At 45.3% G+C, this 54555-nt stretch carries 68 protein-coding genes and 1 pseudogene; 58 read left to right on the top strand and 11 right to left on the bottom strand.

Going from position 1 to position 54555, the window contains the following annotated elements:
- Positions 1-90 precede the first annotated feature (90 nt).
- The 3 genes from Q338_RS02065 to Q338_RS13995 are packed head-to-tail and all read left to right on the top strand — an operon-like array spanning position 91 to position 2423.
- A complete protein-coding gene (locus tag Q338_RS02065; RefSeq protein WP_034291486.1) occupies positions 91-351 on the top strand; it encodes a FeoA family protein in 261 nt (86 codons plus the stop codon).
- 60 nt (positions 352-411) lie between these two features.
- Entirely contained in the window at positions 412-2277 is a 1866-nt protein-coding gene (gene feoB / locus Q338_RS02060; protein ID WP_034291483.1) for a ferrous iron transporter B, read from the top strand.
- The gene (locus tag Q338_RS13995) at positions 2277-2423 is read left to right on the top strand and encodes a FeoB-associated Cys-rich membrane protein (RefSeq protein WP_084693462.1); all 147 of its coding nucleotides are present in this window, start codon (positions 2277-2279) and stop codon (positions 2421-2423) included. The genes feoB and Q338_RS13995 overlap by 1 nt, the downstream gene beginning before the upstream one ends.
- Positions 2424-3226: 803 nt before the next feature.
- Here Q338_RS13995 and Q338_RS02055 read toward each other — a convergent pair.
- Entirely contained in the window at positions 3227-4084 is an 858-nt protein-coding gene (locus Q338_RS02055) for a transcriptional regulator (RefSeq protein WP_034291481.1), read from the bottom strand.
- 125 nt (positions 4085-4209) lie between these two features.
- Between Q338_RS02055 and Q338_RS02050 the strand changes: the two genes are divergently transcribed.
- The 31 genes from Q338_RS02050 (at position 4210) to Q338_RS01910 (ending at position 23144) form a co-directional block, all read left to right on the top strand.
- Positions 4210-4467, top strand: a complete 258-nt coding sequence (locus tag Q338_RS02050) for a helix-turn-helix transcriptional regulator (protein WP_034291479.1) — start codon at positions 4210-4212, stop codon at positions 4465-4467.
- Positions 4468-4478: 11 nt separating this feature from the next.
- Positions 4479-6599 carry a Mu transposase C-terminal domain-containing protein gene (locus Q338_RS02045; protein ID WP_051968414.1) on the top strand — a complete coding sequence of 707 codons (2121 nt, stop codon included), beginning with the start codon at positions 4479-4481 and terminating at the stop codon, positions 6597-6599.
- A 62-nt stretch (positions 6600-6661) separates the two neighbouring features.
- Positions 6662-7555 (top strand): AAA family ATPase, encoded by an 894-nt coding sequence (locus Q338_RS02040; RefSeq protein ID WP_051968413.1) that lies wholly within the window; start codon positions 6662-6664, stop codon positions 7553-7555.
- A gap of 158 nt (positions 7556-7713) precedes the next feature.
- Positions 7714-7929 (top strand): hypothetical protein, encoded by a 216-nt coding sequence (locus Q338_RS02035; RefSeq protein ID WP_034291477.1) that lies wholly within the window; start codon positions 7714-7716, stop codon positions 7927-7929.
- Between the two features lie 52 nt (positions 7930-7981).
- Positions 7982-8161 (top strand): hypothetical protein, encoded by a 180-nt coding sequence (locus Q338_RS02030; RefSeq protein WP_034291476.1) that lies wholly within the window; start codon positions 7982-7984, stop codon positions 8159-8161.
- Between the two features lie 72 nt (positions 8162-8233).
- A complete protein-coding gene (locus Q338_RS02025; RefSeq protein ID WP_051968421.1) occupies positions 8234-8605 on the top strand; it encodes a hypothetical protein in 372 nt (123 codons plus the stop codon).
- On the top strand, positions 8602-9120 hold the full coding sequence (locus Q338_RS02020; protein WP_034291475.1) for a hypothetical protein: 519 nt from the start codon (positions 8602-8604) through the stop codon (positions 9118-9120). Before Q338_RS02025 ends, Q338_RS02020 begins: the two co-directional genes overlap by 4 nt.
- Complete coding sequence (locus Q338_RS02015) at positions 9117-9650, top strand: host-nuclease inhibitor Gam family protein (RefSeq protein ID WP_034291473.1); 534 nt, start codon at positions 9117-9119, stop codon at positions 9648-9650. The genes Q338_RS02020 and Q338_RS02015 overlap by 4 nt, the downstream gene beginning before the upstream one ends.
- Positions 9647-9997, top strand: a complete 351-nt coding sequence (locus Q338_RS02010) for a hypothetical protein (RefSeq protein WP_034291472.1) — start codon at positions 9647-9649, stop codon at positions 9995-9997. Before Q338_RS02015 ends, Q338_RS02010 begins: the two co-directional genes overlap by 4 nt.
- Before the next feature lie 60 nt (positions 9998-10057).
- A complete protein-coding gene (locus Q338_RS15280) occupies positions 10058-10189 on the top strand; it encodes a hypothetical protein (RefSeq protein WP_280517477.1) in 132 nt (43 codons plus the stop codon).
- A 31-nt stretch (positions 10190-10220) separates the two neighbouring features.
- Complete coding sequence (locus Q338_RS02005; RefSeq protein WP_034291470.1) at positions 10221-10439, top strand: hypothetical protein; 219 nt, start codon at positions 10221-10223, stop codon at positions 10437-10439.
- A 21-nt stretch (positions 10440-10460) separates the two neighbouring features.
- On the top strand, positions 10461-10817 hold the full coding sequence (locus Q338_RS02000) for a hypothetical protein (RefSeq protein ID WP_034291468.1): 357 nt from the start codon (positions 10461-10463) through the stop codon (positions 10815-10817).
- Between the two features lie 98 nt (positions 10818-10915).
- Complete coding sequence (locus Q338_RS01995; RefSeq protein ID WP_034291466.1) at positions 10916-11188, top strand: HU family DNA-binding protein; 273 nt, start codon at positions 10916-10918, stop codon at positions 11186-11188.
- Positions 11189-11283: 95 nt separating this feature from the next.
- Positions 11284-12711 (top strand): GIY-YIG nuclease family protein, encoded by a 1428-nt coding sequence (locus Q338_RS01990; protein ID WP_084693460.1) that lies wholly within the window; start codon positions 11284-11286, stop codon positions 12709-12711.
- 2 nt (positions 12712-12713) lie between these two features.
- Positions 12714-13241 (top strand): hypothetical protein, encoded by a 528-nt coding sequence (locus tag Q338_RS01985; RefSeq protein WP_034291465.1) that lies wholly within the window; start codon positions 12714-12716, stop codon positions 13239-13241.
- Positions 13242-13370: 129 nt separating this feature from the next.
- Positions 13371-13811, top strand: coding sequence for a gp16 family protein (locus tag Q338_RS01980; RefSeq protein ID WP_034291463.1), 441 nt, complete (start codon positions 13371-13373; stop codon positions 13809-13811).
- Positions 13801-14238, top strand: a complete 438-nt coding sequence (locus Q338_RS01975) for a Mor transcription activator family protein (RefSeq protein WP_051968412.1) — start codon at positions 13801-13803, stop codon at positions 14236-14238. Before Q338_RS01980 ends, Q338_RS01975 begins: the two co-directional genes overlap by 11 nt.
- 156 nt (positions 14239-14394) lie before the next feature.
- Positions 14395-15078 carry a glycoside hydrolase family 19 protein gene (locus tag Q338_RS01970; RefSeq protein ID WP_084693471.1) on the top strand — a complete coding sequence of 228 codons (684 nt, stop codon included), beginning with the start codon at positions 14395-14397 and terminating at the stop codon, positions 15076-15078.
- A 12-nt stretch (positions 15079-15090) separates the two neighbouring features.
- Positions 15091-15291 (top strand): hypothetical protein, encoded by a 201-nt coding sequence (locus Q338_RS01965; protein WP_034291461.1) that lies wholly within the window; start codon positions 15091-15093, stop codon positions 15289-15291.
- A gap of 10 nt (positions 15292-15301) precedes the next feature.
- Positions 15302-15736: a Gp49 family protein gene (locus tag Q338_RS13990; protein ID WP_084693456.1), complete on the top strand. Its 435-nt coding sequence runs from the start codon at positions 15302-15304 to the stop codon at positions 15734-15736.
- A gap of 124 nt (positions 15737-15860) precedes the next feature.
- The gene (locus Q338_RS01955) at positions 15861-16088 is read left to right on the top strand and encodes a hypothetical protein (RefSeq protein ID WP_034291527.1); all 228 of its coding nucleotides are present in this window, start codon (positions 15861-15863) and stop codon (positions 16086-16088) included.
- On the top strand, positions 16085-16456 hold the full coding sequence (locus Q338_RS14305; protein ID WP_147293716.1) for a hypothetical protein: 372 nt from the start codon (positions 16085-16087) through the stop codon (positions 16454-16456). The genes Q338_RS01955 and Q338_RS14305 overlap by 4 nt, the downstream gene beginning before the upstream one ends.
- Positions 16362-16619, top strand: coding sequence for a hypothetical protein (locus Q338_RS13985; protein WP_084693454.1), 258 nt, complete (start codon positions 16362-16364; stop codon positions 16617-16619). The genes Q338_RS14305 and Q338_RS13985 overlap by 95 nt, the downstream gene beginning before the upstream one ends.
- On the top strand, positions 16616-16933 hold the full coding sequence (locus Q338_RS01945) for a hypothetical protein (protein ID WP_034291459.1): 318 nt from the start codon (positions 16616-16618) through the stop codon (positions 16931-16933). The genes Q338_RS13985 and Q338_RS01945 overlap by 4 nt, the downstream gene beginning before the upstream one ends.
- Complete coding sequence (locus tag Q338_RS01940; protein WP_034291456.1) at positions 16933-17223, top strand: hypothetical protein; 291 nt, start codon at positions 16933-16935, stop codon at positions 17221-17223. The genes Q338_RS01945 and Q338_RS01940 overlap by 1 nt, the downstream gene beginning before the upstream one ends.
- Positions 17214-17432, top strand: coding sequence for a hypothetical protein (locus tag Q338_RS01935; RefSeq protein ID WP_034291454.1), 219 nt, complete (start codon positions 17214-17216; stop codon positions 17430-17432). Before Q338_RS01940 ends, Q338_RS01935 begins: the two co-directional genes overlap by 10 nt.
- A 9-nt stretch (positions 17433-17441) precedes the next feature.
- A complete protein-coding gene (locus Q338_RS01930) occupies positions 17442-17945 on the top strand; it encodes a DUF1804 family protein (RefSeq protein WP_034291452.1) in 504 nt (167 codons plus the stop codon).
- Positions 17938-19584: a phage terminase large subunit gene (gene terL / locus Q338_RS01925; RefSeq protein ID WP_244772970.1), complete on the top strand. Its 1647-nt coding sequence runs from the start codon at positions 17938-17940 to the stop codon at positions 19582-19584. The genes Q338_RS01930 and terL overlap by 8 nt, the downstream gene beginning before the upstream one ends.
- 61 nt (positions 19585-19645) lie before the next feature.
- On the top strand, positions 19646-21079 hold the full coding sequence (locus tag Q338_RS01920) for a phage portal protein family protein (RefSeq protein WP_051968411.1): 1434 nt from the start codon (positions 19646-19648) through the stop codon (positions 21077-21079).
- Positions 21076-22794, top strand: a complete 1719-nt coding sequence (locus tag Q338_RS13640) for a phage head morphogenesis protein (protein ID WP_051968410.1) — start codon at positions 21076-21078, stop codon at positions 22792-22794. The genes Q338_RS01920 and Q338_RS13640 overlap by 4 nt, the downstream gene beginning before the upstream one ends.
- Complete coding sequence (locus Q338_RS01910; protein ID WP_034291449.1) at positions 22791-23144, top strand: hypothetical protein; 354 nt, start codon at positions 22791-22793, stop codon at positions 23142-23144. Before Q338_RS13640 ends, Q338_RS01910 begins: the two co-directional genes overlap by 4 nt.
- A gap of 362 nt (positions 23145-23506) precedes the next feature.
- Here Q338_RS01910 and Q338_RS01905 read toward each other — a convergent pair whose 3' ends face one another.
- The 3 genes from Q338_RS01905 to Q338_RS01895 form a co-directional block, all read right to left on the bottom strand.
- Complete coding sequence (locus Q338_RS01905) at positions 23507-23746, bottom strand: hypothetical protein (protein WP_034291447.1); 240 nt, start codon at positions 23744-23746, stop codon at positions 23507-23509.
- A gap of 91 nt (positions 23747-23837) precedes the next feature.
- Entirely contained in the window at positions 23838-24059 is a 222-nt protein-coding gene (locus tag Q338_RS01900; protein WP_034291445.1) for a hypothetical protein, read from the bottom strand.
- Positions 24052-24294 (bottom strand): hypothetical protein, encoded by a 243-nt coding sequence (locus Q338_RS01895; RefSeq protein ID WP_034291443.1) that lies wholly within the window; start codon positions 24292-24294, stop codon positions 24052-24054. Before Q338_RS01895 ends, Q338_RS01900 begins: the two co-directional genes overlap by 8 nt.
- A 299-nt stretch (positions 24295-24593) precedes the next feature.
- Between Q338_RS01895 and Q338_RS01890 the strand changes: the two genes are divergently transcribed.
- From Q338_RS01890 to Q338_RS01860, 7 genes are read left to right on the top strand one after another with little or no spacing between them, the layout of a single operon-like run.
- The gene (locus Q338_RS01890; protein ID WP_051968409.1) at positions 24594-25529 is read left to right on the top strand and encodes an ABC transporter C-terminal domain-containing protein; all 936 of its coding nucleotides are present in this window, start codon (positions 24594-24596) and stop codon (positions 25527-25529) included.
- A gap of 9 nt (positions 25530-25538) precedes the next feature.
- A complete protein-coding gene (locus Q338_RS01885) occupies positions 25539-25955 on the top strand; it encodes a hypothetical protein (protein WP_051968408.1) in 417 nt (138 codons plus the stop codon).
- Positions 25956-26014: 59 nt separating this feature from the next.
- Positions 26015-27010, top strand: coding sequence for a major capsid protein (locus Q338_RS01880; RefSeq protein WP_034291441.1), 996 nt, complete (start codon positions 26015-26017; stop codon positions 27008-27010).
- A gap of 4 nt (positions 27011-27014) precedes the next feature.
- The gene (locus Q338_RS01875; protein ID WP_034291440.1) at positions 27015-27452 is read left to right on the top strand and encodes a gp436 family protein; all 438 of its coding nucleotides are present in this window, start codon (positions 27015-27017) and stop codon (positions 27450-27452) included.
- Positions 27433-27921, top strand: a complete 489-nt coding sequence (locus Q338_RS01870) for a phage virion morphogenesis protein (RefSeq protein WP_034291437.1) — start codon at positions 27433-27435, stop codon at positions 27919-27921. The genes Q338_RS01875 and Q338_RS01870 overlap by 20 nt, the downstream gene beginning before the upstream one ends.
- Entirely contained in the window at positions 27918-28385 is a 468-nt protein-coding gene (locus tag Q338_RS01865; protein WP_051968407.1) for a phage tail terminator protein, read from the top strand. Before Q338_RS01870 ends, Q338_RS01865 begins: the two co-directional genes overlap by 4 nt.
- 5 nt (positions 28386-28390) lie before the next feature.
- A complete protein-coding gene (locus Q338_RS01860) occupies positions 28391-29155 on the top strand; it encodes a phage tail tube protein (RefSeq protein WP_051968406.1) in 765 nt (254 codons plus the stop codon).
- An 80-nt stretch (positions 29156-29235) separates the two neighbouring features.
- Here the strand turns inward: Q338_RS01860 and Q338_RS01855 are convergent, their stop codons facing one another.
- Entirely contained in the window at positions 29236-29433 is a 198-nt protein-coding gene (locus Q338_RS01855) for a hypothetical protein (protein ID WP_034291433.1), read from the bottom strand.
- Between the two features lie 64 nt (positions 29434-29497).
- Here Q338_RS01855 and Q338_RS13635 point away from each other — a divergent pair, with 64 nt between their 5' ends.
- The 9 genes from Q338_RS13635 (at position 29498) to Q338_RS01810 (ending at position 42656) form a co-directional block, all read left to right on the top strand.
- Positions 29498-33958 carry a phage tail tape measure protein gene (locus tag Q338_RS13635; protein ID WP_051968405.1) on the top strand — a complete coding sequence of 1487 codons (4461 nt, stop codon included), beginning with the start codon at positions 29498-29500 and terminating at the stop codon, positions 33956-33958.
- Between the two features lie 34 nt (positions 33959-33992).
- On the top strand, positions 33993-34394 hold the full coding sequence (locus tag Q338_RS01845; protein WP_034291430.1) for a hypothetical protein: 402 nt from the start codon (positions 33993-33995) through the stop codon (positions 34392-34394).
- A 62-nt stretch (positions 34395-34456) separates the two neighbouring features.
- Entirely contained in the window at positions 34457-36271 is a 1815-nt protein-coding gene (locus Q338_RS01840) for a hypothetical protein (RefSeq protein ID WP_051968404.1), read from the top strand.
- Between the two features lie 22 nt (positions 36272-36293).
- On the top strand, positions 36294-38072 hold the full coding sequence (locus Q338_RS01835; protein ID WP_051968403.1) for a hypothetical protein: 1779 nt from the start codon (positions 36294-36296) through the stop codon (positions 38070-38072).
- Between the two features lie 25 nt (positions 38073-38097).
- Positions 38098-39012, top strand: a complete 915-nt coding sequence (locus Q338_RS01830; RefSeq protein ID WP_034291428.1) for a hypothetical protein — start codon at positions 38098-38100, stop codon at positions 39010-39012.
- Positions 39005-39373: a hypothetical protein gene (locus Q338_RS01825; protein WP_034291426.1), complete on the top strand. Its 369-nt coding sequence runs from the start codon at positions 39005-39007 to the stop codon at positions 39371-39373. Before Q338_RS01830 ends, Q338_RS01825 begins: the two co-directional genes overlap by 8 nt.
- Before the next feature lie 23 nt (positions 39374-39396).
- The gene (locus tag Q338_RS01820; RefSeq protein WP_051968402.1) at positions 39397-41172 is read left to right on the top strand and encodes a hypothetical protein; all 1776 of its coding nucleotides are present in this window, start codon (positions 39397-39399) and stop codon (positions 41170-41172) included.
- Positions 41173-41175: 3 nt separating this feature from the next.
- A complete protein-coding gene (locus Q338_RS01815) occupies positions 41176-41409 on the top strand; it encodes a hypothetical protein (protein ID WP_034291424.1) in 234 nt (77 codons plus the stop codon).
- Between the two features lie 410 nt (positions 41410-41819).
- Positions 41820-42656, top strand: a complete 837-nt coding sequence (locus tag Q338_RS01810) for a hypothetical protein (RefSeq protein ID WP_034291422.1) — start codon at positions 41820-41822, stop codon at positions 42654-42656.
- 55 nt (positions 42657-42711) lie between these two features.
- Here the strand turns inward: Q338_RS01810 and Q338_RS01805 are convergent, their stop codons facing one another.
- The 3 genes from Q338_RS01805 to recO form a co-directional block, all read right to left on the bottom strand.
- Positions 42712-42891, bottom strand: coding sequence for a hypothetical protein (locus tag Q338_RS01805; protein ID WP_034291420.1), 180 nt, complete (start codon positions 42889-42891; stop codon positions 42712-42714).
- A 67-nt stretch (positions 42892-42958) separates the two neighbouring features.
- Positions 42959-44089, bottom strand: a complete 1131-nt coding sequence (zapE, locus tag Q338_RS01800) for a cell division protein ZapE (protein ID WP_034291419.1) — start codon at positions 44087-44089, stop codon at positions 42959-42961.
- 234 nt (positions 44090-44323) lie between these two features.
- The gene (gene recO, locus Q338_RS01795) at positions 44324-45052 is read right to left on the bottom strand and encodes a DNA repair protein RecO (protein ID WP_034291417.1); all 729 of its coding nucleotides are present in this window, start codon (positions 45050-45052) and stop codon (positions 44324-44326) included.
- Positions 45053-45261: 209 nt separating this feature from the next.
- Between recO and Q338_RS01790 the strand changes: the two genes are divergently transcribed.
- The 4 genes from Q338_RS01790 to rdgB are packed head-to-tail and all read left to right on the top strand — an operon-like array spanning position 45262 to position 47160.
- Entirely contained in the window at positions 45262-45960 is a 699-nt protein-coding gene (locus tag Q338_RS01790; RefSeq protein ID WP_034291416.1) for an AzlC family ABC transporter permease, read from the top strand.
- Positions 45957-46262 (top strand): AzlD family protein, encoded by a 306-nt coding sequence (locus tag Q338_RS01785; protein WP_034291414.1) that lies wholly within the window; start codon positions 45957-45959, stop codon positions 46260-46262. Before Q338_RS01790 ends, Q338_RS01785 begins: the two co-directional genes overlap by 4 nt.
- Before the next feature lie 35 nt (positions 46263-46297).
- Positions 46298-46558: an NGO_0222 family membrane protein gene (locus Q338_RS01780; RefSeq protein WP_034291413.1), complete on the top strand. Its 261-nt coding sequence runs from the start codon at positions 46298-46300 to the stop codon at positions 46556-46558.
- An 8-nt stretch (positions 46559-46566) separates the two neighbouring features.
- Positions 46567-47160, top strand: a complete 594-nt coding sequence (rdgB, locus tag Q338_RS01775) for an RdgB/HAM1 family non-canonical purine NTP pyrophosphatase (RefSeq protein WP_034291411.1) — start codon at positions 46567-46569, stop codon at positions 47158-47160.
- A 61-nt stretch (positions 47161-47221) separates the two neighbouring features.
- Here rdgB and Q338_RS14985 read toward each other — a convergent pair whose 3' ends face one another.
- Positions 47222-48148: a SprT-like domain-containing protein gene (locus Q338_RS14985; RefSeq protein ID WP_034291408.1), complete on the bottom strand. Its 927-nt coding sequence runs from the start codon at positions 48146-48148 to the stop codon at positions 47222-47224.
- Positions 48149-48268: 120 nt separating this feature from the next.
- On the opposite strand from Q338_RS14985, the gene Q338_RS15275 reads away from it, so the two are divergent.
- Together Q338_RS15275 and Q338_RS01765 are read left to right on the top strand one after the other, a co-directional pair.
- On the top strand, positions 48269-48397 hold the full coding sequence (locus tag Q338_RS15275) for a hypothetical protein (RefSeq protein ID WP_280517476.1): 129 nt from the start codon (positions 48269-48271) through the stop codon (positions 48395-48397).
- Positions 48398-48467: 70 nt separating this feature from the next.
- Positions 48468-49691 carry a molybdopterin molybdotransferase MoeA gene (locus tag Q338_RS01765; protein WP_034291407.1) on the top strand — a complete coding sequence of 408 codons (1224 nt, stop codon included), beginning with the start codon at positions 48468-48470 and terminating at the stop codon, positions 49689-49691.
- Positions 49692-49773: 82 nt separating this feature from the next.
- Here Q338_RS01765 and prmB read toward each other — a convergent pair whose 3' ends face one another.
- Complete coding sequence (gene prmB, locus Q338_RS01760; protein ID WP_084693468.1) at positions 49774-50769, bottom strand: 50S ribosomal protein L3 N(5)-glutamine methyltransferase; 996 nt, start codon at positions 50767-50769, stop codon at positions 49774-49776.
- A 291-nt stretch (positions 50770-51060) separates the two neighbouring features.
- On the opposite strand from prmB, the gene Q338_RS01755 reads away from it, so the two are divergent.
- Entirely contained in the window at positions 51061-53130 is a 2070-nt protein-coding gene (locus tag Q338_RS01755) for a TonB-dependent receptor domain-containing protein (protein ID WP_034291405.1), read from the top strand.
- 107 nt (positions 53131-53237) lie between these two features.
- Positions 53238-54272, top strand: a complete 1035-nt coding sequence (locus Q338_RS01750; protein WP_034291404.1) for a siderophore ABC transporter substrate-binding protein — start codon at positions 53238-53240, stop codon at positions 54270-54272.
- 24 nt (positions 54273-54296) lie between these two features.
- Here Q338_RS01750 and Q338_RS14735 read toward each other — a convergent pair.
- Positions 54297-54555, bottom strand: a pseudogene (locus Q338_RS14735) (hypothetical protein); the annotation flags it as partial.

The raw sequence follows: 54555 nt of genomic DNA, 5'->3' as shown, positions 1-54555 counted from the left end.
GCCTGAAACCTTGAATCTATCTTGATTTCTTCATTCGCCAAAATTATAATTAATAACAGTTTTCAACTACATTTAACAACAGGTGTTATCATGGTACAGTGTACATTGAATCAATTGAAAAAAAATCAAATTTTCCAAATTCACGCGATTGTGGCAAATCAGGAATTTGGTCAATTAGATGAAATGGTTATGCGCCGTTTGAAAGATTTGGGTTTTAATGAAGGGCAGACGGTGGAAGTGATTGGGCATGGCGTGTTTGGCATTGGACCTTATGCGGTGCGTTTGGGCAATCAATCGCAGTTTACTTTGCGCCGCGCGGAAGCGAAGAAGATTATTTGTATGCCATTATAAAATTTTCAGGCAGCCTGAAAATAAAAAATCAAGTCAAATCAAAAAATAAGGAAAAAAATCATGCCAACTCAATATGCTTTGGTGGGCATTCCCAATTGCGGCAAAACGGTTTTATTCAATGGCTTGACAGGTTCCAATGCCAAAATCGCCAATTATGCAGGCGTTACGGTGGACAGACGTGCTGGCAAACTGATTGCCCATGATGATATTGAAATCATAGACTTACCCGGAACATACAGCCTGCACAGCACCAGTTTAGACGAGCAAGTTACCCGTGATGCGGTGCTGGGCAAAATTGAACGTCGCCCCGATGGGATTATTGCCGTTGCCGATGCGACCAATTTACGCATGTCTTTGCGGATGATTTTGGAATTGAAAACGCTGGGTTTGCCAATGGTGGTGTCGCTGAATATGGCGGACGTGGCGCAATCTCGCGGTTTGCAAATTGACATCAAGACTTTATCCGAAAAATTGGGTGTCCCCGTTTTGCTCACGGCGGCGGTGCGTGCGGACGATGTGAAAGCGGTACGCGAAGCCGTTGCCCAAATGCCACGTCATCAGGACAATCAAATTCAACCAGATGTCATTTTTTTAGAAAAAAAATTAGGTCAATTAGACACGCAAACTTTATACGCGCAAGCCGATGACATTTTGCAGGCTGCCGTGTTACAAAATATGGCTTTACCGAATTGGCACAAAAAATTGGACGCATTTTTGCTGCACCCTGCTTTGGGCATTCCGATTCTACTGACAATTTTATTGCTGATTTTTCAAGCGGTTTATGCGTGGGCAGAGCCTGTGATGACGTGGATTGAAGAAGGTTTCGCGTGGCTGGGCGCGTGGGTGAGCAGTACGCTGCCTGAAGGGATTTTGGCAGATTTATTGGTCAATGGCGTGATTGCGGGTGTGGGCGGCGTGTTGGTGTTTTTGCCGCAAATCACGATTTTGTTTGCGTTTATTTTATTGTTGGAAGATTCGGGTTATCTGCCACGCGCCGCGTTTATGCTGGACAATGTGTTGGCGAAAACGGGTTTGTCGGGGCGGTCGTTTATTCCCTTATTGTCCAGTTTTGCTTGCGCTGTGCCTGCGGTGATGGCGGCGCGGACAATTAATAATCCGCGTGAACGCTTGGTTACCATTGCCATTGCGCCTGTGCTGACCTGTTCGGCGCGGCTGCCTGTGTACGCGCTGATTATTGGCGCAATTATTCCCGAAAAAACGGTGTGGGGGGTATTTAATTTGCAGGGGCTGACTTTGTTTGGCTTGTATTTGGCGGGGATTGTGTCGGCGGCGGCGGTGGCTTTGGTGCTGAAATGGTGGGCAAAACGCGAAGGCAATGTGCAACAGTTTCCTTTGTTAATGGAATTGCCCACGTTTCGCATACCGAATTTCCGCCATATTGCGCGGAGTTTGTGGGAGCGCGTGGCGGCGTTTTTGAAACGCGCGGGGACGATTATTTTTGCCTTAAGCGTGATTTTATGGGCGATGACAACTTTTCCAGCCGCCCCCGAAGGCGCAACTGGCGCGGCGATTGATTACAGTTTGGCGGGCATGTTGGGCAAGGCAATTCAGCCGATTTTTGAGCCATTGGGTTTCACTTGGCAAATGTGCATTGCGATGATTCCAGGAATGGCGGCGCGAGAAGTGGTGGTGGCGGCTTTGGGGACGGTGTATGCAGTGGGTGCGGAAAGTGAAGAAGCGATTAGTAGCGCATTGTCGCCGATTGTGGCGAGTGATTGGGGTTTGCCGACCGCGTTTGCGTTTTTGGCGTGGTATATTTACGCGCCAATGTGTTTGGCAACTTTGGCAACCATACGCCGTGAAACCAAATCCACTTTACACACTTGGTTGATTACAGGTTATTTATTTGTTTTAGCGTATGTATTTGCATTTTTAACTTATCAGGTAACGAAAGGGCTGATGTGATGGGTATTCAAGAATGGATTGTTTTGGGCATGGTGGCGGTGTCGGTGGGATTTGTGTTGCGCAAATATGTGTTTAAACCAAAAAACAAACAGGGTGGAAAATCGTGTTCGTCTGGTGGGTGTGGGAAATGTGGAGGGTGTGGGTAGGGGGATAATAACTTTTAATTTAAAATAAAAGAGTTATTTAATTTAGTAAACATTGGATTTTATTCAAAAATCAAAATGTTTTAATATTTTTCAGGCTGCCTGTTTACTTCAGGCAGCCTGAAAGCAGCAAAATATTAGTGTCAATCAGCAGCATATTTCGCCTTTATTGCCATTTCTACCGCTTGTTCTTCCAAGTGCATTGTGCATTAAATCAGGATTAGCAAAACGAGCCAAACCACCAGCCCGCGCCAATTTACGTTGGCGATTTTCTTCATCTGCAAAGATTGGAAAAATCAGCAGTCCATTGATTTAAAAATTGTGGGGTAGTGATAGTTTTTACACAGGTGCAGAGCGCGATGTTATTTGCGTGAACCCTGATGAATACAAAGCTCACGCCCAATCGCCCCCACTAAACCAGTTGCACCAGCTTTTGTCAAAAATGCGAAAAAATGAGCAGATTTTGACAAAAAAACTATCAGCTTTTAAACAATTTTAAGCGTGTTTTAAACGGTTTTTAAATGCCCTTTAAAGCACGCTTAATTTTTGTTTAAATGCTACGCCCTAGCCAAACCACTTGCCCAATAATGGCAACGCTTTCATTGCTGCGCTCCACGCAAACCAACGCACCCCACCCTTCCATTGAAAGATGTTTTTTATTAGGCGCAACTCGGAACTGAACTTGGAACTTTGAAAGATAGTTCCAAGTTCAGTTTTTTATATTAAAACCAATCAATTAAGTAAACTTATTTGATTTCAAGCCAAATGCTAACTTGGAACTCAATTCTTTAATTTTATGTTCCAAGTTATTCACTCAACTTTTTCTTTTCTCTGCTGTATTTTCCATTAACCATTGTTACGAGTTTTTTCATTTCCACTTCATCAAGTTCAGTTGAACTATCAACACCAAATTTGCTTTTTAATGTATCACGATACCATTCTTCCAACCCAAGCTCTTTGATTTTTACATGGATTGTAGAATATTGATTATTACGATAAGCAGTCGGATTATTGCGTTTTGATGTTGCTGTATTATTTAAATTGCCCAGCCATTTTCTCAAAAACATTTTTGCTTTTTCAAAATCATCTTTGGCAATAAGTTTGTATGTTGAAACTTGACAATGTGCATTTAGACTTGACCAAACTGCACGATGTGTTTTGGGTTTTCTTTTAACTTCCTGTTCTTTAGCTACAATTTTATTAACTAAATCCAGTAAAATGGCTTTTTCTTCCTCATCAATACGATTGTCGTCAGGAGAAATCTCAACAACGGTTTTTGTAATATGTTTTTGGGTCGTAATGTTATTTTGTGTACCTGTTACTTGATTGACTGTATTGTGATTGCCAACAATCGGACTGCCTGAAACTTCGGCATTAAATTGAACGCCACCATGATTTTCATTCAATACTTGATTAAGTTCATTTTCAAATTTTTGCGCCACCATGTGTAAATTTTCAGATTTCACTCCCGTTAAAACAAATTGAACATCTACTCCCAATTGAGCAGCAGCAGCCAAAAATTCAGCCGACATATTTGCTTTACCTGTTTCATATAAACGCAAACTTTCGTCTGTTTTATTAACTTGGGCTGCAAAATTCTTACGACTGTATCCTAAACGCTCACGTTCATCAATTAAATTATGCGCTATATCAATTAGTTGCATTTAAGTCTCCAAAAATAATTGCTATACCAAATATTTTTGGTATATGATTCAATTCATAGGTTAGGCAGTCAATTCAGACAGCCTACTAAAGCAAGTGAATTTTGTATTTTAGCATAGGATTGAACATGGAAGCACATGAAATCTATGAAAAATTAAGGGAAAAGCAGGTTTCTGCTCGCATGATTGCCCAAGTTTTAGGCGTTACCAATCAATCTGTTTCAGATGTCATTCGCAATGGACGTGGCAGCAAACGTATTGCAGAAGCGATTGCAACAGTCTTGGAAAAACCGCTTGATATGGTGTTTCCGCATTACGCGCCGAAACCATCTCACCAAGAAAAACTCTCGGTTTTACGAAATCAATTATTGGGTTTGAGTAATTAAGGAGTTTTATCATGCAATTCATTAATATGAATGAGCTTGTAAAACTGAATATTCAAGATTTGCCAAAAACGGTTCGTGGTTTAAAGAAAAAAGCAGAACGCGAAAACTGGCAATCTCGCCCACGAAAAGGTCGCGGTGGTGGTGTGGAATATTTGATTTCTGCCTTGCCAGTTCCCATTCGGGAAGCGGTTTACAGCAAATTAGTTCAACAGAAATTAGCTAACCAAACCGAAGAAATTGCCGAATTTGAGCTTTCAGGCAGCCTGCAAATCAGCGAAACCCCAAAAACCACGCGTAAATCCCGTGCCAACCCCAAAGGTTTGCCAACTGTCCACCGCGCTGAAGACAATCAGCTTGCTTTGGATTTGGATAATCCGAATGAAGCAGTAAAACGGCTGACACTGAAAGACAGGCAATGCGCTGATGCGCGATTGGCGATTGTTTTAGATGTGTTGAGCATTGGCGAAACGCTAAAGTATTCTAAAAAACAATCGGTTGCCTATTTTTTAGAGCAGATGCGCATGGGGGTGCTGCCTGAACGAATTAGCCAGCTTGTCCCCATCGCCAATGCACGAATAAATGGTAAACGCGATGTTTCGGCACGAACTATTTTGAATTGGCTGGCAGCTTTTAAAGCTGCTGACAGTAACGTAAATGCACGATTGCTGGCACTTGCTCCGAAAACCACTAATTTGGGGCGGTCGTTTTTAGATGAAACATGGTTGCCACGTTTTCTGAAAATCCACCAAATCCCTGCCAAACCGAAACTGAAACACAGTTATGAAAAATTTGCACGGCAATGGCACAGCGATGGGCTGCCTGAAAATGAGTTGCCCAGCATTCATGTGGTGCGGCGCGTGTGGGGCAAAATGCCACAGATGGTGCGTGAAAAGGGTCGGCGCGTGGGGCAACAATATTTATCGCTGCTGCCTTATGTGAAGCGAAATTGGCACGTTCTTGAACCGAATCAAGTTTGGATTATTGACGGGCATAGTTTGAAAGCGCGGATTCGGCATTTTGAACATGGTCAGCCGTATGTGCCTGAAATCACGATGATTGTAGATGGTTGTACGCGGCGGATTGTAGGTTTCAGTATCACGGTGTCGGAAAGCTGTAAAGCGGTGGCGGACGCGATTCGGATGGCATTGCGCTTGGTGGGTTTGCCTGTGTTGATTTATTCGGATAATGGCAAGGGCGAGACGGGGCGCGATATTACAGGCGAATTGACGGGGATTTGTCCACGTTTGGATATTGAACACCACACGGGCATGGGAGGGCGACCGCAAGGGCGTGGTTTAATTGAAGGCTTGTGGGACGTTACCACCATCAAACTTGCCAAAGAATACGCTACTTATCATGGTAGTGATATGGATAAATCGGTGGGTAATTTGATGTATCGCAAAACAAACAGTTGGGCGAAAGCGGAACAAGACGGCAAAACTTTGACTGACGAGCAGAAACGTTACAAAGAAAAAATGCCAACTTTTCATGAATTTATGGCTGATTTTACGGCAATGATTGATGAATACAACCGCACCCCACACAGCGAACACCCCAAAAATCCCGACACGGGCAAGCATTACAGCCCGATGGAATACTGGGCATTTCGCATGGCGCAGATAGAGCCTGAAAAACGCCCCGAAATCTTAAGCGAAGACGAGCTGCAATTGTTGGAGCGCAGCATGGAAGAGCGGACAGTATCACGTGGTTGGTTGCGCTTTGATAATAAAGCCTATTTCAGTACCGAGCTTGCCCCATACAACGGCGAAAAAGTGTTAATTGCTTACGATTGGGATAGACCGCAAGACGTGGGCGTGTATTTGAAAGATGGGCGTTTTGTGTGCATGGCGAAGCTGAACGGCAATACGCGAGACGCATTCCCTGATGTGGAAAGCAAAGCGGAAACGCAACGCCGCAAACGTGCTGAAAAACAAATTAAGCTCAAACAAAACCAAATCAAGCGCATTGAAATGGACATTAAGGGCGGCAATCTCATTGAAAACACGCCTGATTTTGAAAAATTATCCGCGCCAATGGTTGCCGCCAATGAGCTGACGATTCCGCAAACTGTGGAAGTGCTGGACGTGGAAGTGCTGGAAGCTACCCCACGAATCAATAAGTATCGCTTTTAACTTTTCAGGCTGCCTGAAAATGTTTTAAACCCAATTTAAACACACTTTAAAGGATTTTTAAAATGACTTTACAAGACCGTTTACGTCAATTTATGCAAAACAATCAAGTGTCGCAAGGGCAAGTGTCCAAAGGCGCAGATGTGAGCCATACCGCGATTTCGCAATGGTTGCAAAACAAGTATGTGGGCAATGTGGATAATCTTGAACACAAAATCGTTGCCTATTTGGAGCGTGAATTGGGCAAGCAAACCATTGATGCGCTGGAACGTGTATTAGCCAACACCGCTACCACCAAACGCATTTTGAATTTGCTCTCATCTGTGCATTTGGCTTGCGAAGATGGCTTGTTATATGGCAATGCAGGCATGGGCAAAACCACCGCGCTGCGCTATTACGCTGCCCAGCACCCCGATGTGGTTTTGATTGAAGCCATGCCCACATACACCCCTGCGGTGGTGTTGAAAACGATTGCGAAAAAGATTGGCGTGAGCGTTTCAGGCAGCCTGAACGATATGAATGAAGCGATTTTAGCGAAATTAAACGATTCGGGGCGCATGATTATTGTTGATGAAGCGGAGAATTTGTCCACTAAATCATTAGAAATTCTGCGTAGGCTACACGACATTGCTGGTGTGGGCTTGGTGTTGGCAGGTATGCCACGTTTGTTGAGCAATCTGATGGGGCGACACGGCGAATTGGCACAACTGCATAGCCGCATTGGGCAAACGCTGGACTTGCCTGACCGCGTAGCAGATGAAGAATTGGCAGAAATTGGGCGTGTTACTTTGCCACAAGTGAGCGATACTTTATTGAAAAATATGGTTAAACGCGCAAATGGCAGCCCACGCCGCCTGTGGAAAATCATGTATCACTGCGACCGTTGGAGTAAACAGCATAGCGAGCCAATTAACGCGGATATGGTGCAAGCCATTGATGATATGTTGTTGAAAAATTAGAGGGTGGACATGGGACGGAAATTTCCACGCATGAAATGCTGTGAATATTGTGGCGAAACCCGATTTTTACGGCACTTTAGACGAACTGGTCGGGGTAAAGCCCTGAAAAACTGGTTTAATGTATGTAAATTTTGTGAAATTAAACAAAGGATTAAATCATGAATTTTTTAGATTGGTATTTAAATTTGACCTTTTGGCAGGCTGTGCTGGTTTGGCTGAAATTGCTGCTGCCTGTGTTGTTTATGCTGACGGTTTGCGGACTGGTAGGATTTTCGGTGAAACTGTTTTCAGGCAGCCTGAAATTGCCGAAACTCGCCGCTAATATTCAGCCCAAACGTGGCAAGCAGCCTGTTGAAAAACAGGCAGCACAATAATTTTTTTGCCTGTTAATTTTATTAAATATTTGATTTTATAGGATTTTAAGAAATGAGTGAGACATTTATCTATGAACAGCCACCATTTGTTGTGGCGATTTTAGATGAAATTGCCCGACAAAATCCACAAGGGCAATGTTCACAATATCAGTTGAACGTGATTGTTCAGGCTGCCAATATGATTATTGATGCTTTGAATCATGCAGATGTGGAACAGAGCCATTTTTGTTAGAAGAGTAAGTTTGTTTGGTATTCAAAAAGCAGTGCAATTTGCAGAAAGGTTGAATGAAAAATGATTAAACCCATGATTACCCAAATCTTTCAGTCGGTGGGCGCAACACTCAACCCTGAATCACCGCCATTGATTAGTTGCCAAAAACATTTAGACATGAATGTGGTTCGCAACAAAATGGCACATTTTCAAGTGTTTGTGGTGCGTGTGCATGATGTGGAATTGCGTGGCAAACGTTATTGGCTGGTGGTTGATGGACATCACAATTTGGCGGCTGCTTTGTTGTCGGGCAAGCCAATCAAGTGGAAAGAGCCGCCGCGCAAATACCAAAACATCATGAAAAAATACACGGCATCTGAATTGGAACATTTTTTAATTCAAAATGTTACCGATAGTCCGCATTTTTATGTTGCCACAGGTCGAACGGTTATGGAGTTGCTATGAGCGAAACCGAACTGAAATTCGCCAAACGTGCCATTGCCCAAATTGCCCAAATGGGTGGCGAGCATACGCGATTATTACTTGAATATATTAAATTATTTTCTTGTAAAGAAGCACCGCTCACGCTGGAACAAACATACGGGATTTTGATGGAAGTGGACGAGTTCTGGAAAATTTACCCTGCGGACGCGTGGCAAATCGCAGTTCAACACTTGCTTGAACAGCGAGAAAGCCTGAATCCACCGCTTGAAAACCATGCTTTGTTGATTGATATGATGGAACTTATTGTGAATTTTGAAAATAGCGATGATAACTGGACTTCCATTGTCAATGCGATTGACCCAAATTCAGAAGATTTGCCCATCAATACCGCGCCGCCACCACCACCGATTGCGCCACCAAAGTCCCCCGACCCACCGCCGCGCACAGAGCAGCAAAAAGCCCAAGCAGCCAAACATATTAAAAATATGAGGGCGACCTTAAATAAATCACCTAACTATTTGAAAGCTAAACCATGAGTAAAAAAATCAAAACCCAATCAGTCTCTTCCGCGCAATCGCGTGAAGAAGTCGTACAGAAAATTGGCGAAATTGGTGTATTAGAGCGTGAAATTTTGCGCTTGAAAGCGTCCATGAACGACCAAATTAGTGAAATCAAGGCAGCCTGCGATAAGAAAGTGTCTGAATTACAAACACAAATTAATATTTTATCGTCCAGTTGCCAAACATGGTGCGAAGCGAACCGCGCCCAATTAACCGATAACAATCGCGTGAAATATGCTGATTTTTCAACAGGTGTTGTGAAATGGCGTTTCAATTCGCCCAGCGTGAGCATTTCGCAGAAACATAGTGCGGAAGTGATTGACCGCCTGTTGTCAGATTCGCGTTACAAGCGTTTTGTACGCGAAAAATTGGAAATCAACCGCGAGTTGATTTTGCAATACCCAGAGATGTTTAACAATGGACAAATTGACGGTATCCGCATTTCATCGGGTAAAGAGTCGTTTGTGATTGAGCCAATTTTTGAAAAAGTGGGAGCGCAAGCATGAATAAGATGGAAACCGATACCACAACCTTAATGGCGGTTTTGATGGTCTTTGCTGCGGCATTGGAAGATTGCACAAAAGTTGTTATCTCGGGAAAAATCAATGAATTATCCAAAGATGAGCAAGATTCATGGTTGTTTAATTACAACAACTTGTTGGTTGCCAAGCCGTTTTACGAGGGGATTTATCAAGCGGTTTCGGCACACGCTGCATTGAAAGCGCAATTTAGTCGTGAATTTGCCTACTTTGCCCAACAATTGAAGTTTGTGGACATGATGTTGAGCAACCCCAAGATGCAGATGATTTTGTCGGCTGAACATGATGTTTCGCCCAAAAGTACTGTGCATTGATTTTCAGGCAGCCTTACAGTACACGACAATTTTTCCAATCACAAAAATGTAGGGTGCGCCATGCGCACCAAATTACTGAATAATTTAAATATTGTGGTGGGTTTTGGTGCGCACGGCACACCCTACAGTTATTTTTGTCGTGTACTGAAAGGCAGCCTGAAAAATAAACCGCAACGGCGGAGCGGTTTTTAAAAATCCGCCATTATTTTTAAGGAAAAACACGATGGACTACATTAAAGAAACCTACGATTTACCCTTTTTAATCAAAGGGATTCGCATTATTTTAGGTAATGGGCAAACAGGTGAGGTGATTGGTGCGCACAACGCTTATCTTAAAGTCAAATTTGATGATAAGACAAAGGGTTGCGTACACCCAACTAGCGATATTGCTTACTTTTTAGGCGATGTCATTATCAAAGATTTCCGCAATCAGGCAGCCTAAAAAGTAAAAGGAAAAATAATCATGGCTGAAAATACCAAACGTGTCGCCCATTTAACCATGCTGTTAGATGCACCGACATCAAAATATGAATCACATTCTGTGATTTCGCCACAGCAATGGCGGTTAATTCACGGTATTACAGATATTAACCACCCTAGCCATATTCACAAGGTAAAGCAGACCGCTTACACGCTGTTGTATACAGCAAAATTGGAAAGCGACCAAACAGAAATGGCTGTTTACATTGATGAAGAAAATCAAGTTTGGGTGCGTCCCATGCGCGAATTTCAAGAAAAATTTGAATTGCGTGAAGTGGAAACCTTATTCGCACCTGTCCCGTCCGTGATTGATGAAATCTTGAGTGGTGAAGTTGATTAACTGGGTTCAGACAGCCTGAAAACAAATCAACCGTACACGGCGGAGCGGTTTTTAAAAATCCGCCGATTTTTTTAAATCTTTTAATTGGAGTTTAAACCATGAATAAATCCACTTTAATTCAACATATTGCCAGCATTGCAGGTTTGACTAAAACCCAAGCCGATGATGCACTTGATGCTTTTTGCACGATTGTGCAATCAGAATTGGCACATGGTGGCACGGTAGAAATCAAAGGCTTTGGCAGTTTCAGCACGACCCAACGTGCTGAACGTGTAGGACGCAATCCGAAAACGGGCGAACCTGTGGTTATTCTCGCCAGTCGCGCACCCAAATTCAAAGCAGGTAAATCGCTGAAAGACGGTGTTGCTTAATTTTTATCACAAGTCAATCCCCTTGAAAGTATATTATTCAATGCTTTCAAGGGGATTTTCTATTGTATAATTTCGGCTTTATTGGGAGAGCGTGTATGTTTTGGATATTATTGTGTTTGTCTATTGTGGGTGGTTTGGGGTTTTGGGCTGGCATGTATTTGCAAAAAGACAAAAACAAAGGCTTGCTTGATGAGGAACGCGCCGAATTAGCAGAAAAAGACCGCGAACTGCTTCGGGAACGCCATCAACTACATCAAAAAATCAAAGCCCACGAGCAGGAAGTCAAAAATGCTTATGACAAATTGGCTGCCACTAAAAACAAACACATTCAAGATATCAATCAGCGTGTTCAGGCTGCCAAACAAACCGTTTTAGAAGAACGCCAAAAAGTTGCCCTTGCCACACGCGAGCTGAACGCCGTCCGTGAAGCCGAAGCCGTTATCCAGCGCAAAATCAACGGCTATGGCGATGAATATTTGATTCCCAGTATTCAATTGATGGACGAGTTAGCCGATGAATATCAGATTCACAAAGCAGGCGAAAAACTCAAAGCCTGTCGTGCTACCATGCGCCAAATGATAAAACAAGGCACAGCCACCGACCAGCAAAATGGTACGTCCAAGATTTTGCTGGATTTTTTCAATGTCCATGCCGAAGAATTGATTGGCAAAGTCAAACATGAAAACTATGGCAAATTAAAACAAGAACTTGCCGATGTTTACGCATTGACTGAATACCACGCCAAACAAGCCTATTTTGCCGCCAATATTACCCAAGAATATTACAAAATCCGCCAAGACGAATTGAAATGGGCAAGCGTATTGCAAACCCTACGAACCGAAGAACGCGAACAGCAACGCGCCCTGCGTGAGCAAGCCAAAGAAGAAGAACGCGCTCGCAAAGAATACGAAAAAGCCATCAAAGACGCAGCCAAAGAAGAAGCCATGTTGCAGGCTGCAATGGAAAAAGCGCGTGCGGCAATGGCAAAAGCCAGCGAAGAACAGAAAGCACAATATGAAGCACAATTGGCTGAATTGAATATCAAATTAAAAGAAGCCGAAGAGAAAAACCAACGCGCCCTGTCTATGGCACAACAAACGCGAGCGGGTCATGTGTATCTGATTTCCAACATCGGTTCGTTTGGCGACAATATGATGAAAATCGGTATGACACGCCGCCTTGAACCGTTAGACCGTGTGCGTGAGTTGGGCGATGCATCCGTGCCGTTTTTATTTGATGTTCACGCGCTGATTTATTCGGAAGACGCGCCAGCATTGGAAAAATTATTGCATCGTGAGTTTAACCATGCGCGTGTGAATAAAGTGAACCACAGAAAAGAGTTTTTCCGCGTTACCCCATTGCAATTAAAAGAAAAATTGGCAGAATTGGGCATTCAAGCGCAATTCACGCTTGCCGCCGAAGCTGCTGAATACCGCGAAACCCTACGCATTGAAAGCATGGACAAGGGCGAGCAAGATAAATTATTGGATACTTTATTGGCGCATGAAATTGATGAGGAATAATCATGTTACAAAATCAAGATTTTTATCCACTAGCCGTTCAACAAATTGTGGTAGAATTTGGTTTGCCGAGTTTATTTTTGGTTGGCGAGCCGTATCAAGTTTTGACAACATTTAGCGATTATCGTAAAGCCGTGAAAGCGTTACAGGCAGCCTTAAATCATCAGGATTTTGAATGGGCGATGTTGAACGAAAATAGCCAAAAATGTCTGAAAAATGAAGTGTATCCCGAAGCCTATCCTTTTCTTGAAGAATGTGTTGATGATGAAGGCGATGATTTAAATGAGGTTGATTTGAAAGATAAATGTGCTTTGATTATTCAGGCAATAGACAGTCGTGCATCATCATTGCGTTTTGTAATTGGTTTTGATGAACTAAATCAATTTTCTAGTAGAAAAAGGAAACTGCGTTTATCCCATTCTGATGAAGATAAAGATTTAGCAAAAATTTTGATTGGTCAGTATCCGAAACCTAATCAACAACAATTGCCACCGTATTTTATTGGCGATAACAGTTTTATTTTATTTGACTAATGAAAAAGCTGTTGCAACTTTTACAAGCAGCCTGAAAGATAATTTTCAGGCTGCTTTTTTATGCAAAAAAATGTTGCACAAGTTTTCAATTTGTGTATATTTTGATTTTTATATTTTGGGTATTTTATTATGGAAAATCAAGCTAATACACGCCAAAAAATGATTGCCAAAATCCACATCGCCAAATCTCAACTGGATTTGGACGATGATGTGTACCGTGATTTGCTGGAACACACAACAGGTTTGCGCTCATGCAGCAAAATGACCAAAGTTCAGTTGGAAAATGTCATTACTGAATTGAAAATAAAGGGATTTAGAGATGATTTTGTAGGTGGTATTGGTCGTATGCCGATGCACTTGGTAGAATATCGCCCGATGATGAATAAAATTGCCGTTTTACTGAAACAAACTGAAAAAACATGGGATTATGCCATTGGCATAGCACAAAAAATGTTTCAAAAAGACAAAATGATTTTATTAAGCGGAGATGAATTACACAATTTGCTCAAAGCATTACAAATTCATGCGAACCGCCACGAAAAAAAGAAAGGGAATAAAAATGCAAATTAATCAACAAGATTTAACCGAATTACGCGCATTATTGCCTGAAACTTTTGCGGGCGTGGTGGCGTTAATTGGTTTGGAAAAAGCGTTTGTACTGGTAGAAAAGTGCGGCGGCACGACATTTCCCATTGGTAAAGCCCTGTGGTTTTGCATGGGCGAGACTTTGGGCGATGAATGTGTGGATAAATTGAAGACCGCGTTGCGCGGCAAAAGTGAGTTTTATGTACCGCGTTGCGATAAAGTGTTGCGTGAATTACGCAATCGGCAAATTCGCCGTGAATATGATGAGCTGATTACACAAAATCCACCGATGAGTGTGCGGCTGGCAGCAAATAATTTGGCGCGGCATTATCAACTCAGTAGCCGTCAAATCGCAAATATTGTGAATGAAGCAGGGTTCAGGCAGCCTGAAAATGGGTGTTTATTTGTGTGATAAATATGTTTTAAATGGGGTTTAAACGCTCGGAAGTTTAGCGACTTTCGGGCGTTTTTTGTTTTCAGACCGCCTGAAATGTTGAAATGTATCAGATGGTTATTGAAAAATCATGTGGCACAATTTCTGTATTATCAACTGACTAGGTTTGAAAACATGAGTGAGATTATTCCAATTCCCGATAATGCAGTAAGCATTGAAGAACACGCGCAAAATAGCGTAGCACAAACCCTTGCCAATGCTGCATTTTTTAATATTGTGCGCCCAAAATTATTTTCAGGCAGCCTGAATCAAAGCCAAGTGGACGGCATTAACGCGCTGGTGTTGGCTGGCGTGGAACATGGTTTGACTTTGCAACAACACGCCTATGTGCTAGCAACCGCATTACACGAAACCGCTTACACCATGCAGCCGATTCGTGAATACGGTCGCGGTCAAAACTACGCCTACGGTCGCTGGCAAACCAATTCTCACGGTGTGAAATACTGTTACAAAAATGGCTCGCGTGATGTGGTCTATACCGAGAATGAATGTCCGCATTTATTCTATGGGCGCGGTTTCGTGCAATTAACTTGGTACGACAATTATCGCCGTGCTGGGGACAAGCTGGGCGTGGATTTGTTGAACAATCCCGATTTGGCTTTGCAAACCAATATTTCCGCCAAAATCATTGTACTGGGCATGAAAGAAGGCTGGTTCACAGGCAAAAAATTGTCCGACTACATCAACGACCACCGTGATGATTATGTGAACGCTCGCCGCATTGTGAATGGCATGGACAAAGCCGAGCAAATCGCACGTTATGCGCGTGTATTTGAAATGGCTTTGAATTTGATTTAAAGGGAAATTGTAATGAAATTGACTTTTACAGGTAAATGGCAAATTTTTTCGGCTAAATTTTTGTTTGATTTATTTTTGCCAAATTATGAATACCAACCGAATTTTGCTTGGGGACAGCGTGTTATTCATTGCGTTCCTGTTCCACGTGTAGGCAAATCGGGCGTGGCAGCCGCCAAACGTGCTGCTCGCAAACGCCGCAACCGCAAAAAATAAGGAAATCATCATGCAAAAAATCACAACTGAACATTTGGAAAACTTGATTGAACGCGCTGAATACCACCGCGTTCCTAATACCACGACCACATTATGCAGCCTGATTTTGAAAACAGGCTTTGTGGTAAACGGTCAAAGTGCGTGCATTGATGCCGCCATGTTTGATGAAGAATTGGGCAAAAAATACGCCCACAAAGACGCATTCCGCAAATTATGGGAATTGGAAGCCTATCGCTTGAAATCGGAAGATGTGCCATTTGTGTGGCATTTATCGCCTGATGATTTGGATTATATGCACGGCACGTTGGAAAAAGAAGGCTTTGATTATGCGTTCTTTGGTTACAGCGATTTCAAAGACATTGAAAACGACCATTTCCACATTTTGCGTGAACGCTATTTGAACGCTCGCAAAAAATTGGCGGGCTATTTGGGGTGGGATTCGTGAAGCTATGGAAAATTTTAAACAAAGTGGGGGAGATTTACCACCACCTACCACCCAATATCGCTCAAACCACACGGTTTTACCGCCACCGCGTACCGAAACGCCACCAAAAACCCTTTCAGGCAGCCTGAAACATTGGCTGGGCGGTTTGGTAAACAATCCGACTACAGGCGCGTTGTCGCACGACAAGGTTTGGGCAAATGTGGCGGCTGGCGTGATGACTTACCAATTTGCCACAGCCACGCCAGCCGAATGGACGTGGTGGGCATACGGGGGCATGGTGGGCGGATACGGTTTGGCAAGACGGGCGATTGCAGCCGCACAACAAATTTCGGAAAGTAAAGATAAATCATGATGTTACTTTGGAATAAATATCGTCTCCCAATCAAAATATTTTTGAATTTATTTTGTTTTTTGGTTTGTGTAGGGTTTTTATATGTTGCAGGCTACCGTTCAGGCAGCCTGAAAACGCAAGCCCATTATCAACAAATCTTGTTGCAACAAGCGCAAGAACATCAAGCAAAACAAGCCCTTTGGCTTAAACAAGCCGAACAAATCAGCCAACAACAGCTTGCCTTTCAAAAGCAAACTGAAATCCAAGCCAATGAATTGAAAAAGGAAATTCAAAATGTTATTGAAAAAGACCTCGCCAATGGTGTTGGCGATTGCACTTTTGGCGAGTACAGCTTGCAGCACTACAAAAAATCACTCGGTTACGAGTAAACCTGTGCCACAAGCCCTGCTCGTGATGCCACAACGCCCTGAACCGCCCAACGATGGCTCGCAAGAAGCGATTTTGACCCATGCTGTTGAGTTTGGGCGTTATGTGAAAAATTTGGAAAATCAACTGCGTGGCTGGATTGGCTGGGCAACGGAGCGTGAATGATGAATTACCGTGAACAAGTCCAGCGCGTACTTGCCATGCACCACGCCAACAGCGAATTGGGTTTAGCCAAATCGCGTGAACAAGAAGATTTTGTGTTGTATGTGGGGCGCGTTTTGACACGCAATCACATTGCGTTTACATGGCGTTTGAATGCCGATTTTGACGCGGAATTTCGCGTGAATTTGGGCGATTTAGCGCATTTGCGCCAAATCTTTGACGCTCGCCAATTTCAAGCCGATGACACGCATTCTTGGGTATTGTCGTCCAATTTGCTTGATGGCGTGGAAGTGCGCTTTATTTTGGAGACAAACTGATGAATCCACAACAATTTTTAACGATTGAATGGGCATTTGGCTTGGTGGTCAGTATTGCGATTACGGCTTTGTGGCGTTATGTCAATTCGCAAGCAGAAATGGATAAAGAATTGGCGCGTGATATTAAGCACTTAACCGCCAAATTGCACGAAGTGGAAAAAGGCTACCAAAGCAAAGACGATGCCCGACACGAAAACGAAGAAATCAAAAGATTGCTGAAAGAAATCAAAGATGATGTGAAAGAAGTCAGCAATAAAATCAATCAAAAGGCAGACAAATCATGTCCGTAAACCAAGACCCCATTTTACAAGCCTTGAAAGAAATTCAAGCAAAACAAGATGTAACCATCGCCAAACAAGACGATTTGGAAAAGCACATCAAGCAAATCCACAATGATTGCAAAAAAACCGCCCGAACCAATGGCGCGGTGGCAGGTGCGGTGTCAGGTGGTTTGGTGGCAACAGGCATTGCTTTGATTAAAGCAAAATTTGGTTTGTAAGGGGGCAAAATGGCGCATCCACAAGAAAAACGCGATTTGGTGCGGCGTAAATATATTTTTGAAAACCAATCGCTTGAAGTGGCAGCGATGTTTTGCCAAGTACCGTTTGCCACAGCCCGAAGCTGGAAATATCAGGCGCGTGAGCAAGGTGATGATTGGGATAAAGCACGTTCAGCAAACTTATTTGCAAGCGGTGGTATTGAAACGATGGGTCAAACGCTGTTGGCTGGTTTTTTGGTGCAATATCAATCGGCTTTTGACGACTTGGAAAAAGCCGAAGACGTGAACCCATTGGAAAAAGCCAAAGTGTTAGCCAGTTTGACTGATTCTTATCTTAAAGTTGTCAATGCTAATAAAAAATTGTTGCCTGAAACACAGGCTGCTGCGGTGGCTTTGCAAGTTGTGGAAGAATTATTGAACCACATTAGCGAAAATTATCCCAATCAATTACAAGACTTTGCCTTGATTTTACAAACTTTTGAGACCGTGATTGAAAGGAAATTCGGTGGCTAAATTCAGCGAAAAAATCAGTCTAACCGAACTGAAAAAACGCATGGCGCAGGTGCGTGAAGAGGCACTTCAACGCATTGAATTGCACGAGATTGAGCTGTCCAACGACCCTGCCGAAATCGCCAAACGCCGTGCCATTGTCTTGAAAGGCGATGAAACGGCGTTTCGTTTTTTCTGCAAAACCTATTTGCCACACCATTTTCCCGATGACACGGAATCGGTGTTTCATTCTTGGGCGTACAAAACGCTGCCTGAAATTACCGCAGAGCCTGAATCGGTTTCACAATCGGCTGGCGCACCGCGTGGCGAAGCGAAAACCTCGTTTGCTCAAGCGAACTGCTTGTTTAACGAAGTCCGCAATGTGAAACACAATACCGTGATTGTGTCGGATACGGAAGAGCAAGCCGATGAAATCATTGAAACGATTAAAACCGAATTGACCGATAACCCGATGTTGCGCTTGGATTTTCCCGAAATATGCGGACAAGGTGCGCGTTGGCGCATTGGCGAAATTTTGACCCGACAAGGCAATAAATTCAAAGCCTATGGTTCGGGTCAGAAAATTCGGGGTGCGAAAAAGAAAAATAAACGCCCTGATGCGGTTTATTTGGACGATTTAGAAAATGAAGACCACGCGGAAAATCCGCGTTTGCGCGACAAATTGGAAAAATGGATTGCGCGTGTGATTCAGCCACTTGGCGAAGCTGGAAGTAAGATTGACATCATTTACGTTGGTACGATTTTGTGCAAAGACAGCGTGTTAGCGCGGATTATGAACAATCCGTTTTGGCGCAGCGTGCTGTTTAGCGCGATTGTGAAATACCCCGAGCGTATGGACTTATGGGAAGAGTGGGAAAACATCTACCGCAACACGCCCAAGCACAACCAGCAAAACGAGAAAGCAGCACAAGCATTTTATCTGAAAAATGAATCAGAAATGTTGCGCGGCAGCAAAGTGAGTTGGGTCAAACGCCCATTACTGACTTTGATGAAAATTCGTGCGCGTGATGGCTTGGCGACATTCCAATGCGAATACCAAAACGAACCGAGCGACCCTGAAAGCGAAATTTTTTCAGGCTGCATTGACCAGAGCTACTACCGCACTTTACCGCATGATGTGGTGTTTTATGGCGCGGTAGACCCATCATTAGGCAAAAAAGGTAAGGGCAAAGACCCAAGCGCAATCTTGGTCGGGGGCTATCAAAAAAGCACGGGGATTTTGTATGTGGTTGAGGCGAAAATTAAAAAGCGCGTACCCAGTTTGATTATTCAAGATGTGATTAAGTTGCAAAAGGAATACAACTGCCAGCTTTGGGCGGTGGAAACCGTGCAATTTCAAGAGTTTTTCAAAGATGAATTGGTTAAAGAATCTGCGAAACAAAGCGCACACATCCCAGCCAAAGGCGTGAAACCGAATACGGAAAAAGAATTGCGAATTGAAAGTCTGCAACCGCATTTTGAAAACGGTTTCATTAAATTGCTGCCTGAACAGAGCGAATTGATTGCCCAGTTGCGCCATTTTCCCAATCACGACCACGATGACGGCGCGGACGCGCTGGAAATGCTGTGGAAATTGGCGACCAGCAACAGCGCAAGCAGCAGCATTGAGCCAATCCCCATGTATGACGATTGTCCCTATTGATTTTAAGCGGTTTCAGGCAGCCTGAAACCCTTTTTAAAACGGTTTTAAAACGAGTTTAAAAATGGCTAAAAAAGACAAAAAAATCAAATCCGCCCCAGCCGTTTCGCCCATAGAACAGCTTGTGCAAGACACAGCCTACGCGCTCAATGCGTTTTCAAGCGGAGGTACGGATGAATTATTGAATTTACTGGGATTGAGCCGTCAGCAAGTGTATTCAGCCGTGATGTCAGACGATGAGGTGGATTCTTGCCGTGAAGACATTGTTTCCGCTTTGCTTTCAAGCAACTGGCGGTTATTTGGCGACCAAACCGATGACACGCAAATGGACAAACTCTATCAATCCGTGCGGCGCAATTTGCCCTCCATTGCCGAGCAGGTGGTGGTGGCAAAATTGTGCGGTTATGCGGTGGCGCGTTTGATTTATTCGCAAGATGAAGACGGTTTTGTTTCGCTAAAACAAGTGATTAGCCGTCATGACGAATTGGACAAATACACCCCCAAATTCGGCAAACTGATTTACAACGGTCAAAATGGCGAAGAAGAAACCGACACGACCTACACGCATTTGTTTTTAAGTAACAAAGCGACCAGCAAAAACCCTGCTGGCGAAATGGCGATTGTGCGGATTTATCCAGCCGTGATGTTGCGTAAAGAAGGTTGGCGTTACGCTTACCAATTCGCGCAACGCTACGCCCAACCGCTTTTGGTAGCCAAAACCGACAGCGACAAAGCCGAAGCCGCGCAAAAAGCCCATGCCGTCAAACGGGGTGGCGCGGCGGCTGTGGGGTTGGAAGAAGACATTAAATTGCTGCAAAACACGGCAGACGGTGCGTTTTTCCGTCAATTGGAGCAGATGGCGAATGCGCGTATTCAGAAATCCATTTTGGGGCGTGTGAAAACCAGCGAATTGATGAATGGCAGCCGTTCCGCGCAACAAGTTGAATCAGAAAGCGAGAAAAACCGCATTGGCGCGTATTTGCTGTTGTTGGCGGAAGCAGTCAATCACATTTTGACGGCTTTGTTGGATTTAAACCGCCATTTTCATCAAGAAATCAAAGTGAAAGGCATGATTTGGTTTGAATACGAAACCGAAATCAAGCCCGATACCAACCGCGCCGAGCGTGATGCCAAATATTTGTCAGCAGGTCAAATTGAACTGACGGAACAATACTTTACAGATGTTTTAGGCTTTGAACCCGAGCATTTTAAAATCAAGCAAAATCAAGAGAGTGCAAAAGCTGATACAAGTTTGTCGTTGAAATTATCTGATGATGAAAAAACGACTTTCAGGCAGCCTGAAAGCCAGTTAAAAGCCGACCAACAGATTTTGCAATCAAAAATTCACGCGATTTTAAGCGCGGCTGCCAGCGTGGACAGCCATGAAGAGTTTAATAACTTGTTGAATGATTTGGATTTGAGCGAGGGCGACCAAGTTTTGATTGATAAACTGGTCTGGCAAAATTCACAAGAATGGGTCAAGGGTGCAACAAAATGACACGCGAACCTGTTATCCATTTTTCCAGTTTGCTTGACCGCGCTGCGCTGGAACATTTGAAATCCAAAACCGTATTGCCGTCATTTTCCCACTATGATGTTTGGCTGTACGAACACGCGGTTGGCTTTACAGTCGCAAAAATGATGAATGCGGATTTGTTGCAAACCACTAAATCAGCCCTTGAACACGCCATGCAAAGTGGCGAAAGCTACGACAAATTCGTCAAAAAGCTGAAACCGTATCTCATGGCGCAGGGCTGGTGGGGCGAAAGCGTGATGACCGACCCCATTGATGGCGTGGCAAAAACCGTGCAACTTGGCTCAACACGCCGTTTGCGCGTGATTTTTCAAACCAATCTTGCAACCGCCTACGCCGCAGGGCAATGGGCGCGTGTGCAAGAAGACAAGGCAGATTTTCCGTATTTGAAATACATCGCCAGCACCGCCGAGCAGAAACGCCAATCGCACATGACTTACTACGGCAAAATTTGGCGCGTGGACGACCCAATTTGGCAGAGCATTTTTCCGCCCAACGGCTACGGTTGCCAATGCACCGTGCGCCAGTTGAACGAAAAACAAGCCCTGCGCGAGCGTGGCGAAGACATAGACAGGCAGCCTGAAAAATTTACCGAGCGGCAAAAAGCCAATCACGCCAAAGGCATTATTGATGATGGCACGAATGACATTCAATGGGTGGATTTTACCAATCCGCGTACTGGGCAGACCGTGAAAATTCCCTTTGATGTGATGCCGACTTTTGCACACAATCACGCAGCGCGTTTGGTTGATGTGCAAATGCTCGCAGAGCAGCGACATGGCAAGGGTTTTATTCGTGAATTGGCGGATAATTTAATGGCTTATTTAAAAAAGAAAAAACAGCACCTTGAATTAACAGAAGGTGGCGTATTTGCCAGTAGTGCCAATTTGATTAACGAGGGCAGATTGCTTTACGAAACCCATATTACTGTGATGAATGAAGCCATTAAACAAGGCAAACCACATGAAGGCATTATGGAAATCATGCGGCGAGAAGGTATTGAGCTGGGAGGCGAAGTGTACACATACAGCAGTAATGCCGAAGCCGCGCAAGAATTAACAGATAATTTGCAAGTTTTTCCAACAGTATGGTTGCAAAAATCCAACGAAATGGGTCGGGTTTTGGTTGCAGATTCAATGGGGCGAGCGTGGCATTATTTTCCTGATTTATCCAATAAGCGTTTCATTAACATGATGAAAAATAAGCCACAAGATTTTGCCAATGGTGCAGAAGCCTTTCAATGGGCATTTATGGGGCGTAAAATGGCGTTTCAACAAGGCGATAGCATGATGTTGAACAATTTAAATCACAATGCCACTCGCATGATTTCAACGCAAATCCACGAATTTACCCACCGTTTACAAAAGGTACTGCCTGAACTAAACGATTATTTTGTGCGCTTGTGGCACGAAAAAACCGCCAACGATAAAGTTCAAACATTAAGAAAAATGACGGGTAATCAACGCTATCGTGCCAATGAAATCGGTAAACGCGATGACTTCCCCAATCCCTATTATGGTAAAATGTATGGCGATGAAGACGACCCTTTGCCTTTGGAAATGATGACCATGATTTTTGAAGCTTTATTGGGTGGCGACATCAAGCGTTATCAGGAATTGGCAAGAAAACCTGATTTTTTGTATTTTGGACTGGCTTTGCTGGTAAGGTATCAACCATGATTTCTATTCAATTTATGTTGCGTAAACAGGGTAAAGACATCGGTCAAATCACTTGGGAGCGCGAAACCGTTCATAAACGTGGCTTTGATTTGCCTGTGTCAGGCAGATTAAGTGGCGATGATGTGGCGGTTCACACCTTGCAAAGTGCAATAGACCAAGCTGTGTCCGCGCAAATTGTTGATGTTTCGCCGCAGCCTGCTGGTGGCAATCCGATTGAAGCCCCTTTGGTGTACGATAGTGAAATGGTGTCGGTGTTTGATTATGCAGGTTTTGATGTGCCACCTGAATTTGATGACATTATCCAACGCATGACTGGCTCGGCTCATGGTGTGGCTGGTGTGTGTTACTAAATTTCAGGCAGCCTGAAAACCCGAAAAATCCCACCCAATTTTGTTATCGGGTGGGATTTTTGTTTCTGCATTTGTCCTAGCCATTTTTAAATCAATTTTAAAGGGGTGTTAAAGGGGCTAGGATTGCGACAAAATTATTTTCCATACCCGAAATCAAAAAACCGCCAAATGCGCTAAAAACGCAAATTTGGCGGTTTTCTGATTTGGCTGGTTTACAAGAGTTTAAAAACAAGGTAAGCGCAAACAATAAATGCAATAATTGACAATGCAGTCAAAATCTTTGCGCCCATCAGATAAAATTTTTCTGTATTCATCATTTTTCCTTTATGCCCAACCGCTTAATAAGCAGTTGGGCGGTTGGTTTATTTAAAGATGTTGCTGATTAAGTTGAAAATTGCAAAACCTGCATTCAGAAATGTGAGTAGCGCAAACCAAAACACCCATTTTGCTTTTGACCTTGCGACATCGTTTGCGATTTTTTTCTTTTCCAAATCAACTTGATGATTGTCATAAGAAATTTTCATTTCTAAACGATGCTTTTCCCACGCCATCGCATTTTCCTGTTTTGCCTTTTGAATTTCAAGGCTTTCTTTTGTATCCATATTTTTTCCTTGTTCAGAAAATCCAAGAACCCGCTTGGTCGGTTATCAACTTTTGTTGATGTGTGTATATTATATAATATACTTGACCTTGTCAAGTATTTTGCAGAAAAAAATTGCACAAATAATTGACCGTATCTTCTCTGCTAGAAACCTTGTTTTCACTCAATAATTTCTCGTGAATAGAATCAAACAAAGCCCGTGTTTCGGGTTTGACGTTGGACACCAAGCCCACCCGATTCTTTTTCAACCAGTCTTGCGAATTTTTCGCAATAGCTTGTTTTCGTTTATCTGATAATTTATTGTATTCAGTCATTTAAATTTGCCCCCAATTCTAAAAAATCACGCTCGCCAGCTTTGCTTTGATAGCGGTAAGCGTTAATTTGTTTATTGTCTTTACTCATCAAAAGCAAATGTTTAGCGTCAAAGTCTTGCTGGTGTAATTCCCAAAACGCAGCAGACGCGGTGGCGAAGCTATTGGTCTGCGTTTTGGTTTCGGCAAGCACTTCACTACCGCCTTTTCGTTGCTTTAAAACATAAACCCGATACATAAAATCTCCCGAAAAATGAGTTGATTTTATCGTATATTAAATAATATACAATCATAAAGCAAGGAATTATTTTAATAAATTAAATCCCTTATTTCATCAATATGTTGTGTAATACATACCAATGCCATTAAATTTTGTGGACAAACTGCAATTCAATTACGCCTAAAAACCATTTTGTTGATGACAACAAAATGGTTTTTCTATTTGTAAAATTTCAATTTGTTGAAATGTATCAGTTAGTTAATGGGTTTTTCGTATGAAACAATGCGCTATCTTTTTCCCAAAACTGTTTTTTAAACATGACTGTATTGCACATCAAACTTGCCCAAGATGCTGGCTTGAAATTTGGCGACCAAGCGTCTGATAACGGCTTTGTCCGCCAATTCACGGGCATTGCCCATTCGGGTCAGGTGTTCACAAAGTGGGGCGACCGCTACATTGTGGATTTGTCCAATATCCAATATCGCGCCAAAACAGGCGTTTTGCTGGAACACGACCCCAATCAAAAAGTAGGCGTGGGCGCGTTGAGCGTGTCGCCGCAGGGTTTGCAAATTGACGGCACTTTGCTGTCCACAGAACAGGGCAAGCACGTTGCAGCGACTGCGGACGAAGGCTATCCGTGGGAGTTGTCTGCCTACATTCAGTCCGCCCGACAAGAGCAACTGCGTGAGGGCGAAATGGTGGTCAATGGCGTAACCGTTGCCGCACCGATTGTGATTTTGCGTGATTGTGCTGTGCGTGAAGTGAGCTTTGTTGCGGTGGGCGCAGACGCGCACACAAATGCAGTTGTGTTGTCCGATGGGACGGACTTTAAACCCGATTTCTCTCTGTCTAATGAAAATCATAAGGAAACCACCATGACCCAAGAAGAACAAGCCGAATTGGATGCACTCAAAGCCAAAGTTGCTGAACTGGAAGCCGAAAAAGCCCAGTTGGAAAAAGCCCAAGCCGATGCCGAAAAGAAAACTAAAGTGGATAAAAAATTGTCCGATGCAGGTTTGACGGGTGCAAATCAAGTCAGCGAGCAGGTTTATGCTGTGTTGTTGTCGCTTGATGACGCACAAGCGGACGCGATGATTGGCGCAATGAAATTATCAGGGCAGACACAAACCAAACCGCCATTGCCTGCCGCATTGACTGGCGACACACCGTCGCCAGTAAGTGAAGTAAAACTTTCAGGCAGCCTTGCGGATTTGGCTCGTGAACGCGCCCAAGCCACACAAAACAAATTTTAAGGAACTGCCATGAGTGAAGAAACCCAAGTCGCCCCAGCCAAAACCACCACAGAAACTTTGCCCTTAACCGCCAGCGTGTTTTTGAAATACGAAGCCACGCCAGCGACCCGTGTGCAAGTCCCCGCCGAAAAAGGCACAAAAATCGGCGCACTTGTGCCGTATGCGTTGGCGAATGGCACCTATTTTGTCGCTTTGAGTGATGAGAAAGACGGTTTGGTGATGATTCAGCCGCTTAATTGTGTGATGGATATGCGCCAAATCAGCGATGATGAAATTAACAAAGCAGGTGGTTATGTTGCTTTGATGAAAGCATGGTTGCCCTACGGTGTGGCGGTTGATGGAGCGGATTCTCGTTTGCCATCGCCGATTCAAGTGAAAAACACAGTAGAAACATTAGGGGCTTTGGATAGTTCAGATATGCGCTAATTTTTTTAGGCAGCCTGAAAATCTATTTTTATTCAATTTAATCAAAAGGAAATACGCAAATGGCATTAAGTAGCGAAAGCAAATTTTCCATGCAAGCCATGACTGAAGCCGTCAATGAATTGCCATCTCCCAAAACACAAATTCGTGAATTGGGTTTGTTTACGCCAAAGCGTTTGACTACGACTTATGTACGTGTGGAACACCAAAACGGTGTTTTAACGCTTGTTAAAAGTAAGCCACGCGGTACTTCGGGTACGGCATCGCAACCACGTGGTCGCCAAAAACGCAGCTTTGAAGTACCGCATTTGCCACGCGAAGACTTTATTCGCCCCGATGAAGTGCAAAATGTGCATGAATTTGGTAATCCGAATAAAGCGCAAGCTGTTGATGCGGTTGTGCTGGAACGTTTGGAAGATATGAAAGCCGATATTGTTTATACACGCGAACACATGATGTTGGGCGCATTGTTGGGCGATATTAAAGACGGCGATTCTGGCGAAGTTTTCTACAATATTTATGACGAATTTAAACTGAAACGTCAGATATTTAACTGGAAATTGACCACAGCGTCCACCCAAGTTGGGGCATTGATGGACGATGCCAAACGCAAACTTCGCAAGCACGCACATGGCGAAGTGGTAAGCGGTTTTATTGCTTTGTGTTCGCCTGAATTTTTTGACAAATTGAAATACCACAATAATGTCAAAGAGTTTGTCAAAGAAAAAGACAACGCGAAAGAATACCGCGAAGACAGTGGTGGCGAGTTTATTTACAACGGCGTGCGTTTCATTGAATACGATGGCGATTTTGGTGGTGGTAAATCGTCCCATATTGAAGCAGGCAGCGCAATTTTGTTACCAAGCGGCACACGCAATACATTCCGCGAGTATTTTGCGCCAGCAGACACCAATTCTGCCACCAATACCCTTGCAGAAATGATTTACGCGCAACGCGAAAAATTGCCGTTAGACAAAGGTTGGCATTTGGAAGTGCAATCTAATCCATTGCCTTTGGTGCTGCGTCCGAACTTGGTGGCAACGCTGAAAATGGAGTAAGCGCATGATTTCAGGCAGCCTGATTACCCAAGCCGATTTGGAAAAACGCTTTGGCAAGCATGAATTGGCGAAATTGACCACCCGACCGCATGACAAAGACATTACCCCAGCAGATGTTTTGCAAAAAGCCATTGAAGACGCGGAAAGTGAAGCCAACGGCTATCTGCGAGCGGCAGGTTTTGTTGAGCCATTTGCGGTCGTGCCAGCCACGCTGAAAGTGAAAGTGTGCGACATCGCCCGTTGGTATCTCTACGAAAACGGCGTGAACACCATCGTGGAAACGCGCTACAAAAACGCGATTGGCTGGCTGAAAGACGTGATGAAAAATCCGTCTATGCTGGGTTTTGACGCGGAAGGCGTGGAAGAGGCGAAGGTAAGCGGTGGTATTGCCGTTATCCCAAATGAACCAGAGGAGTGGCGTGATGTTAAAGGTCTATTCTGACGAATTGGGCGAAGTCGGCAAACTGCTTAACCGCGTTTCAGGCAGCCTGAATAATCCGCAACCACTTATGCGAAATTTGGCAACGATTTTGGAAAATTCAACGCGCCAACGCTTTGAAACCAAAATCGCGCCAAGTGGCGAAAAATGGGCGGATTGGGCGGATAACACCAAAGCGCATTATGCCCAAAAAGTATATCGCAGCAAAAACAAAAAGCGTTATTTGTCGCACCTGAAACCACGTTCCAAAGAACGCTTGATGCGCGACAGTTCGCGTTTGCTACGCAGTATCACGCGCCACGCCACCGCGCAAATGGCGCAAGTCGGCACAAATGTGGAGTATGCACCCTATCATCAAACGGGTACGCGCAAAATGGTGGCTCGTCCGATGTTTGGCATTTCCAGCCAAGACCGCGTGGACATTCTTGATGAATTACAACGCTTTGTGCAACAACAATGGGGACAAGCATGAAACCCAATTTATTGATGATTTTGCCCATTTTGAAAAACAGGCTGGCTGAAATGCCCGAAATTGCCCACGTTCAAGGTGTTCAAGAATTGGCGCAATTGACGGGCGAGCGTGAAATTCAGCCGTTGGACGGCACGGTTTATGTGGTGTTTGACGGTTCACAACCGCTTACAAGTTCAAATAGCCGATTGAAACAAAAGAAAAAGCGTTTGAGTTTCAGCGTGATTTTGGCAAAACAATTTTACGGCGCGGAAGATGTGCCGCATGAAGACGAAGCGGTGGGCGAATTGCTGTATGCGATTTGCGCGAAATTGCAGGGCTGGCAGCCTGTAAACGACAAAAAGCTGCCCATAACCACACAACCGTTTGACGAAGTGCAAGCATTAGAGCCGATTTATTTTGACAATTTCGCGCTGTATCCACTTCGTTTTGAAACGGAAATTTTATCAAATTATTCAGGAGATTAGCATTTATGGCTATTCAACAAGACAATGACAATGGTTTGCTGCTGGTTGGCACGGCGTATGCACGCAACCGCCGTGTTTCAGGCAGTCAGCGCGAAAATGTAGGCAATATGGTGCAACTGCAAATTTCCGCTAAATCTGAAACCAAAACACGCACTTCACGTCAAAAAGAAACCGCTGGCAATGCGCTGGACAGTATCACAATTAAACAAGCCAGCGAAGTCAAAGTTGCATCGGATACGTTCAATAAATTGACTTTGGGCATGGCTTTGTTGGGTAAATCGGTTGAACTGAAAAAAGAATCGGAAACGATTACCGATGAAGTGGTGGAAGTGAATCAAAAAGGCGTGTGGTTGAGTTTGGTACATCGCAATATTGATGCCAGCACGGTCAGTGTGAAAAACGATACATCTCAACCTGTTGAAAAAGAAGACTTTGAAATCAATGAAACTTTGGGCTGGATTCGCATTAAAGAAAGCTGCGAAAACGTAAACGCCAGTTCAGCGATTGAGGTGTCTTACAAAACCAAAGCGGGCGGTGGTATTCGTATTGAAGCCAGCACCGAAAGCGATTATGACTTGGAAATTTGGTTAGACGGTTTCAACCAAGCGAGCCAAAAAAACTTTATCTTGCACATTCCGAGCATGGTTATTGCACCAACGAGCGAGATTGACTGGTTGGGTGATGATTTTGCCAAAGCGGAATTTGGTGGGACTTTGGTTTTGGCAGATGGCTACAAAGTGCCTTACATTTATGAAGAGTTTAACGCTTAATTTTGGGCGTTCAGGCTGCCTGAAGGCGTGAATAAAACGTTTTCAGGCAGTTTTAAATGGGATTTAACAGACAATCGCATTTAAGCATATTTAAACGTGATGTAAACCGCCCAAAGCAAAAAGCCTAATGCAATCAAGCCCAAATATTGTAGCCCTTTGAGCCAAAATGGTGTGGGCTGTTCTTCATCTTGATTGACAAAAGACAAACGAGAACGTGGCGTTGTCCACGCCCAGTAAATCAAGCACGCAAAAAACAATAAGCCAATGATACTCATCATAATTTGTTTCTCCTTGTGATACTTTGGCTATTTTAAAACGGTTTTCAATAAAAAGGAAGTTTTGATGTCGGATAACACCATTAAAACAGGCATTCAGATTGTGGCTCAAGTGGCAGGTGGTGAGCAGATTGAACAGCTCATTGACAATATCAATCAGGCATCAGGTGAAACCAGTCAATTGAGCCGTGAAGCGCAAAGATTGGCACAAGAATGGCAAAATGCCCAATCCAATCAACAGCTCATTCAATATTATCAAGATTTGCATAAACACATTGGGGCATTGCCCGCGCAAATTCAGGCTGCCCGAGAAGAAGCTGCAAGATTAAAACAAATGTGGTTGGCAGATAAAAATAATGATGATGCCAGAATGGTTTATGTGCGCCAAGCCAAAGATGTCAAAGTGCTGGAACAAAATTTAGCCACTTTGCGCCAACGTGTTACTGAAACCCAACAAACCTTACAACAAGCGGGCATTGCCACGCAAGATTTGGCAAATCAGCAAAAAGCCTTTGCCAGTCAAGCCAATCAAGCCAAAGCCAAATTGGGCGAATTAAACCAACAAGCCAATCAGTTGAAACAAATCGCTCAATCCAAGACGGTATTGGGTTTGGATGTTGATGATGCCATTCATAAAGAAATTGAAGACATCAGAAAGGCTTATGCCAATTTAAAAAACAGTGGCACATTGAGCCACAGCGAATTGGCGCGTGCGGCTGAATTGCAACGCGACAAAATTTACCGTTTGGAAAAATCATTGTCGGATTTGCGCCCTACCTTGCGTGATGTGGCAGATGAATTTCAAGGTGTGGTCAGCCGTGCTGCAGGTCTGACTTATTTGGCAAAAGAAGCCATTGAATTTGAAAGCGCAATGGCAAAAGTGAAAAAAGTTACCGATGCCACGCCTGAACAATTGCAAACTTTGTCCAATGAAATTAAAAATTTGGCTGGTGAGTTGGGTATTTTGCCTGATGAGTTGGCAGGTATTGCAGCAGCAGGTGGGCAAATGGGTATTGCCTTTGATAAGCTGCCTGAATACACCAAAACCACCGCGCAAATGGCAAAAGCCTTTGACATAACAGCAGAAGAAGCAGGCGATATGTCTGCCAAAATTGCCAATGTGTTTGGTTTGAGCATCAATGAAATTGCGGAATTGGGCGATGCCATCAATACTTTGGGCAACACAACGGCTGCCAAAGAACGTGAAATTGGCAATGTATTGATGCGAATTGGCGGCAATGCCAAACAATTCAAATTAGCCAAAGAAGAAGCCGCAGCGTTGGCAGCAGCCTTTGTGAGTTTAGGCAAATCGCCCGAAGAAGCTGGTACTGCCATCAACGCGCTTTTAAGTAAATTACAAACTGCCACCGAACAATCTGCCGAATTTAAAAACAGTTTAAAAGACATCGGTTTATCTGCTCAAGAAATGGCGGACAATATTGTGGCGAATCCACAGGCTGCCTTAACTGATTTTTTACAGCGTATTGAAAAATTAGATGAAAAATCACGCAGTATTGTGTTGTCCAAAATGTTTGGCGCAGAATATTCTGATGATTTGGCTTTGTTGGTGGGGGGATTGGACACCTACGAAAAGGCATTAGCCAATGCCGCCGACCGCACCCAAACCTTTGGCGCGATGCAAAAAGAAGCAGGCGCAGCTTTGGAAACCACCAAAGGCAAAATGGATATTGCCAAATCACAAATTGCCAATACCGCCATTGAATTGGGCAATGCTTTGTTACCAGTGGTTCAGGCATCGGCAAATGCTTTAGGTGGTGTGGCACAAGCAGTGCAAAGTGTATCCGAATCTTTTCCTGTGTTAAGCCAATTTGCGGTGCTGTTTTTGGGGGCAAAAGTGGGGGCATCTGCTTTGGGTGGTGCGATGCGTTTGGCAGGTGTACAGGGCGCAGCCAGCATTTTAAAAGCCGATGTGGGGGTCAAACAATTAAAGACTTCCATTTTGTCAACGGCTGCAGCCGCGCAAACATTGGGCAGCAGCATTCAAATTGCCAATGTGCATGGTGTGAAACACATTACAGCCAATACCCATGCACTCAAAGATTTGGGTTCAAAATTGGGGCAAGCTGCACAAGGTTTTGGGGCGTTGTGGGTGGCGGCAGAAGCAGGCTATGGTGTGGGGACGGTATTGCGTGAACAATTTACCAGTTTACGCGATTTGGGGGATTATGCAGCCAAAGGTCTCGCTTATCTGGATGCAATCAATCCGTTTACTGAACGCTCATTGTCGGATGTCAAAAAGCATTTTCAGACCACAAGAGAATTGCTTGCAGAACAAAAACGCTTGGAAGCCAGCGCAAAGCGTGCCACAACGGAACGCAGCGAAGCACAGAAAAAAGCTGCCGCAGAACAAACCCAACACATTGGGCAACTCACAGCCCAATATCGCCAACAACAAAAACAAATCAATGCCACCGAAGCTACTTTACGCCAACTGGAAAATTCGGGCGAAGCCAATACCGAAATGTATCGGCGAATGAGTGAGCAGAAAAAACAGCTTGAAACCCAAATTGGCAAAACACGCGCTGAATTGGGCAAACTCAACACGCAAATTTCTGATGTATCGCCACTCGCTAAAAATCGTCAAGCCCTTGAAGATTTAGGCTTGACTGCAGAACAAATGGCGACAGGGATAAGCCAATCTGCCCAATCATCGTTGGACAATTTTAAATTGGCAGCACAAGCCTTTGGTCATGATGCCCAAAGCATGGCGACACTGTTTCAGGCTGCTGTCAGCAAAATGGATACGCCCCAAGCCATGTCTGCACTGAAACAAAGTTTGACAGAAGCAGGCACACAGGCAGGTTTGACCGCAGATCAAATTCATTTTATTGCTGCATCAGCGACCAGCGCAGGGTTGAATTTATCGGCAATCAGCAAGCCTTTGGGCGAGGCACAAATGGCAGCAGATTCTTTGGGTATTAGTTTAACGACTGCATTAAGTGGTTCAAGTCCTGAATTTCAGGCTGCCTTGATGAAATTTTCGGCAATTCGCTCGCAATTGGATGGTTTGGCAGAGCAAGGCATGAATGTTGGCGTGATTTTGCAACAAAGTTTTGCCAAATTAACCGAAAACGCCCAAACCCAAGCCGATATTGATGCGCTTAAAAATCAAATTAAATCATTGGGCGAAACAGGCAAATTGTCTGTTTTGGAATGGGAAAATGCGCTATTAGCAGCAGATATTCGCATGGCAGAAATCACCGAATCCACCAGTCCAGTAGCAGCCGCATTTAAACAATTGGGGGTGGTAAGCCAAACCACAACCGAATTGCAATTGCGCCAAGCCGAAGTTGCCCTGCAAACCATTGAACGCAGTGGTCAAGCCAGCGCACAAGCATTGGAACAGGCGCGGGCAAAAGTACAAGAATTAAAAAGTGCGCTAGACCCGACTGCTGCTGCGTTTGACCGATTGGGCGTTAAAACCCGTGAAGCCTTGTCGCAAGCCGCTACACAGCAAATCCAAGATTTTGAAAAGATTAAACAAAGCGGTTTAACCACTGAAGCGGAATTAAATCGTGTATTTCAAAGCGTAGCACAGGCTGCCTTGACAAGTGGCGACCAAAGCGCAATGGCATGGGTGCAAAGTCAAGCTGCTGCCTACAATTACAAAATCGTCATTGACGAAACAGGCAAAGCCAATTTACAGGCTGCCGCGCAAACCGTTCAAGCTGCCCAAACGCAAGTTGCCGCGCACAATCAAGTCGCCACCGCCGCGACCCAATCCGCTCAAGCCCAAAGCCAAGTGAGCAGCGAAACCCAAAAAAACACCCAAGCCATTGTTTCACAAGGCAAGGCGTTAAGCGAATTGGGGCAAAAAGTCCATTATTCGCTGAAACAAACGGGCGGATATGCGCGATTAGGCACGGCATTGTGGTCGGACACCATACGCCATTGGCAAGATTTTCATATCAATGTCCATAAAACAATCAATGGCTTAAATCAAGAAACCGAACGCGGTGGCGACATTGCACAATGGTTGAGTAAAGCCACGATGATGGCTTCGGGCAATGTGAAAGCATTGGATAAAACCACGCTGAATAATTTACACCAAGCCATTGATAAAGCACGGCAAAAAATGGCTCAACTCGCCGAAGAAGCCAAAAATGCCCGTGCCGAAGCCGAAAAAGAATTGCTTTCGGCGCAAGGGCGTGATGATGAAGTGGCGCGTTTAGAACAGCAACGTAAAATCAATGAGTTGCGTAAAAAACAGCAAGCTGCCCAAAAAACAGGCAATCGTGAAGCCAGCGCGGATTATGAAGCGGCGATTACCGCCAGCCAACGCGCTTTTGAAGAGCGCAAACGCCGTGAAGCCGAACAGCGCGAACGCGAGCGCATGGAAGCTGCTCAACGCGAAACGTCCACCACATTGCCCACGCCCGATGTGCGTGTTGAGACCAATGTCAATCATTTGGCGGACTTGATTTCCGCGCAAAATCAGCAAGTTGCCCATCAAGCCGTGAAGCAATTTGAGCAGCAATTGCGCGATGCCATTGCCATGCAAAATTGATTTTTTTGAATTTCAGGCAGCCTGAAAGGTTTTTATGAATTTGAAATTAACCCGATTAGACACACAAGAAGTGATTGAGTTTCCTGAAGATTTACGCTGGATAGATGAACACGATTGGCACGCAGTCGCGCAAACCACGCCGCAACGCACGCTTTCAGGCAGCCAAATTATCCAACAGGGTGTGAAACAAGCAGGTCGCCCGATTACCTTGTCCGCCGATGATTATGTTTGGTTGCCGCTCGCCACCATTCAAACATTGCGCGAATGGACAGATGTGCCTGAATTAAAACTGCTTTATACGCATTACGATGGGCGCGAGTTTAACGTGATTTTTGCGCTGCACGACACGCCACTCAAAGCCGAACCCGTGCGTTTTTCCACGCCCGAGTTGGCGGACGAACGGTACACCGCCACCATTAAATTCATCACGATTTAAATTTCAGGCAGCCTGAAATTTTTTAAACACGATTTAAACAGCATTTAAACAAGGTTTAAAACATGAGCCGACCCAACACCACTTTAACCCAACAAGACCTGCGCCTCTACCAATCCCAGCGCAACACCGACACCACAGACGGTGGCGGTCAAATGACCAGCCAACCGCTCACAGGCAAACCCAACGAGCTGTTTCCGCCCGTGTCCGATTGGGCGAAACGCAACGGGCAAGTGAACGCCCGATTGGTTTACTGCGCCGTGTTGAAGCCGATGGCGGCGGCATTGTGGGGCGCACACGTCATTGTGTCCGAGCCGCCACAGTCGGAATTTGTCAGCTTTTTGATGTTTGCCGCCGACCACTACGGTCAGGAACGCAAATCGGCAATGGCTCGCGTGGAAGCCTACGCCACGCCTGCCAGTCGTAGCACCTTGATTTTATTGAATACGCAATGGAAAGGCAGCCGCATTATTACCTGTTTTCAAGGTTTGACTGACACGCTGCCTGTGGTCGGTTCACGTTTTTGTTTGCAATATCTTGATGAAAAGAAACAAAAAACATTCGCCTATTTCCGCGTGGTGGACGTGGACAGCGAAATTCGCACCTACACCGACACAAGCGGCGAATTTCAAAAACGCTGGGTCAAACTGGAAATTCAGGACGCGCTGGAGCTGGATTTTGAGGGCGTGGCGTACCCCAATCGCGCCAATACGCCTGCTGATGTGATTGTGCTGGAAACGCAGGTGGCGGATAGCGGCAAATATTACGGCATTTCGGGCTTGACTGCGCCCATCCATCAAGACGATATGCAAATTAAAATCAGCAAGTTATATGAAAAACTTGTCCCCACTTCGGTGGTGGAAAAAATCCACGCCGATGATTTTGCGGGCGGCAAAGCGATTTGGATTGAAACCGCGCCACGCCGCAAAGTGGCAAGTGTGCATGGCAGCGTAACAGGTTCAATTTATTTAAATAGTTCAGTATTACCAGCTTCGGTTGAACTGGACGGCTGGGTGGACGATGGTTCAGGCAGCCTGAAAAAAGACGGCACGGTTTTGAGCATTGATTACGCGACTGGCGTGATTTCAGGGCTGCAAAATCAATATGTTGGCGAAATTTACGCGATACCCGCCGCCCAATTTTCACATCACGTTTACTCGGGCAGCATTTTGATTGACCAGACCAATCAGGGCAATGAATTTGTTACCCAGCCGCTTTCGCCGCGCCCTGCGAGCGGTTCGGTTCGGGTGGCGTTTTTGTCTCAAAAAACATGGTATTACTTAAATGACGTGGGCGATGGCAAATTGCGCGACAGCTTGGGCAATGTGCGCGGCGCGGTGGCGCGGACGGGGACGGTTACTGTTTCACTGCCTGCTTTGCCTGATGAGGACAGTCAGTTGGTGGTGTCGTGGTCGCCGATTGATTTTTATCGCACTTTTGATGGCTCGGCGGTGGGTTCGGCGGTTGCGCCGCAGGTGGCGGACACGGTTTTCAGTCTGCCAAAAGTGCCATTGCAAAACCTGAAACCGCACACCATTAAATTAACATGGCAACAAAATGGTGAACAAACCGCCAACGACCGCAACGGCGAATTAACAGGCGCGGCAAGCGGTTATGTGAATTACGCGGCTGGGGTGCTATACCCGAAAAATATTCAGGCTGCTGATATTTTATTGGAAGCGGAACAATATATTAGTGCGGCAAACACGCAGATTTTGGCGGTGGAAGACGGCGACACCATGATTATTCGCACAGGTAAACCGATTCAACGTGGCAGTTTGTCGCTGATTTTGCCCTTGTCGCGGCGCACCAGCACCAGTACGCAAGTGATTGAAAACACGCCATCTTCGCCAAAAGTTCACGCTTTGATGACTAACTAATTGTTTGAAATAAGGAAAAACAATGGCAAATATCGCATCAGCCGCCATTTCTGCCCGCACAACGGTGGCGGTCAATCCCTATTCCGCCGCGCAAGTGAAACTGCACGATGATGGCAACGGCGGTTTGTGGCAAAACGGCTCTCGCGTGGAAGGTGCGTCTGTGAATTATGAAACAGGCGAAATTCGTATTCCTAAACAAGCGTTTAAACATGGTTTGAACATCGCCGAATACACGCAAAAAGCCTTGCAACAAGGTGCGCCTGTGTACGAATCGGTTTCAGGCAGCCTGAAAACCACCACCGATGTCATCGTGATTGCGCCGCCCAATGCACAGGTGTCGTGGATAAGTTCGCCCGACACGCGCCGTGTGTCGGTCAATGTGGACAATGGTTCACAAATCTTTGATATTTTGCAAGATGTGCCGTATCCGCGAGCGGCGGTTTTAAATTCATGGCTGTTTGAAGTGGGCGGCAAAGAAGTGTTTGAACGCGATGGCGTGTTGTATCAAGATTTGAACGTGCGCACGGGCGAAGCCAAAGCCATTGGCACACTCAACCCTTTGTCAGGTAAAGTGATTTTAAACGAAGTCGCCCCCGACAGGCTGCCTGAAATCAAGGTTTTGGCAGGGATTTACACCACAGGCGATTTCGGTGTCAAAACCTTCACGGGACACACCGCCGCCGCGCCCATCAAACCGCGCAGTTTCTACGTTTACGCGGAAATAGACGGCAAGCAAATTGTGGGCGAAAGTCTCGCAGACGGCAAAATCCAAAGCGCGGAAGTGGGCAGCGATGGTAAAAAATTACTAGACGGCACAATAGATTACGAAACAGGCTTTTTCAAATTTGATACGCACAAGCCGATTTCGCCGCTTTCGGTGCGCTACAGCGCGGTGTCGCAAGCGCATATTCCGCTTTCGGCGGAGCGTTTGGGGATTAACCCGACCCGTCTGCCGTCAGATGGGCGCGTGCCGATTTTTCGTGCTGGGGATTATGTGATTATTTCTAATGCGAAAATTCACGATTTGGGTTCAACGCATTCGGCTGGTCAAACCATCAAATTGCCACGCGAAAACTGCGACCGTGTATGCGTGTTGGACGCGGACGGCAAACACGTTTCGGCGGACAAGTATCTGGATAATTTAGACAATTCTACAATCACATGGAATACGCCGCTTGATTTGGGCGATTACACCCTGCCGCTCAAAGCCGTGATGATTTGGGAGGAAGACAACCGTGTGGTGGGGACGGATATTTCAGGCAGCCTGAAATTGCAAGACCCGATTTCGCGTGATTATCCAATTGAAAATACTTATGTTTCCAGCGCGGTGGTGGGTGGCGATTTGCAAACACGGTTTACCGAGCCGTTCACGCAAATCAACTGGCACGGTGTTTGGGAAGACGCTCGCAACGGTAACCCCACGCGTGGCGTATTGAATGTGAAAGACTATCCCCTTGTTTTAACAAGTGATGGTGCGATTGAGGAGCGTTGGCGCATTGAGTTTCGCAGCCCCACGCAAATTGAAGTGTACGGCGAAAATCTCGGTTTGATTTGGGACAACGATGTGAACACGGACGTTGCGCCCATCAATCCTGCCACCGACCAACCCTATTTTACGCTGCCCAAACAAGCATTTGGCATGGGTGGTTGGGAGGCTGGCAATTGCATTCGTTTTAACACCTTTGGCACGATGATGCCTGTGTGGTTTTTGCGTGTGATTCAGCCACACAAATCAGCGCGAAATCAAGATGATAGCGATGGTTTCCGTGCTTGCTTACGCGGCAATACGGAAATTTTGTAAACTAAAAATCAAAAGGTTAATCAATATGTTAAACACCAAATTAAAACCTGTTACCCTGTTTAGCTCCAATGATGAAGGCGCACCTGTTTTATCCGCGAGTGCAGGCAGCCTGAAAGCCTTGCTCAAAGCCTGTTTGGTTACGGGCTACGGCAATAAAACCGCGTTGGGCTGGGAAATGCCTTTTGAGGAAGCCAACGCCGCCGTGTTTCGCAGTCAATCGCCTGAAAGCACCCGATTTTGCTTTAAAATCAATCAACCACAACAGCGCGTTTGTACGCTTCAAGCGTTCCGCGCCATGTCGTCTTTGACGGCAGGTACGGGCGAATTTGGTTACACAGGCAATTATCAAAAATTCGGCTTGGTGGAAAGTGGGCGAGCGAAACAAGACAGTTGGTGGCTGATTGGGCATGATGGCGCATTTTTGCTGATGATTGGCGACAATCGTGGCAGTGAAGTGGCGATGTTGTTTTTTGGTGATGTGCCGACTGTTGTACCCAATGACACGGGTAATTGCATGTTCTTACATTCATCATCAAGTAGTTATGATTATTTTAATACCTCTTCTTTGTATTTTGTAACAGGTGGCGGTTCAAATCGCGCCTACATGGGCAAACGCTGGGACAACACCGAATTGGGCGCGGAATGTGAGCTGCATTCATTGCTGGCAGGTAGTGGCTTGGGCGCAACTTATCCCGACAAAATCACAGGCGGTTTGAGCGCGTCCGAAGTGTATATTTTTGAACGAAATAACGGCTTGAATTTACGTGGCTTATTATCGGGTGTTTACCGCACGGCACACAATTTGCAAGATTTACCCAACGGCACCAGCGTACCATTAGACGGCACAAGCGATGTGTTTTTAAAATTCCGTTTGGGCTATTCAGGCTCGGACAATTATTTTTTAATCAACGCCACGCAATGGGAAGTGAATAATGGCTAATTATCTGATTTCAAGTGGTTTATTATTCAGTACGCCACCACCGAGAAGTGGGGCGCGAAGTTTGTTGCGGCGTAATGTGCAATTTCAAAGCATTTTTACGGGGCGCGGCGTGATTTCGGGCAAAAAGAACACGGCGGGCATTGTTACTGTAAATGGCAAACCTGCTCGCCGCCGCGTGTTTGCTGTAGACCAAGCCTCTTTGCGTTTTGTTCGCAGCACTTGGAGCGCGGAAGACGGTAGTTATTTGCTGCAACATCTTGATGAAAAACGGCAATTTATCATTCTTGCGCTGGATAATTACAACAGCCCATACCGCCCTGTGGCGTGGGACAAACGCTATCCCAAAGTGCCGAGCGATTAATTCAGGCAGCCTGAAAGTGAAAAATGGACGATTTACTCATTCAATTCAGCGAATTACAACCTGATTTTGATGACGATTTGCCGATTGCGTTTGGCGATGATGTGGGCAATATTGCGCCGATTTCGCCACCGAAGCCGCCGCGCCGCAGCCCATTGGTGTTTGACTTTCGCGCCCACTATTCAGGCAGCCTGAAAACCGATTTATGTCAATCTCATCAATCAGTTGGTGCAAATTTGGCGCAAAATCATGATGCGGATGTTTCAGGCAGCCTGAATGTGCAAAATTGTTTAGAAATCAGCACGCTGGACATGGCAGATGTGCAAATTTGTCAAACACATCAATATGATGACAGCGCATTACTGCAAAACTGCCACACCGCGCAAATCAGCGAAACCCAAAATTTACAGCATTGTCAAAATAATCCTTTTGGCGACAGTGTGTTACACAAAAATCACGGCGTGGCGAATTGGGTGGGCGCATTTCGCAAATCCTGCCAATCCTCTGAATTTGCAGGCGAATTTTTAGCAAATCTGATTTCGGGTCAATTTGTGGGCGCGGACGTTTCAGGCTGCCTGAAAACCCAAATAGGCGACAGTATGCAGCCGCCGTGCCATTGGTATGATATTGTTTTACCAAATAAAAATCCTGAAATCAAATCGCCCTGCGGCAAAAATCCGCCGTCAGACGAATTGCCGCTCACATTTGAGGTGTATCAGACCGAAACCGATGGCACACAAATTCCCTTGCCGTTTGCGTGTCGGGCGGTGGCGCAGATTCCTTTATTGGATACTTATATGATTGTAAACGACATTTCCGCCAGCGTGAATGGCGAACCGCTTGAATTATTCGGCGCGAGCATCAAAACCGACATGGACAGTTATTGTTGGCAAGGCTCGGTGCAAATGCCACCGCAAGACTTTGAAAAATTTGATTTTACCCGACAAACTGATTTGCCGATTACGCTGAAAATCAATGGCGAAACCTTTGTTTTTATGGGGGAAAATATTTCAGCCAGCCGCGAATTTGGGCGCAAATCGTTTACCGTGTCGGGTCGTAGCTTGACCGCGAAATTAGGCAAAGATTACGCGAAAAATCAAACAGGTACGGTTAATCAAGATTTGATGGCGCGGCAAATTGTGGACGCGCAATTGCGTTACACCGATTTTAAATTGCAGGATTGGACGGCGGCGAATTGGCGGATTCCAGCCCATCTCTTTGTTTTAACGGATAAAACGCCGATTGCGATGATGCAGGAATTGGCACAAACCGCAGGCGCATTTATTGAATCGCACCCCAATGAGTTGATTTTAAATGTGAAACCGCGTTGGAAACGAGCGGCTTGGTTGTTGGACGATGGCGCGGACGTGGTGTGTCCGCCGAATGTGATTGTGAAAATTGATGAGCAAAAACAAGTCAATACGCAATATAACAGCGTGTTGATTGCGCCGACCCACACATTATCCAACATGGCGCACGTTTACCGCGATGGCACGGATAAAATGCCAGCCGCGCCCAGTCTTTCAGGCAGCCTGTACACGGCGGACAATGTGTGTCGTTCTTTAGGAATCAAAGTGTTAAGCGAAAGCGGAACGCATTTGCAAGCACAAATCACGCTTGCGCCACCGTCCGAAAAATACGCGATTGAGCGTGCGAAAATCGGCGATATTTGGCGGTTTGACGAAGCCGATGGCGCGTGGTTTGGCGTGATTCAGGGCGTGGAATTGGAGGTGGGCGTGGACAATGATGGCGCGGTGGCGGTGTGGCAAAAACTCACGGTAGACCGTTATTTGGGAGATTAAAAAGTGAATATTTTAAAGACCTTACAAGCGGTGTTTCCGCAACCGAATCGTCAGGCTGCTAAAATCACGAAAATCCGCGATGATGGGGCGTTGGAAGCGGTAACCTTGTTTGGTGGGCATAGTGTGGTGTTGCGTGGGTCGGGCTATGCGGTGGGGGCGAGCGTGTTTTACGATGCGAAAACGGGGCGGATATTGGAAGCCGCGCCAGATGTGAAAGTGGTGGAGATTCGGGTTTAGTCTGTAAATTATGTTGAAGAGCTTCGTACAAAAAAATCAACGCCGTCACAGTATAATGACGGCGTTTTAAGAAAAGACGGCGATGTGGGCGCGGTTAGGACGCAACCCACACCCCATTGCAGATGTAGCTGCGTTGGAAAGCCGCCACCTAGCTAGGCGGCGTGAATTTTAAACTAACGCACAAGGCAGTACAATTAATGATTTTTAAACCTTTGTTTTGTAATGAATGTAATCGTAAACTTTTAGAAATTTCAGGCAATGGCGTTGTTAAAATCTATTGCAGACGTTGCAAGCATTTGAATATATTTAATAATTAAATTAATGAACAGTTTGCGTACCTAGCGTACCGACGGCGCGTGTGTCTGATAACAGGCACACGCTAACCGTCTTCATGTACGAAAGGACGTAAAATGTCAAAGACTTATCATCAAGCACCATTGCCTTTCACAGGGCAGAAACGCAATTTTTTAAAAGCGTTTAAACAGGTTTTAAATGAACAGATTTCGGGCGATGGGGACGGTTGGACAATTATTGATGTGTTCGGCGGTTCAGGTTTGTTGGCACACACAGCGAAACGCTGTAAACCCGCAGCACGTGTGATTTACAATGATTTTGATGGCTATGCCACGCGCTTGCAGCATATTGATGATACCAACCGTTTACGCCAAGTTATCTTTAATTTATTGCAAGATTGTCCGCGAAAAACCAAGCTGACACCAGCACTTAAGGCTGTGGTTCAGGCAACTTTGCAGACATTTGGTGGTTATGTAGATGTAGCGAGCGTAGCAAGTTGGATTTTGTTTAGTGGTCAACAAGCGCGGACGTTAGATGATTTGATGCAGCATAACTTCTACAATCGTGTGCGTTTGAGCGGTTATCCAAGTGCTGATGGTTATTTAGATGGACTTGAGATTGTTTCACAATCGTATGTTGATTTATTGCCACAATTCATTAATCAAGACAAGGTGTTACTATTACTTGACCCGCCTTATGTTTGCACCGCTCAAGGGGCATATTATAATGATGTGTACTTCGGAATGGTAGAATTTCTCAAGTTGATGAGTATGGTGCGACCGCCATTTGTCTTCTTTAGTTCAACACGCAGCGAGTTTTTGGATTACTTGGATTTGGTAATTGGGTATAAGCTAGATGGGTGGGAACGGTTTGCAGGGTATCATAAAGTGAGCTTAATGGCTGGCTTGAATTATTCTGCTCGGTATGAAGACAACATGGTGTACAAGTTTTAGATGTTTCAACCCCCATTTAAATTGTGTTTAAATGGGGGTTAAATAAGTGCAAAAGCTACTGCAAATTTTTACAATGAGCGGTGCAAAAGCTGGCGCAAATTAGTGCAAAAGCCGCCGCGACCTTACAAAATAATTCAAATGCTTGAACTGGAGCAATATTTCGCGCTTGGCAAGCAGCTAATAGGCGTTGCGCGTCTTGTCCTGATACTTCAAAATGAATGCTTTGCGTAATCATATTTTGTCCTTATTTCAGGCAGCCTGAAAAACAAAATCCGTTTTCAGGCTGCCTGATTTCTGCCAAATCACTTCAATTTCAAATGCGGCAACGCCAAATAATCTTCCGATTGCATTTCCACCAAACGGCTCACCGTGCGCACAAATTCATGCGCAAAATCGCCTTCGGTGTACAACTCGTCCATCGCCACTTGCGAAGTCAGACACAATTTCACGCGGTAATCGTAAAACACGTCCGCCAGCAAAGTTAAACGCCGCGCTTCGTTTTTTTCGTTTGGTGTCATTTTTTCCACACCCGAAATCAAAACGTGGGTGTAGCGTTCAGCCAGCCACAAATAATCCGCTTGCGAACGCGTACCAAAACACAAAGTGCGGAAATCAAACCAAATCACACGGTCGGTGCGCCCTTTGCAGGTCAATTCGCGCTCGTGAATGATGATTTTTTCAGGCTGCCTTTCTTCTTTGCCCGCCAATTGGTTAAACAAATCAGCGAGTTTTGCTTCATTTTCCGCATTATTGGGAATGTAGAACACTTCGGCTGGCGTGAGCGTGCGCATACGATAATCTTCGCCGCCGTCCACGTTCAACACGGTTAATTTCTTTTCAATCAAGGCGATGGTTGGCAAAAAACTGCTGCGATTTTGCCCCTGCGGATATAATTCAGACGGCGCGTAATTGGAAGTCGCCACCAAAACCACACCTTCCGCAAACAGGTTTTCCAGCAAACGCCCCAAAATCATCGCATCTGCAATGTCGCTGACGTGAAATTCGTCAAAACACAGCACGCGGGTTTCTTCGGCAATATTGTGGGCAACGGCTTTTAATGGGTCGGGTTCGCTGCGTTTATCGCGCATACGCTGATGAATTTCCGCCATAAACGCATGAAAATGCACACGGCGTTTGCGTTTATACGGCAAGCAACCAAAAAACGCGTCCATCAAAAAACTTTTGCCGCGCCCCACGCCACCGTAAAAATACAAACCAGTCGGCACTTCGGGTGAACGCAGGCTGCGCCCCAAAAAGCGATTGCGTTTGCGTTTGAACATCATCAGTTCCGTCCACAGGCGGTCTAGGTGTTCAATGGCTTTGGCTTGCGCATTGTCTTTGATGAATGCGGGGTGTTGTGCGGCGGCTTGATACCACGTTTGCGGGCTGTGGTTGGCAAATGGGGGTGGGGTGAATCGGGTTTCGGTACTCATATTTTTCTTCTCGAATGTAGATTTTCAGGCTGCCTTACCGTACACAATAAAAATCACAGTAGGGTGCGCCGTGCGCACCAAATGGCTTGAATAATTAAAATATTATGGCGAATTTGGTGCGTACGGCGCACCCTATATTTGAGTAAGGCAGCCTGAAAAAAGGGTTATTAAAATCAAATTATAAATTAGCCCATTGCTTTTGTTAAGCAGATAAAAAATGATGATTGAATTTGCTTATTTTATACGCTGTTTCAATTGATTGAGTTGCTGCAACACCAAACGCGTGTGCATTTCAGGCAGCCTGAAATCAATCAATTCACGCATAATTTTCGCTGCCACCACCGCATGTTCGGGCTGACTGAATTGCCCCGACTGAATTTCCGCCAACACCGCACCACGCGCCACCACACCAGATTCAGGCTGCCTGAATGTGTCCACGCGTTGAATCGGGTGTTCAGGGCGTATCCAATAATCATATTGTAATTCAATGATTTGTCCATTGTCATCGCGTGAAAAATCGGGCGCAACGCCCAATGCTTTCAATAGCCGATACTCAAATTGGCGCAACGCCGCAATATGTTGATTTTCAGAACAAATCAGTTTCATCACATCATGCAAAGCCTGATAAATTTCAGGCTGCCCATCTTCACGCGCCGTGAGTTTGTACACCAATTCATTGACATACATCGCGCTAAACAGCGCACGTCCACGCGGTTGCGCCCAACCACCGAGCCATTCGGCGCGGTGCAGCGTTTTCAATTCTTCCTTGCCAAACCATGACGCGCTAATCGGCACAAAGGGAATCAACACCCCACGCAACTCCGAACCCTTTGTCCGTGCACTTCGCGCCAGCAAAGCCACGCGCCCATAATCACGGCTAAATGCTTCAATCCAAAGACTGTTTTCGCGCCATGCTTTACTGGTGAGTAGGAAAATGGGTTGATGGTTAATGCGTTGCGACATGGCGTGTAATTTGTGGGTAAAAGTTGGATTTTATGCGATTTCGCGTTTTCAGGCAGCCTGAATTTGTATTTTTGGGGATTTTGATGATTTTTTGGCGAAATGTGTTCACGAAAAATTATGTTAAAATTCTCGCCGTTTACAAACATGTAGGGTGCGTCCCACATTTCAGGCAGCCTGAAAATCAAATTTCAAAATAAAATCAAAATAATATGAATACAGAATTCAAACGAGGCATACGCGAAACCTTGCCCATTACCATAGGCATTATTCCCTTTGCCCTGATTTTGGGCGCACAAGCCGCGCAAAAAGGCATGACCGCATGGGAAACCACCTTGATGATGGGCATTAATTTTGCAGGCGGTTCAGAATTTGCGGCGGTGGGCGCGTGGACAAGCCCCATTCCCATTTTGCTGATTTGGTCGCTGACTTTGATGATTAACAGCCGCCATATTTTGATGGGCGCGGCGTTTACCCCGTATATACGCCATTTGCCCAAACGCCAATTATTGCCTACCTTATTTTTGATGACAGACGAAACATGGGCGATGAGCATTGCAGAAATCAAAAAGCGTGAACAAGCAGGTTTGCCGCCGTTTAATTTGCCGTATTATTGGGGCATTTCGGCGAATTTATGGATAACATGGGTGAGCTGCGGTTTTCTCGGTTCACAATTTGGTTATTTGTTGGGCAATGATATTGAAAAATTTGGTTTTAATATGGCATTTCCTGCCGTATTTTTGGTTTTGGTGCGCGGAATGTGGCGCGGCGCAAAAGCTGCTCGCCCTTGGCTGGTGAGTTTAATCGTGGCGGCGGCGGTGTACTGGCTATTGCCACAGGGGGCGTGGTATGTGATGGCTGGCGCATTTTCAGGTTTAACCGCCGCTTATTTTTGGGACACGGAAACATGATTTCTTGGCAAGCGTTGATAACCATTTTGGGCATGATGGTCATGACTTATTCCACTCGTTTGGCTGGTTTTTTCTTGCTTAAAAACCGCAAATTCAGCCCAAAAATGGCGCGAGTTATGGAAGCTGCACCTGCTTGCGTGTTGCTTTCCGTGATTGCGCCGCATTTTGTGTCGGATAAACCGCATGAATTAATCGCTTTAGCCATCACCGTTTTCGCGGCGTGGCGACTGCCCATGTTGCCCACGGTGTTGATTGCGGTAAGCAGTTCGGCGATATTGGCTTGGCTGTTTCAGGCTGCCTGAAATTTTTAACTGATTATTTTATTTAAATAAAAAATATGACAAAACGAAAAACGTATTTGATTTTGGTGATTTTGTTTTCCCTATTGTTTGTTGCGCTGATTACGCTGGGGAGTTATTGGCTGTCGCTGAAAACGCTGCCTGAAAAACAATTTGGCATTGCCGCATTTTTATTTGCTTTTGCGGCGGCGTTTGGGCAAATTGGCTGCTTGGCGATGTATATACGCGAAATGGCGCGACAAAAACATTTGGCGCAAATCAAACAAGCCCAGCAAACATCAGAAAACCCATCAGAATAGGACAAACCATGTTGCAAAAAATCGTACTCGCCAGCAATAACGCAGGCAAATTACGCGAATTTTCCGCATTATTCGCCGCGCAACACATTGAAATTTTGCCACAATCCGCATTCAACGTCCCCGAATGCCCCGAACCACACATCACATTTGTGGAAAATGCGTTGGCAAAAGCCCGCCACGCCAGCCGCGTAAGCGGTTTGCCCGCTTTGGCAGACGATAGCGGCATTTGCGTGAACGCATTGGGCGGCGCACCGGGGGTTTTGTCGGCACGATTTGCGGGCGACAATCCCAAATCGGACGCGGCAAACAACGCCAAAGTGTCAGCAGAATTAGCCAATAAATCTGATAAATCATGCTATTATGTTTGCGTATTGGTTTTGGTGCGCCATGCCGATGACCCACAACCGATTATCGCCGAAGGCATTTGGCGCGGCACATGGCAGCCTGAAGCGGCTGGCGAACACGGTTTCGGCTATGACCCACATTTTTATTTGCCAGAACAAGGCTGTACCGCCGCTGAAATGTCGCCCGAACTGAAAAATTCGGTAAGCCATCGCGCTTTGGCATTGCGTGAATTATTGGCAAAAATTCAGGCAGCCTGAAAATAAAAAACACGTTAATTGCATAAATTACGTATTACGCACCGAATTTTTAAGTTATTTGTTAGACAGCCTGAAAATGCACAGAACAATCACCACAAATAATATTCAAATTCGGTTTACCCCACACCGCATTTAAGCAACTAGGGCATTGATATTTCAGGCGATTACTGCGATTTTCGGGCGGTGCAGCAACTGGGTTGTATTCGCCCAATAAACGATGCGGCGCGGCTGGGTCTAGTGTGGATACCCACTCATGATGAGTCGGCAAATGCGGCAATTCGGTTTGGATTAAATCCAATTCAGTTTCAGGCTGTCTGAAAGTGGGTTCTCCTGTAATATCAATGTGTTGTGTATTCGGTTTGACTTGATAAAGGGGGCGCATACCGCGTTCCACCGCCAAAGCGGGCGGACGTTTGAGCGATTGGTCTATGTTCAATAAATAAGTGTGCGTAACCGCTTGCCCAAACGAAGCGGAATAGGGCGGATACACATCGTACCAATGAATAGAAAACTCTGTTTTCAATAAGTTACGCGCAGCCTGCATAAACAAACCGTCTTCCAAAATATAGTCGCCCATGTGTTCGCCTGTGCGTTTGCCCCCAGGTTTGTGGGTGTCGGACGGCATCAAGCCGATGGCTTCCATTTTGTCCGCCCATTCTTTGTTGTGGTAGCCACGTCTGCCGGGTTTACCGAAATGTTGTTGCCACAAATGGCACATTTCGTGAACCAGCGTACTTAAAGTGTCCAACACGGGCAATACACCAAAAAATTCGGGATTCAGCGCGATTTCATCGGTATAACGCCCATCTTCGGAAATAAAACGGCGAAAGGAAAAATAGCCCTGTGTTTTCGCTTTGCGTTGCAGGGAAATCAGACAGGGCGGCAGTTCGCCGAAAAATAGGCTGCGATTGAAAAAATCGTAAGCGAATTGTAGGGCTTGGTGGACTTGGGTGGTGGGGGCGATTTTGGGATAAGGTTGTGGCGACATGATTGTTTTGGTTTAATAATTATATTTTTGGATTGTACAATTCAAAAATAAATTGGGCAAGATTTTTTCGGAAATAGGGCAGTCTTACAGTACACGACAAAAATCGTAGGTAGTCTGAAAATGTTGGGGAAGCTGCTAATTGTGGGGTGGGCAGCGTGGTACGCGGCGCAACGCGTGTTCAACGCAATGATATTATCGCCAATTTTTCTGTTTTCAGGCTGCCTGAAAACACATCATCATTTCGGCTAATTGAACCTTTTACCAAAATACCACATAATCCGCCCCGAATCTCCCCCTTTTATTTGACAAGGAAAACCCCATGACGACCGTAGAAGAATTACAACAATTAATGTTTAATCAAATCGCCGCACAATGCAGGCTGCCTGAAACGGAAACCGTGCCTGTGGCGCAAGTGTCTGGGCGCGTGTTGGCGCAAGATGTGGTGTCGCCCATGAATGTGCCCAATGCAAATGTGTCGGCAATGGACGGTTATGCTTTGCCGCATGAAGCAAAAGCAGGCGATGTGTTTCAATTAATTGGCGAATCGGCGGCAGGACACGCTTTTTCAGGCAGCGTGGGGCAGGGCGAATGTGTGCGGATTATGACGGGCGCGGTGGTGCCTGCCGATTGCATTACCGTCGTGTTACAAGAAAACACGCAAGTGGACAGAGATGGCAACATTGTTTTAACGCAAGACATGGGCGGCGCACAAAATATCCGTTATGCAGGCGAAGAAATTAAAATTGGCACGCATGTTTTGCCACAAGGACGGATTTTGCGGCACGCGGACAGTTTATTGTTGGCGGCATTGGGTTTTGGCGATGTGTGTGTGTATAAAAAAATCAAAGTATCGGTATTGTCCACAGGTGATGAATTGGTTGAGCCATCGCAAGCGCTTTCGGGCAGCAGCCAAATTTATGACAGCAATCGCCATATGTTGATGGCAAGGTTGTCTGAATTTCCAATTGAAATCATTGATTTGAAAAAAGTGGAAGACGATTTGGAAAGCGTTATGCGCGTATTAGACGAAGCGGCGAAAACCTCTGATGTGGTGATTACATCGGGTGGCGTGTCGGTGGGAGATTATGATTATATGCGTGAAGCGGTGTTGCGTTTGGGCGCGATTCATCATTACAAGGTGGCGATGAAACCGGGTAAACCGTTCGTGTTTGGGCGGATGTTGTTGGCGTGGTATTTTGGTTTACCAGGAAATCCGATTTCGGGTTTTGTGGGATTTGATATGTTTGTGAAATCAGCACTTTGGCAATTGTGTGGTGCGCGAGATTTGCCGCAACCTTTGCGTTTTCAGGCTGCCTTGACTGCACCTGTGAAAAAAGCGGCGGGGCGCATGGACATTCAACGCGCTACCATCACGCGCCAAAGCGATGGTTCGTGGACTGTCGCACCGTGTGGTTCGCAGGATTCCCATCGGATTTTGGGGATTAGTCAGGCGAATGCGTATATGTTGTTGCCATTGGAAAGTGGTTCTTTGGCGGTAGGCGATGTGGTGGAAGTGCAGCCATTTGAGCAAGCATTTTTGTAATTAAATCAATGAAATTAACTTTTCAGGCTGCCTATTTTTATAATTAAAATTTAACGATAGGCAGCCTGAAACCTTTTTCACTTTAACTTTCCGTTTCCAGCACATTCATTTGTTGCAAACCAGCCACCAACTGCTCTTTGGTCAGCAAGAACACAAAACCATCGCCGCCGCTCGTTTCCAACCAAACAAAATCCAAAGTAGGGTAGGCGCGTTCCAGCACTTCACGATTATGCCCAATTTCCACCAGCAACACACCATCATCATTCAAATAATCGGCGGCGTGTTTGATGATTTCGCGGGTTGCATCCAAGCCATCTTTGCCGCTACCGAGCGCGAGTTCAGGCTCATGCCAATACTCATCTGGCAGTGCAGCGACCGATTCTTCGTCCACATACGGCGGATTGGACACAATCAAATCGTATTTATTTTCCAAACCTTCAAATAAATTCGTATGCACCAAATGAATGCGTTCACGCAAATCATAGTCATCAATATTGATGGAAGCCACTTCCAGTGCATCTAAACTGATGTCTACTGCGTCAATTTGCGCGTCAGGATAATGGTACGCCATTTGAATCGCCAATGTGCCGCTACCCGTACACAAATCCAACGCGCTGTGAATCAGCTCATCATATTCAATCCAAGGGCGCAACGGCTCACCCAATAATTCGTAAATAAACGAGCGTGGCACAATCACACGGTCATCAACATAAAACTCAAATTCGCCCTGAATCGCGTGTTGCGTTAAATAGGCAACGGGAATGCGTTCCACCACACGACGTTCAATTAAATCAAGCAAATGGTCTTGTTCTTCGGGCAATAAATGCGCGTCCAAATACGGCTCCAGCGTGTCTAAAGGCAAATGCAGCGTGTGCAAAATCAAATACGCTGCTTCATCATAAGCATTGTCGCTGCCGTGCCCGAAATACAGTTCCGCTTCATTAAAACGGCTCACGCTAAAACGCAGGAAATCGCGCACCGTATGCAAATGCCCACGCGCATTGGCAAAAATCGGTGGCGGGGTAACTTCAAGCACTTGGGGTTCAGGAGTTGGGATGTTTTTTTTCTTGGGAAACATTTGGTTTTGTAAAGAATGAAAAAGTGTCATTATAACAGCGAATATGGGTTTTCAGGCTGCCTGTCAATTAAATCAACCTAATTATTTCAAAAATAATCAATAGAAAAATTTAAAATAATCAAAATAATAATAAAACAAAACCCATTTAAATACCAATAAGGCAGCCTGAAAATTCATGTTTACCGAATATTTAATTCTAGACAAATTGAGTTAAACTATGTTATCTTTGCAAGTGTAAGTAATTTCTATTTGTAAACAACCAACAAACCAAGGTCAAATCAGGATTAGAATATGCGTATTCAGCCCATTTTTCATTTAAGCACCATTGCTGCTTTATTATGTTCCACTTTTGCGCAAGCGGATACTCGTGCCGCTTCGCAGGAATTGCCCACCGTTCATGTGAAAGCCAGCGAGCGTGTCCAATCTGTTCGCCGCGTTACCGTGAAAAAAATGGAAGAAACCACCAACACCCAATTAAAAGAAGTGCTGAAAAATGAACCCTCCATCAGCATGGGTGCAGGTGCAGGTACATCACAATACATTTACTTGCGCGGTATGGGACACAACTCCATTGACGTGAAAGTGGACAATGCCTACAACGACAGCCAAATCCACTACCACCAAGGTCGCCATATGCTTGACCCTGCTTTGGTGAAAATTGTGGCAGTACAAAAAGGTGCAGGTTCAGCCAGCGCAGGCATTGGTCAAACCAATGGCGCGATTATCGCCAAAACTTTGGACGCACAAGATTTGTTGAAAAACAGCAGCAACCCCAATTTTGGCGTACGCTTAAACGCAGGTTACAACAGCAATGACGGTCATAATTATGGCGCGGCGGTGTTTGGCAAAGCAGGCATGTTTGATTACCTGTTGTTGGGCAACCGCGTTGAAGAAAACAATTACAAAGGCGGTAAAGGCTATGTGAATACTGCCGCAAATGCCACCGATACCAGCCGCACCACCAATACCGAATTGGACAAAATCAGCTATTTGGCAAAATTGGGCGCAACCTTTGGCGATAACCGCTTTGTGTTGAGCCACATGCACGACCAAATGAAAGGCGAACGTTTGGTACGCGAAGAATTTTTCAATTTTGACAATACCAACCAATTCCCTGCTGAACGCAAAATGTATGTGGACAAAACCGACTTGACTTGGACTGGCAAAAACTTGGGTTTTGCACAGGCTGCCGAAGCCAATGTTTACCGCATGACACACGGTCGCTGGTCGGCTGATGACAGTGGCAATGGTTACGCAGGTGGCAAGCGCAATACCAGTTCAACCGAAAACAAAATCGTTACAACTGGCGCAAATGTGAATTTTGACAGCCGCATTCACGATAAAGTTTTGTTGAAATACGGTGTGAATTTCCGCCATCAAGAAGTGAAACCCAATGCCTTTTTCAAAGAGGGTTTGAATAATCAGGAAAAACGCGATGTGGGCGTGTATGTGGAAGGCATTACCGATGTTACCGATAAATTGACTTTGACCACAGGTTTGCGCTACGACCACTTTGATTTTAAAGCCATGGACGGCAGAAAACGCAAAGACGGTGCATTTAACCCCAGTATCAGCGCAATTTACCAAATTACCCCTGAATTGAGCGTGAATGCCTTGCACAATTATGCAACACGCAGCCCGCGTATGCACGATGCTTTGTTGTCGCATGGTGGTCGTCCTTTGGTTACGATTGCGTCCAATACCAAAGCAGAACAAGCACGCAACACCGAAATTGGCTTTAACTACAACAATGGCACATTTGGTTTGGAAGGTGCTTACTTCTGGCAAAATATTAAAGATGCTTTGGGTTCAACCAATGCACGCCAAGTTCACAATTTAGAAGGTGTATTTAGTGAACGAGATGCCGCCATTATCAATGCGGGCAAAATCAAAAACAAAGGTTATGAATTGTCAGGTTCTTACCGTTGGGATAATTTGACGGCTCGTTTGGGTGTGGCTGCCAGCAAACCGCGTTTTTATGGCGACAAAATGAGCAGCAATCCTGAATATGCGTCTGCCATTGGTCGCACTTGGACGGCATCTTTGGCATACCGTTTTGCCAATCCGAATTTGGAATTGGGCGTACAATGGCGTGCTTTGGAAAAAGTTAAGGCGGAAGACAATTTCTTTGTTCGCAATGACAATGGTATCCCCCAATATGGTCGTGGTGGCGCAACGCCCAAAGCTGGCTATGGCGTGGTTGATGTTTCTGCCAACTGGAAACCTTTGAACAGCGACAAAATGAATGTGAATTTTGCTGTGAACAATGTGGCAAACAAAAACTACAAACCACACGCGCAACGCGGTCAATTCCCTGGTGAGGGTCGTCAATTCCGTGTGGGCATGAATTACACATTCTAATCCAGCAAAAAACGTTTCAGGCAGCCTGAAAATCGCCAATATCATTGAAATTGATGATTTTTCGGCTTTTCAGGCAGCCTGAAACTTTTTCAATAAGGAAAAATCAAATGAAAAAATCCCTGATTACCCTGTTTACATTAGCCGCTTTAGCCGCTTTAACCGCTTGCGGACAACAACAAGCCCAACAAAAACCTGCTGAAAACGCCCCAGCAAGCGCATCTGCCGCTTCAAACGCCGCCACCCCCAAAGCCGATAAAAAAGACGATAAACCCTTGAAACCCCACGACAACATTCAAGGCGAAGTGATTAAAGTGAAAACCACACGCGGCGAATTTCCTGTTCCCAAAAATCCCGAACGCATTGCCGTGTACGATTTGGGCATGATGGACACCTTGTCTGCCTTGGGCGTGAATGTGGGCGCAACCATTGATACCGTACGCCTTGATTATCTGAAACCTGTGGTGGACAAAGCCGCCCACGTTGGCACATTGTTTGAGCCCAATTATGAAGCCCTGAACGCATTCAAACCGCAACTCATCATTACAGGCAGCCGCGCCAACAAAGCCATTCATCAATTGAATGAAGTTGCCCCCACCATTGAAATGACCGCCGACACCAAAAATTTACGCGAAAGTGCCAAAGAACGCATTGATGCATTCGCTCAAATTTTCAACAAACAAGCCGAAGCCGACAAGCTGAAAGCCGAAATTGACCAAGCATTTACCGATGCCAAAACCGCCGCACAAGGCAAAGGCACGGGCTTGGTGTTTATTGTGAACGGTGGCAAATTGTCGGCACAAAGCCCCACTTCACGTTTGGGTGGTTGGCTGCACAATGACATTGGCATTGCGCCTGTGGACACGGCAATGAAAGAAGGCTCGCATGGTATGCCGATTTCATTTGAATACATCAAAGAGAAAAATCCCGACTGGCTGTTTGTGTTGGACAGAAGCGCGGCGATTGGCGAAGAAGGTCAAGCCGCCAAAGATGTGTTGAACAACCCATTGGTTGCCGAAACAACGGCTTGGAAAAAAGGACAGGTGGTGTATTTGGACGCTGGCACTTATTTGGCAGCTGGCGGTGCGCGTCAGTTGGTAACGGCAGCCAAACAAATTACCGAAGCAATGAAAAACGCAAAATAATCTGCCCAATCTTCAGGCAGCCTTTCAGTACACGACAAAAAATCGGACGACCTGTTTTGGGTTTGAAAAATAGTCCAAAGTTGCCATCATCAACATGGCAGCTTTGGCAAGCTGCTCTAAACCAACACGAAAAATACCTTGCGATAAACGTTCATGAGATTTAGGCTTAATTGGATTAAGCGCATGTTGCCAACGCCCGATAACATAAGCCCAAGCCAATGTAACTGCCAGAATCGCAAACAACTTTTCCATTTTAACAGGGTCAGTCATGTGCGTGGCTTCC

Source organism: Alysiella crassa DSM 2578, from assembly GCF_000745955.1.
GTDB lineage: Bacteria > Pseudomonadota > Gammaproteobacteria > Burkholderiales > Neisseriaceae > Simonsiella > Simonsiella crassa.
Note: the sequence above shows the minus strand (reverse complement) of the source record. Positions and strands in the feature narration are given on the sequence as shown.

What these genes read in the sequence shown, in the direction of transcription:
- zapE (WP_034291419.1), bottom strand. Translation starts at nt 44,089, where the DNA reads ATGAGTACCGAAACCCGATTCACCCCACCCCCATTTGCCAACCACAGC.
- prmB (WP_084693468.1), bottom strand. Translation starts at nt 50,769, where the DNA reads ATGTTTCCCAAGAAAAAAAACATCCCAACTCCTGAACCCCAAGTGCTT.
- Q338_RS01975 (WP_051968412.1), top strand. Translation starts at nt 13,801, where the DNA reads ATGCAAATTAATCAACAAGATTTAACCGAATTACGCGCATTATTGCCT.
- Q338_RS02030 (WP_034291476.1), top strand. Translation starts at nt 7,982, where the DNA reads ATGAGTGAGACATTTATCTATGAACAGCCACCATTTGTTGTGGCGATT.
- Q338_RS02015 (WP_034291473.1), top strand. Translation starts at nt 9,117, where the DNA reads ATGAGTAAAAAAATCAAAACCCAATCAGTCTCTTCCGCGCAATCGCGT.
- Q338_RS14985 (WP_034291408.1), bottom strand. Translation starts at nt 48,148, where the DNA reads ATGTCGCCACAACCTTATCCCAAAATCGCCCCCACCACCCAAGTCCAC.
- Q338_RS01905 (WP_034291447.1), bottom strand. Translation starts at nt 23,746, where the DNA reads ATGGATACAAAAGAAAGCCTTGAAATTCAAAAGGCAAAACAGGAAAAT.
- Q338_RS13985 (WP_084693454.1), top strand. Translation starts at nt 16,362, where the DNA reads ATGTTATTGAAAAAGACCTCGCCAATGGTGTTGGCGATTGCACTTTTG.
- Q338_RS01825 (WP_034291426.1), top strand. Translation starts at nt 39,005, where the DNA reads ATGGCTAATTATCTGATTTCAAGTGGTTTATTATTCAGTACGCCACCA.
- Q338_RS01945 (WP_034291459.1), top strand. Translation starts at nt 16,616, where the DNA reads ATGATGAATTACCGTGAACAAGTCCAGCGCGTACTTGCCATGCACCAC.
- Q338_RS13995 (WP_084693462.1), top strand. Translation starts at nt 2,277, where the DNA reads ATGGGTATTCAAGAATGGATTGTTTTGGGCATGGTGGCGGTGTCGGTG.
- Q338_RS01870 (WP_034291437.1), top strand. Translation starts at nt 27,433, where the DNA reads ATGTTAAAGGTCTATTCTGACGAATTGGGCGAAGTCGGCAAACTGCTT.
- feoB (WP_034291483.1), top strand. Translation starts at nt 412, where the DNA reads ATGCCAACTCAATATGCTTTGGTGGGCATTCCCAATTGCGGCAAAACG.
- Q338_RS02010 (WP_034291472.1), top strand. Translation starts at nt 9,647, where the DNA reads ATGAATAAGATGGAAACCGATACCACAACCTTAATGGCGGTTTTGATG.
- Q338_RS02055 (WP_034291481.1), bottom strand. Translation starts at nt 4,084, where the DNA reads ATGCAACTAATTGATATAGCGCATAATTTAATTGATGAACGTGAGCGT.
- Q338_RS01900 (WP_034291445.1), bottom strand. Translation starts at nt 24,059, where the DNA reads ATGACTGAATACAATAAATTATCAGATAAACGAAAACAAGCTATTGCG.
- Q338_RS01895 (WP_034291443.1), bottom strand. Translation starts at nt 24,294, where the DNA reads ATGTATCGGGTTTATGTTTTAAAGCAACGAAAAGGCGGTAGTGAAGTG.
- Q338_RS14305 (WP_147293716.1), top strand. Translation starts at nt 16,085, where the DNA reads ATGATGTTACTTTGGAATAAATATCGTCTCCCAATCAAAATATTTTTG.
- Q338_RS01930 (WP_034291452.1), top strand. Translation starts at nt 17,442, where the DNA reads ATGGCGCATCCACAAGAAAAACGCGATTTGGTGCGGCGTAAATATATT.
- Q338_RS01755 (WP_034291405.1), top strand. Translation starts at nt 51,061, where the DNA reads ATGCGTATTCAGCCCATTTTTCATTTAAGCACCATTGCTGCTTTATTA.
- Q338_RS01965 (WP_034291461.1), top strand. Translation starts at nt 15,091, where the DNA reads ATGAAATTGACTTTTACAGGTAAATGGCAAATTTTTTCGGCTAAATTT.
- Q338_RS01970 (WP_084693471.1), top strand. Translation starts at nt 14,395, where the DNA reads ATGAGTGAGATTATTCCAATTCCCGATAATGCAGTAAGCATTGAAGAA.
- Q338_RS13990 (WP_084693456.1), top strand. Translation starts at nt 15,302, where the DNA reads ATGCAAAAAATCACAACTGAACATTTGGAAAACTTGATTGAACGCGCT.
- Q338_RS02065 (WP_034291486.1), top strand. Translation starts at nt 91, where the DNA reads ATGGTACAGTGTACATTGAATCAATTGAAAAAAAATCAAATTTTCCAA.
- Q338_RS01920 (WP_051968411.1), top strand. Translation starts at nt 19,646, where the DNA reads ATGGCTAAAAAAGACAAAAAAATCAAATCCGCCCCAGCCGTTTCGCCC.
- Q338_RS01885 (WP_051968408.1), top strand. Translation starts at nt 25,539, where the DNA reads ATGAGTGAAGAAACCCAAGTCGCCCCAGCCAAAACCACCACAGAAACT.
- Q338_RS01765 (WP_034291407.1), top strand. Translation starts at nt 48,468, where the DNA reads ATGACGACCGTAGAAGAATTACAACAATTAATGTTTAATCAAATCGCC.
- Q338_RS01865 (WP_051968407.1), top strand. Translation starts at nt 27,918, where the DNA reads ATGAAACCCAATTTATTGATGATTTTGCCCATTTTGAAAAACAGGCTG.
- Q338_RS02005 (WP_034291470.1), top strand. Translation starts at nt 10,221, where the DNA reads ATGGACTACATTAAAGAAACCTACGATTTACCCTTTTTAATCAAAGGG.
- Q338_RS01790 (WP_034291416.1), top strand. Translation starts at nt 45,262, where the DNA reads ATGAATACAGAATTCAAACGAGGCATACGCGAAACCTTGCCCATTACC.
- Q338_RS02040 (WP_051968413.1), top strand. Translation starts at nt 6,662, where the DNA reads ATGACTTTACAAGACCGTTTACGTCAATTTATGCAAAACAATCAAGTG.
- Q338_RS01980 (WP_034291463.1), top strand. Translation starts at nt 13,371, where the DNA reads ATGGAAAATCAAGCTAATACACGCCAAAAAATGATTGCCAAAATCCAC.
- Q338_RS01750 (WP_034291404.1), top strand. Translation starts at nt 53,238, where the DNA reads ATGAAAAAATCCCTGATTACCCTGTTTACATTAGCCGCTTTAGCCGCT.
- Q338_RS01780 (WP_034291413.1), top strand. Translation starts at nt 46,298, where the DNA reads ATGACAAAACGAAAAACGTATTTGATTTTGGTGATTTTGTTTTCCCTA.
- Q338_RS01785 (WP_034291414.1), top strand. Translation starts at nt 45,957, where the DNA reads ATGATTTCTTGGCAAGCGTTGATAACCATTTTGGGCATGATGGTCATG.
- Q338_RS01880 (WP_034291441.1), top strand. Translation starts at nt 26,015, where the DNA reads ATGGCATTAAGTAGCGAAAGCAAATTTTCCATGCAAGCCATGACTGAA.
- Q338_RS02045 (WP_051968414.1), top strand. Translation starts at nt 4,479, where the DNA reads ATGCAATTCATTAATATGAATGAGCTTGTAAAACTGAATATTCAAGAT.
- Q338_RS01820 (WP_051968402.1), top strand. Translation starts at nt 39,397, where the DNA reads ATGGACGATTTACTCATTCAATTCAGCGAATTACAACCTGATTTTGAT.
- rdgB (WP_034291411.1), top strand. Translation starts at nt 46,567, where the DNA reads ATGTTGCAAAAAATCGTACTCGCCAGCAATAACGCAGGCAAATTACGC.
- Q338_RS01810 (WP_034291422.1), top strand. Translation starts at nt 41,820, where the DNA reads ATGTCAAAGACTTATCATCAAGCACCATTGCCTTTCACAGGGCAGAAA.
- Q338_RS01860 (WP_051968406.1), top strand. Translation starts at nt 28,391, where the DNA reads ATGGCTATTCAACAAGACAATGACAATGGTTTGCTGCTGGTTGGCACG.
- Q338_RS01910 (WP_034291449.1), top strand. Translation starts at nt 22,791, where the DNA reads ATGATTTCTATTCAATTTATGTTGCGTAAACAGGGTAAAGACATCGGT.
- Q338_RS02035 (WP_034291477.1), top strand. Translation starts at nt 7,714, where the DNA reads ATGAATTTTTTAGATTGGTATTTAAATTTGACCTTTTGGCAGGCTGTG.
- Q338_RS01855 (WP_034291433.1), bottom strand. Translation starts at nt 29,433, where the DNA reads ATGATGAGTATCATTGGCTTATTGTTTTTTGCGTGCTTGATTTACTGG.
- Q338_RS01805 (WP_034291420.1), bottom strand. Translation starts at nt 42,891, where the DNA reads ATGATTACGCAAAGCATTCATTTTGAAGTATCAGGACAAGACGCGCAA.
- Q338_RS01890 (WP_051968409.1), top strand. Translation starts at nt 24,594, where the DNA reads ATGACTGTATTGCACATCAAACTTGCCCAAGATGCTGGCTTGAAATTT.
- Q338_RS01830 (WP_034291428.1), top strand. Translation starts at nt 38,098, where the DNA reads ATGTTAAACACCAAATTAAAACCTGTTACCCTGTTTAGCTCCAATGAT.
- Q338_RS02025 (WP_051968421.1), top strand. Translation starts at nt 8,234, where the DNA reads ATGATTACCCAAATCTTTCAGTCGGTGGGCGCAACACTCAACCCTGAA.
- Q338_RS15275 (WP_280517476.1), top strand. Translation starts at nt 48,269, where the DNA reads ATGTTGGGGAAGCTGCTAATTGTGGGGTGGGCAGCGTGGTACGCGGCG.
- Q338_RS01990 (WP_084693460.1), top strand. Translation starts at nt 11,284, where the DNA reads ATGTTTTGGATATTATTGTGTTTGTCTATTGTGGGTGGTTTGGGGTTT.
- Q338_RS13635 (WP_051968405.1), top strand. Translation starts at nt 29,498, where the DNA reads ATGTCGGATAACACCATTAAAACAGGCATTCAGATTGTGGCTCAAGTG.
- Q338_RS01845 (WP_034291430.1), top strand. Translation starts at nt 33,993, where the DNA reads ATGAATTTGAAATTAACCCGATTAGACACACAAGAAGTGATTGAGTTT.
- Q338_RS01840 (WP_051968404.1), top strand. Translation starts at nt 34,457, where the DNA reads ATGAGCCGACCCAACACCACTTTAACCCAACAAGACCTGCGCCTCTAC.
- Q338_RS02020 (WP_034291475.1), top strand. Translation starts at nt 8,602, where the DNA reads ATGAGCGAAACCGAACTGAAATTCGCCAAACGTGCCATTGCCCAAATT.
- Q338_RS01940 (WP_034291456.1), top strand. Translation starts at nt 16,933, where the DNA reads ATGAATCCACAACAATTTTTAACGATTGAATGGGCATTTGGCTTGGTG.
- Q338_RS01875 (WP_034291440.1), top strand. Translation starts at nt 27,015, where the DNA reads ATGATTTCAGGCAGCCTGATTACCCAAGCCGATTTGGAAAAACGCTTT.
- Q338_RS13640 (WP_051968410.1), top strand. Translation starts at nt 21,076, where the DNA reads ATGACACGCGAACCTGTTATCCATTTTTCCAGTTTGCTTGACCGCGCT.
- recO (WP_034291417.1), bottom strand. Translation starts at nt 45,052, where the DNA reads ATGTCGCAACGCATTAACCATCAACCCATTTTCCTACTCACCAGTAAA.
- Q338_RS01995 (WP_034291466.1), top strand. Translation starts at nt 10,916, where the DNA reads ATGAATAAATCCACTTTAATTCAACATATTGCCAGCATTGCAGGTTTG.
- Q338_RS01835 (WP_051968403.1), top strand. Translation starts at nt 36,294, where the DNA reads ATGGCAAATATCGCATCAGCCGCCATTTCTGCCCGCACAACGGTGGCG.
- Q338_RS01935 (WP_034291454.1), top strand. Translation starts at nt 17,214, where the DNA reads ATGTCCGTAAACCAAGACCCCATTTTACAAGCCTTGAAAGAAATTCAA.
- Q338_RS02000 (WP_034291468.1), top strand. Translation starts at nt 10,461, where the DNA reads ATGGCTGAAAATACCAAACGTGTCGCCCATTTAACCATGCTGTTAGAT.
- Q338_RS02050 (WP_034291479.1), top strand. Translation starts at nt 4,210, where the DNA reads ATGGAAGCACATGAAATCTATGAAAAATTAAGGGAAAAGCAGGTTTCT.
- Q338_RS15280 (WP_280517477.1), top strand. Translation starts at nt 10,058, where the DNA reads ATGCGCACCAAATTACTGAATAATTTAAATATTGTGGTGGGTTTTGGT.
- Q338_RS01985 (WP_034291465.1), top strand. Translation starts at nt 12,714, where the DNA reads ATGTTACAAAATCAAGATTTTTATCCACTAGCCGTTCAACAAATTGTG.